Annotated in this window: 54 protein-coding genes and 2 tRNA genes (1 of these 56 cut by a window edge); 25 read left to right on the forward strand and 31 right to left on the reverse strand. The window is 67.7% G+C overall.

The window, feature by feature from the left end:
* A partial coding sequence (locus CQ040_RS04210; protein ID WP_105720486.1) for a cell wall metabolism sensor histidine kinase WalK occupies positions 1-1,638 on the reverse strand: 1,638 nt, incomplete at its 3' end.
* Positions 1,639-1,699: 61 nt separating this feature from the next.
* Positions 1,700-2,392, reverse strand: coding sequence for a response regulator transcription factor (locus tag CQ040_RS04215; protein ID WP_105527045.1), 693 nt, complete (start codon positions 2,390-2,392; stop codon positions 1,700-1,702).
* 165 nt (positions 2,393-2,557) lie between these two features.
* Here CQ040_RS04215 and CQ040_RS04220 point away from each other — a divergent pair, with 165 nt between their 5' ends.
* Positions 2,558-3,574 (forward strand): CPBP family intramembrane glutamic endopeptidase, encoded by a 1,017-nt coding sequence (locus tag CQ040_RS04220; protein ID WP_181156758.1) that lies wholly within the window; start codon positions 2,558-2,560, stop codon positions 3,572-3,574.
* 24 nt (positions 3,575-3,598) lie between these two features.
* Here the strand turns inward: CQ040_RS04220 and CQ040_RS04225 are convergent, their stop codons facing one another.
* The 3 genes from CQ040_RS04225 to CQ040_RS04235 are packed head-to-tail and all read right to left on the reverse strand — an operon-like array spanning position 3,599 to position 7,271.
* A complete protein-coding gene (locus CQ040_RS04225; RefSeq protein WP_028503315.1) occupies positions 3,599-5,239 on the reverse strand; it encodes a DNA repair helicase XPB in 1,641 nt (546 codons plus the stop codon).
* 36 nt (positions 5,240-5,275) lie between these two features.
* Entirely contained in the window at positions 5,276-6,985 is a 1,710-nt protein-coding gene (locus tag CQ040_RS04230; RefSeq protein WP_105527043.1) for a helicase-associated domain-containing protein, read from the reverse strand.
* A 10-nt stretch (positions 6,986-6,995) separates the two neighbouring features.
* Positions 6,996-7,271, reverse strand: coding sequence for a multidrug ABC transporter ATPase (locus CQ040_RS04235; protein ID WP_105527042.1), 276 nt, complete (start codon positions 7,269-7,271; stop codon positions 6,996-6,998).
* Positions 7,272-7,389: 118 nt separating this feature from the next.
* Between CQ040_RS04235 and CQ040_RS04240 the strand changes: the two genes are divergently transcribed.
* Together CQ040_RS04240 and CQ040_RS04245 are read left to right on the forward strand one after the other, a co-directional pair.
* Positions 7,390-7,770: a cold-shock protein gene (locus CQ040_RS04240; protein ID WP_028503312.1), complete on the forward strand. Its 381-nt coding sequence runs from the start codon at positions 7,390-7,392 to the stop codon at positions 7,768-7,770.
* Positions 7,754-8,353 (forward strand): DUF3027 domain-containing protein, encoded by a 600-nt coding sequence (locus CQ040_RS04245; protein ID WP_105527041.1) that lies wholly within the window; start codon positions 7,754-7,756, stop codon positions 8,351-8,353. Before CQ040_RS04240 ends, CQ040_RS04245 begins: the two co-directional genes overlap by 17 nt.
* 10 nt (positions 8,354-8,363) lie before the next feature.
* Here the strand turns inward: CQ040_RS04245 and serC are convergent, their stop codons facing one another.
* Positions 8,364-9,476: a phosphoserine transaminase gene (gene serC / locus CQ040_RS04250; protein ID WP_105527040.1), complete on the reverse strand. Its 1,113-nt coding sequence runs from the start codon at positions 9,474-9,476 to the stop codon at positions 8,364-8,366.
* Positions 9,477-9,577: 101 nt separating this feature from the next.
* On the opposite strand from serC, the gene CQ040_RS04255 reads away from it, so the two are divergent.
* The 3 genes from CQ040_RS04255 to CQ040_RS04265 all read left to right on the forward strand — a co-directional run bounded on the left by CQ040_RS04255 (position 9,578) and on the right by CQ040_RS04265 (position 12,185).
* Positions 9,578-10,279, forward strand: coding sequence for a metal-dependent transcriptional regulator (locus CQ040_RS04255; protein WP_028503309.1), 702 nt, complete (start codon positions 9,578-9,580; stop codon positions 10,277-10,279).
* A 361-nt stretch (positions 10,280-10,640) separates the two neighbouring features.
* Entirely contained in the window at positions 10,641-11,378 is a 738-nt protein-coding gene (locus CQ040_RS04260) for a M23 family metallopeptidase (RefSeq protein WP_105527039.1), read from the forward strand.
* A gap of 309 nt (positions 11,379-11,687) precedes the next feature.
* Entirely contained in the window at positions 11,688-12,185 is a 498-nt protein-coding gene (locus CQ040_RS04265) for an HNH endonuclease (RefSeq protein WP_028503307.1), read from the forward strand.
* A 219-nt stretch (positions 12,186-12,404) separates the two neighbouring features.
* Here CQ040_RS04265 and CQ040_RS04270 read toward each other — a convergent pair.
* From CQ040_RS04270 to idi, 9 genes are all read right to left on the reverse strand, one after another.
* Positions 12,405-12,477 (reverse strand) — tRNA-Arg (locus CQ040_RS04270).
* A gap of 39 nt (positions 12,478-12,516) precedes the next feature.
* Positions 12,517-14,703 (reverse strand): MMPL family transporter, encoded by a 2,187-nt coding sequence (locus tag CQ040_RS04275; protein ID WP_105527059.1) that lies wholly within the window; start codon positions 14,701-14,703, stop codon positions 12,517-12,519.
* A 32-nt stretch (positions 14,704-14,735) separates the two neighbouring features.
* The gene (locus CQ040_RS04280; protein WP_105527038.1) at positions 14,736-15,629 is read right to left on the reverse strand and encodes a prenyltransferase; all 894 of its coding nucleotides are present in this window, start codon (positions 15,627-15,629) and stop codon (positions 14,736-14,738) included.
* Positions 15,626-15,967 (reverse strand): lycopene cyclase domain-containing protein, encoded by a 342-nt coding sequence (locus tag CQ040_RS04285; protein ID WP_105527037.1) that lies wholly within the window; start codon positions 15,965-15,967, stop codon positions 15,626-15,628. The genes CQ040_RS04280 and CQ040_RS04285 overlap by 4 nt, the downstream gene beginning before the upstream one ends.
* Complete coding sequence (locus tag CQ040_RS04290; protein ID WP_105527036.1) at positions 15,964-16,311, reverse strand: lycopene cyclase domain-containing protein; 348 nt, start codon at positions 16,309-16,311, stop codon at positions 15,964-15,966. Before CQ040_RS04290 ends, CQ040_RS04285 begins: the two co-directional genes overlap by 4 nt.
* A complete protein-coding gene (gene crtI / locus CQ040_RS04295; protein WP_105527035.1) occupies positions 16,311-17,912 on the reverse strand; it encodes a phytoene desaturase family protein in 1,602 nt (533 codons plus the stop codon). Before crtI ends, CQ040_RS04290 begins: the two co-directional genes overlap by 1 nt.
* On the reverse strand, positions 17,909-18,817 hold the full coding sequence (locus tag CQ040_RS04300; RefSeq protein WP_105527034.1) for a squalene/phytoene synthase family protein: 909 nt from the start codon (positions 18,815-18,817) through the stop codon (positions 17,909-17,911). Before CQ040_RS04300 ends, crtI begins: the two co-directional genes overlap by 4 nt.
* A complete protein-coding gene (locus CQ040_RS04305; RefSeq protein WP_105527033.1) occupies positions 18,814-19,896 on the reverse strand; it encodes a polyprenyl synthetase family protein in 1,083 nt (360 codons plus the stop codon). The genes CQ040_RS04300 and CQ040_RS04305 overlap by 4 nt, the downstream gene beginning before the upstream one ends.
* A 3-nt stretch (positions 19,897-19,899) precedes the next feature.
* The gene (idi, locus tag CQ040_RS04310) at positions 19,900-20,421 is read right to left on the reverse strand and encodes an isopentenyl-diphosphate Delta-isomerase (RefSeq protein ID WP_105527032.1); all 522 of its coding nucleotides are present in this window, start codon (positions 20,419-20,421) and stop codon (positions 19,900-19,902) included.
* Positions 20,422-20,509: 88 nt separating this feature from the next.
* Between idi and CQ040_RS04315 the strand changes: the two genes are divergently transcribed.
* Positions 20,510-21,160 (forward strand): MarR family winged helix-turn-helix transcriptional regulator, encoded by a 651-nt coding sequence (locus CQ040_RS04315; RefSeq protein ID WP_105527031.1) that lies wholly within the window; start codon positions 20,510-20,512, stop codon positions 21,158-21,160.
* 30 nt (positions 21,161-21,190) lie between these two features.
* On the opposite strand, the gene CQ040_RS04320 is transcribed toward CQ040_RS04315, so the two are convergent.
* The 3 genes from CQ040_RS04320 to CQ040_RS04330 all read right to left on the reverse strand — a co-directional run bounded on the left by CQ040_RS04320 (position 21,191) and on the right by CQ040_RS04330 (position 23,103).
* On the reverse strand, positions 21,191-21,535 hold the full coding sequence (locus CQ040_RS04320) for an Lsr2 family protein (protein WP_028503298.1): 345 nt from the start codon (positions 21,533-21,535) through the stop codon (positions 21,191-21,193).
* 75 nt (positions 21,536-21,610) lie between these two features.
* On the reverse strand, positions 21,611-22,468 hold the full coding sequence (locus CQ040_RS04325) for a LuxR C-terminal-related transcriptional regulator (RefSeq protein ID WP_105527030.1): 858 nt from the start codon (positions 22,466-22,468) through the stop codon (positions 21,611-21,613).
* A gap of 122 nt (positions 22,469-22,590) precedes the next feature.
* Positions 22,591-23,103: a methylated-DNA--[protein]-cysteine S-methyltransferase gene (locus CQ040_RS04330; RefSeq protein WP_105527029.1), complete on the reverse strand. Its 513-nt coding sequence runs from the start codon at positions 23,101-23,103 to the stop codon at positions 22,591-22,593.
* A gap of 179 nt (positions 23,104-23,282) precedes the next feature.
* Between CQ040_RS04330 and CQ040_RS04335 the strand changes: the two genes are divergently transcribed.
* Together CQ040_RS04335 and CQ040_RS04340 are read left to right on the forward strand one after the other, a co-directional pair.
* Positions 23,283-27,005, forward strand: coding sequence for an AAA family ATPase (locus tag CQ040_RS04335; protein ID WP_374954135.1), 3,723 nt, complete (start codon positions 23,283-23,285; stop codon positions 27,003-27,005).
* Positions 26,998-27,204 carry a hypothetical protein gene (locus tag CQ040_RS04340; protein WP_105527027.1) on the forward strand — a complete coding sequence of 69 codons (207 nt, stop codon included), beginning with the start codon at positions 26,998-27,000 and terminating at the stop codon, positions 27,202-27,204. The genes CQ040_RS04335 and CQ040_RS04340 overlap by 8 nt, the downstream gene beginning before the upstream one ends.
* Before the next feature lie 86 nt (positions 27,205-27,290).
* Here CQ040_RS04340 and mscL read toward each other — a convergent pair whose 3' ends face one another.
* Genes mscL through CQ040_RS04355 form a run of 3 tightly spaced genes read right to left on the reverse strand, consistent with a single transcriptional unit; the run spans position 27,291 to position 28,609 of the window.
* Positions 27,291-27,698 (reverse strand): large conductance mechanosensitive channel protein MscL, encoded by a 408-nt coding sequence (mscL, locus tag CQ040_RS04345; protein ID WP_028503294.1) that lies wholly within the window; start codon positions 27,696-27,698, stop codon positions 27,291-27,293.
* A 27-nt stretch (positions 27,699-27,725) separates the two neighbouring features.
* On the reverse strand, positions 27,726-27,998 hold the full coding sequence (locus CQ040_RS04350) for an FmdB family zinc ribbon protein (protein WP_028503293.1): 273 nt from the start codon (positions 27,996-27,998) through the stop codon (positions 27,726-27,728).
* Between the two features lie 14 nt (positions 27,999-28,012).
* Positions 28,013-28,609: a 5-formyltetrahydrofolate cyclo-ligase gene (locus tag CQ040_RS04355; protein ID WP_105527026.1), complete on the reverse strand. Its 597-nt coding sequence runs from the start codon at positions 28,607-28,609 to the stop codon at positions 28,013-28,015.
* A 41-nt stretch (positions 28,610-28,650) separates the two neighbouring features.
* On the opposite strand from CQ040_RS04355, the gene galU reads away from it, so the two are divergent.
* From galU to CQ040_RS04375, 4 genes are all read left to right on the forward strand, one after another.
* Positions 28,651-29,538, forward strand: a complete 888-nt coding sequence (gene galU, locus CQ040_RS04360; RefSeq protein ID WP_028503291.1) for a UTP--glucose-1-phosphate uridylyltransferase GalU — start codon at positions 28,651-28,653, stop codon at positions 29,536-29,538.
* A 43-nt stretch (positions 29,539-29,581) separates the two neighbouring features.
* The gene (locus tag CQ040_RS04365; RefSeq protein WP_105527025.1) at positions 29,582-30,193 is read left to right on the forward strand and encodes a GNAT family N-acetyltransferase; all 612 of its coding nucleotides are present in this window, start codon (positions 29,582-29,584) and stop codon (positions 30,191-30,193) included.
* 92 nt (positions 30,194-30,285) lie between these two features.
* Complete coding sequence (locus tag CQ040_RS04370) at positions 30,286-31,131, forward strand: hypothetical protein (protein ID WP_105527024.1); 846 nt, start codon at positions 30,286-30,288, stop codon at positions 31,129-31,131.
* Between the two features lie 52 nt (positions 31,132-31,183).
* Positions 31,184-31,256 (forward strand) — tRNA-Ala (locus CQ040_RS04375).
* Positions 31,257-31,331: 75 nt separating this feature from the next.
* Here CQ040_RS04375 and CQ040_RS04380 read toward each other — a convergent pair.
* A complete protein-coding gene (locus CQ040_RS04380; protein WP_105527023.1) occupies positions 31,332-32,264 on the reverse strand; it encodes an agmatinase family protein in 933 nt (310 codons plus the stop codon).
* Position 32,265: 1 nt separating this feature from the next.
* Positions 32,266-33,543, reverse strand: coding sequence for a DUF445 domain-containing protein (locus CQ040_RS04385; protein ID WP_028503287.1), 1,278 nt, complete (start codon positions 33,541-33,543; stop codon positions 32,266-32,268).
* Between the two features lie 105 nt (positions 33,544-33,648).
* Here CQ040_RS04385 and CQ040_RS04390 point away from each other — a divergent pair, with 105 nt between their 5' ends.
* Positions 33,649-33,921, forward strand: a complete 273-nt coding sequence (locus CQ040_RS04390) for a metal-sensitive transcriptional regulator (RefSeq protein ID WP_028503286.1) — start codon at positions 33,649-33,651, stop codon at positions 33,919-33,921.
* A 61-nt stretch (positions 33,922-33,982) separates the two neighbouring features.
* On the opposite strand, the gene CQ040_RS04395 is transcribed toward CQ040_RS04390, so the two are convergent.
* Complete coding sequence (locus tag CQ040_RS04395; RefSeq protein WP_105527022.1) at positions 33,983-35,533, reverse strand: amino acid permease; 1,551 nt, start codon at positions 35,531-35,533, stop codon at positions 33,983-33,985.
* A 156-nt stretch (positions 35,534-35,689) separates the two neighbouring features.
* On the opposite strand from CQ040_RS04395, the gene CQ040_RS04400 reads away from it, so the two are divergent.
* The 5 genes from CQ040_RS04400 to CQ040_RS04420 are packed head-to-tail and all read left to right on the forward strand — an operon-like array spanning position 35,690 to position 40,717.
* Positions 35,690-37,045 (forward strand): glutamine synthetase family protein, encoded by a 1,356-nt coding sequence (locus tag CQ040_RS04400; protein ID WP_105527021.1) that lies wholly within the window; start codon positions 35,690-35,692, stop codon positions 37,043-37,045.
* Complete coding sequence (locus CQ040_RS04405; RefSeq protein WP_258131381.1) at positions 37,026-37,778, forward strand: gamma-glutamyl-gamma-aminobutyrate hydrolase family protein; 753 nt, start codon at positions 37,026-37,028, stop codon at positions 37,776-37,778. Before CQ040_RS04400 ends, CQ040_RS04405 begins: the two co-directional genes overlap by 20 nt.
* Positions 37,775-39,136: an aldehyde dehydrogenase gene (locus CQ040_RS04410; RefSeq protein WP_105527019.1), complete on the forward strand. Its 1,362-nt coding sequence runs from the start codon at positions 37,775-37,777 to the stop codon at positions 39,134-39,136. Before CQ040_RS04405 ends, CQ040_RS04410 begins: the two co-directional genes overlap by 4 nt.
* A gap of 39 nt (positions 39,137-39,175) precedes the next feature.
* A complete protein-coding gene (locus CQ040_RS04415; protein ID WP_105527018.1) occupies positions 39,176-39,955 on the forward strand; it encodes a 3-oxoacyl-ACP reductase in 780 nt (259 codons plus the stop codon).
* 33 nt (positions 39,956-39,988) lie between these two features.
* On the forward strand, positions 39,989-40,717 hold the full coding sequence (locus tag CQ040_RS04420; protein WP_105527017.1) for a FadR/GntR family transcriptional regulator: 729 nt from the start codon (positions 39,989-39,991) through the stop codon (positions 40,715-40,717).
* A gap of 33 nt (positions 40,718-40,750) precedes the next feature.
* Here CQ040_RS04420 and CQ040_RS04425 read toward each other — a convergent pair whose 3' ends face one another.
* Positions 40,751-41,119, reverse strand: a complete 369-nt coding sequence (locus CQ040_RS04425; protein ID WP_146113889.1) for a hypothetical protein — start codon at positions 41,117-41,119, stop codon at positions 40,751-40,753.
* Between the two features lie 204 nt (positions 41,120-41,323).
* Between CQ040_RS04425 and CQ040_RS04430 the strand changes: the two genes are divergently transcribed.
* Genes CQ040_RS04430 through CQ040_RS04450 form a run of 5 tightly spaced genes read left to right on the forward strand, consistent with a single transcriptional unit; the run spans position 41,324 to position 47,093 of the window.
* Entirely contained in the window at positions 41,324-42,490 is a 1,167-nt protein-coding gene (locus tag CQ040_RS04430) for an ABC transporter ATP-binding protein (protein ID WP_105527058.1), read from the forward strand.
* Positions 42,487-43,665 carry a spermidine/putrescine ABC transporter substrate-binding protein gene (locus CQ040_RS04435; protein WP_105527015.1) on the forward strand — a complete coding sequence of 393 codons (1,179 nt, stop codon included), beginning with the start codon at positions 42,487-42,489 and terminating at the stop codon, positions 43,663-43,665. Before CQ040_RS04430 ends, CQ040_RS04435 begins: the two co-directional genes overlap by 4 nt.
* Positions 43,658-44,542 carry an ABC transporter permease gene (locus tag CQ040_RS04440; protein ID WP_105527014.1) on the forward strand — a complete coding sequence of 295 codons (885 nt, stop codon included), beginning with the start codon at positions 43,658-43,660 and terminating at the stop codon, positions 44,540-44,542. The genes CQ040_RS04435 and CQ040_RS04440 overlap by 8 nt, the downstream gene beginning before the upstream one ends.
* Complete coding sequence (locus CQ040_RS04445) at positions 44,539-45,429, forward strand: ABC transporter permease (protein WP_028503275.1); 891 nt, start codon at positions 44,539-44,541, stop codon at positions 45,427-45,429. The genes CQ040_RS04440 and CQ040_RS04445 overlap by 4 nt, the downstream gene beginning before the upstream one ends.
* Before the next feature lie 2 nt (positions 45,430-45,431).
* Positions 45,432-47,093: an amidohydrolase gene (locus CQ040_RS04450; RefSeq protein ID WP_181156754.1), complete on the forward strand. Its 1,662-nt coding sequence runs from the start codon at positions 45,432-45,434 to the stop codon at positions 47,091-47,093.
* A gap of 76 nt (positions 47,094-47,169) precedes the next feature.
* Here the strand turns inward: CQ040_RS04450 and CQ040_RS04455 are convergent, their stop codons facing one another.
* Both CQ040_RS04455 and CQ040_RS04460 read right to left on the reverse strand, forming a co-directional pair.
* Positions 47,170-48,558, reverse strand: coding sequence for an aspartate aminotransferase family protein (locus CQ040_RS04455; protein ID WP_105527056.1), 1,389 nt, complete (start codon positions 48,556-48,558; stop codon positions 47,170-47,172).
* Positions 48,559-48,576: 18 nt separating this feature from the next.
* Complete coding sequence (locus CQ040_RS04460; protein WP_028503272.1) at positions 48,577-50,061, reverse strand: CoA-acylating methylmalonate-semialdehyde dehydrogenase; 1,485 nt, start codon at positions 50,059-50,061, stop codon at positions 48,577-48,579.
* A 101-nt stretch (positions 50,062-50,162) separates the two neighbouring features.
* Between CQ040_RS04460 and CQ040_RS04465 the strand changes: the two genes are divergently transcribed.
* Entirely contained in the window at positions 50,163-51,704 is a 1,542-nt protein-coding gene (locus CQ040_RS04465) for a PucR family transcriptional regulator (RefSeq protein WP_105527013.1), read from the forward strand.
* Positions 51,705-51,722: 18 nt separating this feature from the next.
* Here the strand turns inward: CQ040_RS04465 and CQ040_RS04470 are convergent, their stop codons facing one another.
* From CQ040_RS04470 to CQ040_RS04485, 4 genes are all read right to left on the reverse strand, one after another.
* On the reverse strand, positions 51,723-53,117 hold the full coding sequence (locus CQ040_RS04470; protein WP_028503270.1) for an aspartate aminotransferase family protein: 1,395 nt from the start codon (positions 53,115-53,117) through the stop codon (positions 51,723-51,725).
* Positions 53,114-53,581: an Lrp/AsnC family transcriptional regulator gene (locus CQ040_RS04475; RefSeq protein ID WP_028503269.1), complete on the reverse strand. Its 468-nt coding sequence runs from the start codon at positions 53,579-53,581 to the stop codon at positions 53,114-53,116. The genes CQ040_RS04470 and CQ040_RS04475 overlap by 4 nt, the downstream gene beginning before the upstream one ends.
* An 82-nt stretch (positions 53,582-53,663) precedes the next feature.
* Positions 53,664-54,839: an acyl-CoA dehydrogenase family protein gene (locus tag CQ040_RS04480; protein WP_105527012.1), complete on the reverse strand. Its 1,176-nt coding sequence runs from the start codon at positions 54,837-54,839 to the stop codon at positions 53,664-53,666.
* Positions 54,836-55,522 carry the 3' portion of an alpha/beta fold hydrolase gene (locus CQ040_RS04485; protein WP_105527011.1) on the reverse strand. The gene runs 72 nt beyond the window's last position, so only the last 687 of its 759 coding nucleotides appear in the window; its start codon lies off the right edge, out of view; it ends in the stop codon at positions 54,836-54,838. Before CQ040_RS04485 ends, CQ040_RS04480 begins: the two co-directional genes overlap by 4 nt.

Raw genomic sequence — 55,522 nt, forward strand, 5'->3', positions numbered from 1 at the left:
GGTGGCGCGGGCGGGGGCGAGGGGGAGCGTGACCGTGAAGGTCGCACCCCCGCCCGGGGTCTCCGTCACATCGACGCCGCCGTGCAGTGCCTTCAGGATCGACGCCACGATCGCGAGCCCGAGACCTGAGCCACCGGTCTCACGTGCGCGTGAGGTGTCGGCACGCCAGAAGCGTTCGAAGATCTGCTCCCGGATCTGCGGGGGGATGCCTTCGCCATGATCGACGATCGCGATGCTCCCGGTGCCGCTGACCCTGTCGGAGTCGACGACGATCTCGATCGGACCGTCTTCGGGAGAGAACCGGCGGGCATTGCCCAGCAGATTCGTGACCACCTGGCGCACCTTGTTCTCTTCGCCGAGCACGATCGGTGGGGTGCGCACGGGAAGATCAGGCACCTCGGTGAAGTCGATGGCCGGCGCCTGTTCCGGCTGTCGGGGGCGTCGGCGGAGCCGTGAGAGCGCGGCACGCGACAGTCCTCGCGGCGCGGGGGGCGTCGGTTGCACTGGAGCCACCTCGTACACGGGGATCGTGGTCTTGCTGTCCGCGGTGCGGTCGATCACGGTCACCGTCCTGCCGGGGGCCGCGGCACGCAGGTCGAGGGCGGCATCCCTCGCGATCGGCCTCAGGTCGAGCGGCACGATCTCGGGCTCGCGTTCCTCATCCAGGCGCGCCAGGGCGAGGAGGTCTTCGACCAGGACGCCCATTCTGATGGCTTCCTTCTCGATGCGCTCCATGGCTCGCGCCGTGTCTTCCTCGCCCTTGATCGCGCCCATCCGGTACAGCTCCGCGTAGCCGCGGACGCTGACCAGGGGAGTTCGCAGTTCGTGGCTGGCATCGCCGATGAATCGCCGCATGTGCTGGACAGTGCGGTCGCGTTGCGCGAGCGAGCGGTCCACGCGGTCGAGCATCGTGTTGATCGCGGCGTTCAGGCGGCCGACTTCCGTGGTCGGTTCGAGGTCGGTGAGCCGCTGTCGGAAATCGCCGGCAGCGATCGACATCGCGGTGGCTTCGACCTGACCGAGTCTTCGGAACGTGAGGGTGACGAGTCCGCGGGTGAGGAGCGCGGCGATCAGGATGGTGATCAGGGCGATCGTGATGTAGATGCCGAAGTACTGGCTGATGATGCGATCGGCCGGAGCGAGCGGCAACGCGACCAGCTGGATGCGCAGGACGCCGCCCTCTCCCGGAACCACCGCGACAGCGGCGTGGAACACCTCGCCGTCAGCTCCCATCATCTCGAGGGGGATCTGATCGGTGTTGGCGGTCGCTTTCGCGAGGGAGTACTGAGCGGGGAACAGGGGTGCCTGGCCCGAGGTTCCCCGCGCGGTCGCACGAAGCTCGCCTGTCGCATCGTAGATGGCGAACGAGAAGTCGCGAGGCTGCTCCTCGCGTGGGGTGTAGGTGGTGACACCGTCGGCCGTCGCGGTGTCGAAGTAGCGCTCCACCAGATCGCTGGAGACCAGCGCGGGCAACTGCGCGTCGATGTTCGCGACGAGGGCGTTGCGAAGAATCGGCACCGTTCCGATACCCGCGACGAGCAGGCCGAGCGCGAGCACCGCGACCGTGACTCCGGTGACCTTCGCCCGAAGGCTGATGCGGCGCCACCAGCTGGTGACCGCATCGGGCTTGTGTGCCATGCGGCCCTCCCAGGTGCGGCGAATCCGCCGCGGGGCGGCGTCGGTGGTGGTGCGGCGGTCGTCAGACCGTCTTGCCGACCTTGAGCATGTAGCCGAAGCCCCGCTTGGTCTGGATCAGCGACTCCTCGGTGTGCGGGTCGATCTTGCGGCGGAGGTAGGAGATGTAGCTCTCGACGATGCCGGCGTCGCCGTTGAAGTCGTACTCCCACACGTGGTCGAGGATCTGGGCCTTCGACAGCACACGGTTCGGGTTGAGCATCAGGTAGCGCAGCAGCTTGAACTCGGTCGGGCTCAGCTCGATCGGCTCCTTGCCGACGTGGACGTCATGCGTGTCCTGGTCCATCGACAGCTCGCCGGCACGGATGACCGACTCTTCGTCGGCCTGCATCGTGCGGCGGAGGATCGCCTGCGCTCTGGCGACGATCTCGTCGAGGCTGAAGGGCTTGGTGACGTAGTCGTCACCGCCGGCGTTGAGGCCTTCGATCTTGTCCTCGGTGCCGTCCTTCGCCGTCAGGAAGAGGATCGGAGCGGTGAATCCTGCGCCGCGAAGGCGCTTGGTCACGCTGAACCCGTTCATGTCGGGGAGCATGACATCCAGGATGATGAGGTCTGGCTCCTCTTCGAGGACAGCCGAGATCGTTGCGGCGCCGTTGGCGACCGTCTTCACCTGGAATCCGGCGAAGCTGAGACCCGTCGAGAGCAGGTCGCGGATGTTGGGTTCGTCGTCGACGACCAGGATGCGCGGAGCAGTCATGTCCCCATTATGGTGACTTCGGCCATGTGGATGCTGACTATTGTGCGGAACGGCGTGGAGTCGACCGCTCGACAGCGGGTCACAGCTGGGTTCGTGCGGCATCCTGACGCAGAGATCCCCCCGCAGTCGGATGCGCTGCATAGCTGTGCACGGAAGGATCGATGCATGAGTTCGAACGAGGACGACACCGCCGCCCCCGCATCTGTCATCGCCCCCGTGGCGCCGCCGCGCGTCGAGCACATCGCCTACCACCGGCTGGCGCGCCTGCGGCCGCGCTATCGCTGGTGGCGGATGCTGCTGACGGGACTCCTCGCAGTAGCGCTCTACATCGGGATCCTGCTGGTCGTGCTCGTGCCGCTGATCATCGTGTCGATGTTCGTTCCGGCGTGGGGTGTCGAGACGCAGGCGCTCCTCACGACGCAGCAGTACTTCGACCTCGACCGTCCCTGGCTCCTGGTCGCCCTCGTGCTGCCACTGATCCTGATGATCCCCGCGCTGCTGCTGGCTTCGCGCATCGTCGAGGGCCGCGGGGTCGGTCTGCTCTCATCCGTCACCGGGAGACTGCGGATGGCATGGCTCGGGCAGAGTCTGCTGCTGGCGCTCGGGGTATTCATCGTCTACTTCGCCGTGGTGCTGGGATGGTCCGCTCTCAGCGGGGAGGCGGTGGCCGCAGACTTCTCCCACCCCCGGCTGTGGGTCATGGTGCTGCTGGTCCTGCTGCTCATCCCGTTCCAGGCAGCGGCCGAGGAGTATGTGTTCCGCGGGTACTTGATGCAGCTGGTCGGCAGCTGGCTTCGTCATCCGGCCTTCGCGATCCTCCTGCCCGTGCCGCTGTTCGTCCTCGGCCACGGGTACGACATCTGGGGCGCGGCGAGCGTGGGGTTGTTCGCGATCGTCGCCGCTTGGCTGACCTGGCGCACGGGCGGTCTGGAAGCTGCGATCTCGCTGCACATCGTCAACAACGTGCTGATCTTCTTGCTCGGCTCAGTAACCCTGGTCGACGCCAACGCGACCTCGGGAACACCCGTCGATCTGATCGGCTCGGCCCTTGCGATGATCGTCTACGCCGTGCTCGCCGACCGTTGGGCCGGAAAGCTCGGGATCGCACGGACAGCGCGCGCTGCGAGCGTCACGGGCGCAGCGAACGGTACCCATGATCTGGGTCGCGTTCTGCACGGCTGAGCGGTACGGCTGCGTCCCGCGTGCTCAGGCGGCGATCGCGTCGGAGTCCATGATCGTGTAGCTGTATCCCTGCTCGGCCAGGAACCGCTGGCGGTTCTGGGCGTAGTCCTGGTCGATCGTGTCACGGGCGACCAGCGTGTAGAAGCTCGCGGTGTGCCCCGACTGCTTCGGTCGCAGCAGACGGCCCAGACGCTGAGCCTCTTCCTGACGTGAACCGAAGGAACCGGACACCTGGATGGCGACGGACGCCTCCGGGAGGTCGATCGAGAAGTTCGCCACCTTCGAGACCACGAGCAGCGAGATGTCGCCCTCACGGAACGCACGGTACAGCTCTTCGCGCTCGTCGATCGGGGTGGCCCCCGTGATCTGGGGAGCGTTCAGGGCTGTCGACAGCGACTCCAGCTGATCGAGGTACTGTCCGATCACGAGGATGCGCTCGCCTTCGTGCTTCGCGATGAGCTCCCGCACGGCCTGGACCTTGGCGGGCGCGGAAGCCGCGAGCCGATAGCGTTCGTCGTCGGTCGCTGCGGCGTACTCGAGCCGGTCGCTCGGCGGAAGGTCGATGCGCACCTCGTAGCAGGCGGCGGGGGAGATGAAGCCCTGTGCCTCGATCTGCTTCCAGGGGGCGTCGAACCGCTTGGGTCCGATCAGGCTGAAGACGTCGCCTTCGCGCCCGTCCTCGCGCACCAGCGTCGCGGTGAGGCCGATGCGGCGTCGAGCCTGCAGATCGGCGGTGAGCTTGAACACCGGTGCCGGAAGCAGGTGCACCTCGTCGTAGACGATGAGGCCCCAGTCGAGAGCATCCAGCAGCGCCAGATGCGCGTACTCGCCCTTCCGCTTGGCCGTGAGGATCTGGTAGGTCGCGATCGTGACCGGCTTGACCTCTTTGGCCTGTCCCGAATACTCGCCGATCTCCTCGGGGGTGAGGCTGGTGCGCTTGAGCAGCTCGTCGCGCCACTGCCTCGCCGACACGGTGTTCGTGACGAGGATCAGCGTCGTCGTCTTGGTCGCGGCCATCGCGCCGGCGCCGACGATCGTCTTGCCTGCGCCACAGGGGAGCACAACGACGCCGGAGCCGTCTTTCGAGAAGGCGTCGACGGCATCCTGCTGGTAGGGGCGGATGTGCCAGCCGTCTTCGGCGAGGGCGATCTCGTGCGGGGTTCCCGGGGTGTACCCGGCGAGGTCTTCGGCAGGCCAGCCGATCTTCAGCAGTTCCTGCTTGATCTGCCCGCGCGCCCACGCGTCGACGACGAACGTCTCAGGCGAAGGGTGCCCGATGAGCAGCGGTTGGATGCGCTTGTTGTTCGCGACCTGCGCCAGGACAGCGGGGTCGGAAGACCGCAGGATCAGCGTTCCCTCGTCGTCGCGTTCGATCACCAGCCGCCCGTAGCGGTTCACGGTCTCACGCAGATCGACCGAGACTGACGGCGGAACGGGGAAGCGCGACCAGCGGTCGAGTGTCTCGAGCATGTCTTCGGCGGTGTGCCCCGCAGCCCGGGCGTTCCACAGCCCGAGGCGAGTGATCCGATACGTGTGGATGTGCTCGGGAGCGCGTTCCAGTTCGGCGAAGATCGCCAGCTCGTGACGGGCGCTCTCGGCGTCGGCGTGGGCGACTTCGAGCAGCACGGTGCGATCGCTCTGGACGATCAGTGGGCCATCAGACATAGCTCACCAGTTTAGCGGTCGGATGAGGGGCTCGGCCTACGGCGCGAGGATCGTCGCGTTCAGAATGCTCGACACCGGGAGCGTGCGCTCCACATCGGCAGCGCGGTCTCGTCCTCGAAGCCTGCCTCCGCCGATCCCGGTCGCTTCGAGCAGGAGCTCTCTGGTGGACCCGTCCGGCATCCCGACGGTGACCTGGAGAACGGACTTCGCCCGCACGGCGGCTTCGAGCTCTCGGTCGAGCCACGCGGCGTCGGCATCCGGCCCCTGGTGCGAGCGGAGCCGTGAGATCAGTGGCATGAGGTCGGTGGAATCCGCGCTCGGCATCGGGGCGGGGGGTGCCGGGTGCCTCTCGCGCACGGGGAGGGCGCCGTCGGCCCCCACGAGGGTCGCCGGATACCGTGCGTCGGTGAGTGCCCAGTAGACCGTCTCTCGGCTGACCCGGGTCGTGAGCGACTCGACGTGCGCGGTGAGTGCGAGCGGACGCAGCGACTGGTCCACCGCCATCGCTTGGATGAGGTGCGTGTCGGTGCTCTCGATCCGCGTACGACCGGTCTCCTCATCGGTGGAGACCCGGACCAGTCCGTGTCGCTGGGACGTCTGCGCGATCAGGTAGCTGAGGGGCTGGGGGATACCGGTGAGCGAGACGGAGGTCAGGAAGTCGAGGATCGATTGCTCGGTCTCACCTGCGACGAATGCATGCGCGACGGATTCCGAGGTGAAGCGATAGGAGGAGGCCTGGGCAGCGGACTCTCGGGCGGCGATCGTGCGCAGCCGCACATCCAGCGCGGGCTCCAGGGGGCCCGGTGCGATCGCCGTCAGGTCGTTCTGCAGGAAGATCCGGTCGACTTCGGTCGGCAGCAGCCGAACCAGGCTCGTGGCGTCGGCCTGTTCCCCTCGGCGCAGGCCAACAGCCCATTCGGGCTCGGTCCAGTCTTCAGCGATCAGGCCGAGGAGTCGGGCAGCCTCGTACAAGGTGCGCGAGCGGTCCGGCCACGCCGGGTCCCACGGGTGCGCGAGAGCCCACGCTTGCGGGGGGATCCATCCGCCGGAAGCCGAGCGGATGCCGCGCGGGAGCGCGTCGCGGAACGAGGTCGCCAGCAGCGACCATCGATCCCCGGCGGAGGAGCGCAGCCAGTCCTCCGCCGACTGACTCGAGCGCAGCCGGCGGTCTGCGGCGACGGCGAGTCCGGCTTGGAGCGCGACCGCGGCGAGGGTGTCGACGATCTCCGCGGCTACTCCCGCATCCGCGAGCTGACGCTTCTCACCTGCGCTGACGCCGCCGCCTGTGAGCAGTGCGAACGGACTCTCCCTGGCTATCAGGAGTAGATCCGCGAGGACGGCGACGGTGGTGAAAGCGCGCTCTGCGGCATGCGCCGACGCGGTCTCCGATGACGGGGACGCAGGGGTCTCCACGGGCGTAACGGGTGCTGCGCGTCCGGCGATCGCCGCCACCACTGGCGGGTAGGGCGTGCCGTCAGGCCGCAGCAGAGCGAGTGCCGTCAGCTGCTGCAGTTCGCGCCCGGTCGCTTCGCCCGACACCGCAGCTAGCAGCGCTGTGGCCTCGGACGCCGTCAGCGACGGGAGGACGCGACCCAGCGACACCGGATCCAGCAGTGCCTCAGCGGCATCGAAGAAGTCCTGCCACGCGGCATCCGGTCGCACGCTTCGTGCGCCGAGGAGGTGGCGGAGGTCATCGTCGCTCGCCGCGGCCAGCCAATCCGCCAGCGGTCGCGCGTGAGTGCTCATGGCAGAGGCCTCAGGAACGCGAAGACGCGCGGCCCTTTCGAATGAAGCTCATCGTCAGGAGCGCGATGATCATGAGGAAGGCGACCGGTAGGCCCCAGTACGGGATCGCTGCGATGACGGGCCACACACCCTCACCGAAGGAGGCCTGCCCCATCCCGAGCCAGGTTCCGATGATGATGGCGAAGAAGCACACCACGGATGCCGCGGCGATTCCGAGCGCGCCGAACGCCAGGATACGATCCAGCCGGCGGACGGGAACCTCCGGGTCAGAATTCTTCGTGCTCATCCGTCTCACCCTACTCGCACCGCGGCCTTCGGTTCCGCGCACCCCGCGACCGGTAGGCTGGAGGAACGCGCATGAGCGCGTCCACTGTTCTGCACATCGATATCAGCGAGGTTCTCCCATGCCCACCGGCAAGGTCAGGTTCTACGACGAAGACAAGGGTTTCGGCTTCATCGCCAGCGATGACGGCCAGGACGTCTTCCTGCACGCCTCCGCGATGCCAGCAGGCGCTGCGGTGAAGGCCGGTGCGCGCGTGGAGTTCGGCGTGGCCGATGGGAAGCGCGGCCTGCAGGCATTGTCGGTGCGTGTGCTCGAGGCGCCGCCGAGCCTGTCGAAGGCGAAGCGCAAGTCGGCAGACGACATGGCGATCATCGTCGAAGACCTGGTGAAGCTCCTCGACGGCATCGGCGGGGACCTGCGCCGTGGGCGCTACCCCTCCTCCGCACACGGCCGAAAGATCGCGGCCGTCCTACGCAAGGTCGCTGATGACCTCGAAGCCTGACGCCGACGCCCGTCTCGTCGACGCACACGACCTCGCGCTGGCTGCTCTGCGTGAGATCACGCCCGCGTCGACCGTCGGCCCTGCCGCCGGGTACCTCGCCGAAGAAGACGGCTCGGTCTCGCTGCGATTCGCGAACCGACTCCCCGGCTACCCCGGGTGGTACTGGACCGTGACGGTCGCCCGGGTGGACGACGAAGAGCCGACTGTGCTCGAAGTCGAGCTCCTTCCCGGAGACGGTGCACTCCTCGCCCCGGATTGGGTGCCGTGGGCCGAGCGTCTGGCGGACTATCGGGCGCACCAGGTCGAACTCGCCGAGGCAGCGGCTGCGGCCGATGACGGTGCGGCTGCTGGCGATGACGTCCTCGACGACGATGTTCTCGATGACGACGACGACGACGATGATGATGACGACTTGGACGACGGCGAGGCCGACATCCTGCACGCCGGCGATCTCGACGGTGTCGACATCGATGAACTCGACGACTCCGAAGACGACGAGTCCGAAGACGACGACGAAGACGCCGAAGACGACGACGCCGACGTCCTGGATGCGGACGCCGGCGAGGTCGACGAAGAGGAGTGACCTCCGGCGGTCAGCCGCCCAGGTTCTCCAGCACGTAGTCGATCGATCGGGTCAGCTGGCGCACATCGTCCGGCTCGATCGAGACGAACGTCGCCACGCGCAGCTGGTTGCGGCCGAGCTTGCGGTAGGGCTCCGTGTCGACGATGCCGTTGGCGCGGAGCGTCTTCGCGATCGCGGCGGCGTCGATGCTGTCGTCGAAGTCGATCGTCGCGACCACGGGAGAGCGGTGCGCCGCGTCGACGACGAACGGCGTCGCGACCGAGGAGGCCTCGGCCCAGTCGTACAGCACCGAGGACGACTCGGACGTGCGGGCCGCGGCCCAGGAGAGACCGCCGTTGTCGAGGATCCAGCTGAGCTGGCTGTCGAGCAGGTGCAGGGTCGTGAGGGCCGGAGTGTTGAGCGTCTGGTTGAGCCGCGAGTTGTCGACCGCGTTCTTCAGGCTCAGGAACTCCGGGATGTAGCGACCCGATGCCGCGATGCGCTCGATGCGCTCGATCGCGGCGGGGGAGACCGCGGCGAACCACAGGCCGCCGTCCGAGCCGAGGTTCTTCTGCGGTGCGAAGTAGTAGACGTCTGTCTGGGCCGCATCGAAGTCGATGCCGCCCGCAGCGCTGGTCGCATCGATGACGGTCAGAGCACCATCGGCATCGACGCGCTGGATCGGTGCCGCGACGCCGGTCGAGGTCTCGTTGTGAGGCCAGGCGTACACGTCGATGCCAGGAACGACCTCCGTGACGGTCAGGGAGCCCGGCTCGGCCTTGCGCACATCGGGCGCCTCGAGCCAGGGTGCTGCGGACGAGGCCGCGAACTTCCCGCCGAACTCGCCGAACACGAGGTTCTGGCTCCGCCGTTCGATGAGCCCGAAGGCTGCTGCGTCCCAGAATGCCGTGGAGCCGCCGTTGCCCACGAGGATCTCATACCCCTCGGGCACTCGGAACAGCGCGGCGAGCTGCTCTCGGATGCTGCCGACGAGGTTCTTCACCGGGGCCTGGCGGTGCGATGTGCCCAGGATCGTCGCTCCCGAGGAGATCAGCGCCTCGAGCTGCGCGGGGCGCACCTTCGAGGGACCGCAGCCGAAGCGGCCGTCAGCGGGCAGGAGGTCACGGGGAATCTCGATCGCCATGCGTCGATTCTAGGGGGCGCTCGGCATGTCGCCGGACCGGGAGCGGGTCCGATGTCGCCGCGGGAATGTAGGCTTGCCTAAGAACCTCGGAGGGCCTTCACATGACCGATCTGATCGACACCACGGAGATGTATCTCCGCACCATCCTCGAGCTCGAGGAAGAGAACATCGTGCCGCTGCGTGCGCGTATCTCCGAGCGTCTCGGTCATTCCGGGCCGACCGTCTCGCAGACCGTCGGCCGCATGGAGCGTGACGGTCTCGTCATCGTCTCGGAGGATCGCACGCTCGAGCTCACCGAGGCCGGGCGTCGCAAGGCTGTCGACGTGATGCGCAAGCACCGTCTCGCCGAGCGTCTGCTCTCCGACGTGATCGGGCTCGACTGGGCGTTCGTGCACGAAGAGGCATGCCGCTGGGAGCACGTGATGAGCGAGCAGGTGGAGCGCCGCCTGGTCGAACTGCTCGGGCACCCGACGGAGTCGCCCTATGGCAACCCCATTCCCGGGCTCGACCAGCTCGGCGACGTGCCCGCTCGTACGTTCGATGAAGGCGTCATCGGTCTCGTCCAGCGACTGAACGCGGCGGGCGAACCCGTCGAGGGGACCGTGCGTCGTCTCGCCGAGCCGGCGCAGGTCGACCCCGAGCTGCTCGAGCAGCTCCGCGACGCCGGAGTGGTTCCGGGTGCGCATGGCGACTTCCGCTTCAGCGAGGGCTACGTCCTCATCCAGATGGACGGCAAAGAGGATGGGCTTGAGCTCCCCGTAGAGCTGGCGTCGCATATCTTCCTGGTTGGTGAACCGGCCTGATCCGGCCTGAAATCCGGGTCTGACACCGGTGCGGAGGTGCGCGGTCGCGAGCTTCTGCGGCGATTGTCAGTTTCCTGGGGTGACATGATCGTTATCTTCCGGTAACCTCGGTCAGGTCGCCAGCGAAGAAGCCCGCTGGAGATGAACCCGCGAAGATTTGCCTTCCAGGCTCGTCGTCTTCACGGCAGGAACGCACAAAGTACCCGAGCTACATTCGTGCCACGAGAGCAGAGTGCCGACGAGCCAGCGCTACCCGAACAGCGCGAGGGCCCAGGAGGACCAAGTTTTGGCCGCAGACATCGAACAGCCCGCGAAGAAGACATCTGAAGACCGAGTACCCGCCCGCCGAGTAGGCGCGCGTATGAGTGCTCGAAAGGCTGTCAAGCCACTCCGATCCATTGCCATCTTCGGGGCCGTCGGTGCATTGGTCGCCGGAATCGCTCTGCCTGCTTTTGCCTCGTCGAAGCCGAGCGAAGCAGCCCCCACGACGGTGCAGCAGCTCGCAGCGGTCGACGCGCAGTCGCTCGTCGTCGCCTCGCAGGCCACCGCAGCACCGCTCGCTCGCGGCACGTTCAGCGCGACGACTCCCGAGGAGATCGCGAAGAAGAAGGCAGAAGAGGCGGCCGCCGCTGCTGCCAGCACCGCGACAGCTTCCACCTCCTCCCGGTTCAACACTGCCGGATACGCGCTGACATCTCCGGGCTCCGGCGAGGTGCGCTACCCGTTGCCGATGGGCTCGTGGAACGTCAGCCGCACGGTGGGCGGTGGGCACAACGGTGCCGACATGCTCGCCCCGGCCGGTACGCCGATCTACGCGGCCGCCGGCGGAGTCGTCCGCGCCTCTGCAGAGAGCATCGGCGGCTACGGTGTTGCCGTGATGCTCGACAGCGTCGTCGGTGGTCAGCGAGTGCAGACCACCTATGGTCACATGCTCTACAACTCGCGACAGGTGCAGACCGGTCAGACCGTCTCGGCGGGACAGTTGATCGGCTACGTCGGCAGCACCGGCCGCTCGACCGCCAACCACCTGCACTTCGAGGTCTGGATCAACGGCGGGCTCGTCGAGCCCATGTCGTGGCTCTCGGTCAACGCCGGCTGATCTTCGGACACGCCTCTTTCCATTCATCTGCTGTTTCGCCTTGCACACAGCGTGATGGGTTAGCCTGAACCCGTTGTCGTACAGGTGGGAGAGGCTGATGGAGCGAATACCGAGCATCCGAACCATGGATGCCCTCGGTCGTCACGTCCTTCTGCATAGCCCGCAGGGATGCCACGGCGTTGCCGTGCGCGAAAGGCGCTGTCTTTAGACGGCGCCTTTTTTCGTCCCCGCGATCGCTCTGCCTCCTGCACGACCTCGTGTGAGTCGAGAGTGCCGGGAAGCCGTCCCGGCGGATCGAGAGGATGACGAATGCGCACACTGGTCCTGAATGCCGGATACGAGCCGCTCGCGATCGTGTCGTTCAAGCGAGCCTTGGTGCTCGTGATGAATGACAAGGCGACCGTGATCGAACGCATGGAAGAAGACCCCGTCTGGGGCACCCATGGCGTCTACGATCGCCCGGCGGTGATAATCCTGGCCCGGTACGTCCGGGTGCCGACGAGCAGGCGTGCGCCGGTCACGCGTCGCGGTGTCCTCCGCCGAGACAATCACCGTTGCGGCTACTGCGGGAAGGCGGCATCCACGATCGATCATGTGCTGCCACGCTCGCGTGGGGGAGCGGACTCCTGGGAAAATCTCGTCGCCTGCTGCCTGCGCTGCAACAACGTCAAGAGCAACCGCACTCCGCAGGAGATGCGCTGGCAGCTTCGGTTCACCCCGCGCCCTCCGCACGGGACTGCCTGGACCGTGCGCGGAACCGAACGCAGCGATCCGCGATGGGAGCCGTACCTCGCACTGGCAGCCTGAGACGTGCAGAAGGGGAGCCACCCTCCGGGCGGCTCCCCTTCTGCACGTCGTGCCCGCGCTTCCGCCACCGGCCACTCCACGCGCCGCGACATCACGAGGCGAGGAACAGCCACCACGCAGGGCGGCCCGCGGAGCCTCGGACCGGCGGGGCCCGCTGACGGGGGCCTGAGACGTGCAGAAGGGGAGCCACCCTCCGGGCGGCTCCCCTTCTGCACGTCGTGCCCGCGACAGGATTCGAACCTGCGACCTGCCCTTTAGGAGAGGGCTGCTCTATCCCCTGAGCTACGAGGGCGCGCATCCAGTCTAAGCGACCGGGCGCGCGCCGCCCGTCTCAGTCCTCTCCGCGCCGCCACAGCTTGGATGGCCACCAGATGGCCTTTCCGATGTCATACGTCAGGGCGGGAACCAGCAGCGAACGGACGACGAACGTGTCCAGCAGCACCCCGAAGGCGACGATGAACGCCAGCTGCACGAGGAACAGGATCGGGATCACCGACAATGCGGCGAAGGTCGCGGCAAGGACGAGGCCTGCCGATGTGATGACCCCACCCGTGATCGACAGCCCCCGCAGTATCCCCTCTCTCGTGCCGTGAGCCTTCGACTCCTCGCGCACTCGCGTCATCAGGAAGATGTTGTAGTCGATGCCGAGTGCGACCAGGAACACGAACCCGAAGAGCGGAACGGCCGGGTCGGCACCCGGGAACGCGAAGATCCCGTTGAAGACGAGCGCCGACACTCCCATCGCCGTGCCGAAGGACAGCACCGTCGTCAGGATCAGCAGCACCGGCGCGAGGACGGAGCGCAGGAGCAGCATCAGGATGAACATGATCACGACGAGGATGACCGGGATGATGAGGTTCCGGTCGTGGATCGAGGCGTCGTTGGTGTCGATCGAGGTCGCGGTGACCCCGCCCACGAGTGCATCCAGTCCGTCGAGTTCGCTGCGGAGGTCGCGCACGGTGGATGCCGCGGCATCCGAGTCTGCGGCATCGGTGAGCGTGCCCTGAAGGAGCACGTCGCCATCGACCGTCGTCGGGTCGGGCACGGGCGTGCCGGGCGCGCCGACGGCGGTGATGCCGTCTGCGGTCACGGGAGCCGTGCCGCTGGGCGAGTCGGCGGCGGTGACCGAGACCGCATCGATGCCGTCGTTCGCGAGCAGGACGTCGGCGGCGTCCTGCAGCTCATCCTCGGCCACGACCACGTACACCGGGCTGCCGGATCCGCCGGGGAAGTGCTCGCCCAGCGCCACCTGACCGTCCCGCGCCTCGGAGGCGCCGAGCACCAGATCGGACTGCGGAATCCCGTCCGCATCGAGCTGGGTGATCCCCGCCGCTCCGACCAGGAGCACGAGGGTCGTGACGATCCAGATGGTCCGTGGGCGGCGCTTGATGAGGCCGGCGAGGCGCGCCCACAGCCCTGTCGTGCGCATACCGTGCTCGGAGGCGACGAGCTCCGGTTCGAAACGCGGACGTCGAGGCCAGAACACCGCGCGGCCGAAGAGCAGCAGCAGTGACGGGAGCAGGGTCAAAGCCGAGAGCATGGCGAACACGATGCCGATCGCCGCGACCGGGCCCAGGGTGCTGTTCGATTTCAGGTCGCTGAGCAGAAGGCACAGGAGCCCCGCGATCACCGTGCCGCCCGAGGCGACGATCGGCTCGACCGAGCCCTTCCAGGCCGAGAGGACCGCCGTGCCCTTGTCTTGCGAGACCCGCAGCTCCTCACGGAACCGAGCGACGAACAGCAGGGCGTAGTCGGTGGCGGCACCGATCACGAGGATGAAGAGGATGCCCTGCGTCTGGCCGCTGAGCAGCAGCACCTCGAACTTCGCGAGCCACCACACCACGAGGAGAGCTACGCAGAGTGCGAAGAGGCTCGTCGAGAGCACGACGAGCGGCAGCAGGAACGAGCGGTAGACGAGCACCAGGATGACCAGCACCGCGAGAAGCGCAACGCCGAGCAGCAGGCCGTCGATCCCAGCGAATCCGGCGACCAGGTCGGCGCTGAATCCGGCAGGTCCCGTGATGTAGACCGTGATCCCCTCAGGAACACCGGTGCGGAGCTCGTCTCCGAGTGCAGCGGTCGTGTCGGCGAGTTCGGCGTCGCTGTCGATCGGGATGAAGGCCTGGACCGCTCGCCCGTCGTCGGAGGGGAGCGCGGGCGAGACGTCGTCACCGACACCTTCCACATCCGGGGCGGCGGCGACCGCATCCGAGATCGCATCGAGCTGAGTCTGGGTGAGCTTCTCATCGGAGGTGAACACGGCGATGGCCGGGATCGAGTCGCTGTCGTTGAACTCGCCGAGCAGCTTCTGCACCTGGGTCGCGTCGGCGGATTCCGGCAGGTAGGTCGTCTGCTCGTTGGAGGAGACCTCGTCGACCTTGCCGAACAGCGGCCCGCCCAGCGACGCGCCCACCAGCCACACGAGGATCAGCGCCACAGGAAGAAGGACGCGGACCCAGGAGTGGCGCCGCGAACGTTCCCTGATGGGCGGAGTCGGCGTGGGGAGGGGGCGGGACATCGGGTTCCTCTCGGGAAGAAGCGGTTCGGGAGTCAGGAGGTCCACGCGAGGATGAGGATCATCGTCGCGAGGAAACCGGCGAAGTAGTTCAGGGCGATGAATCGTCGCCAGGCGCGGTTCGTGGATGCGGAGTTCTCATCCGTCACGTTCCACCAGGGGGCGGCGTTCACGAGGTACGGCACTGCGAGGGCCGCGGCGAGCGGGCCCGGCCACGGAGTCAGGAGCATCGCCGCTCCCGCGATGGCCCAGAGCGAGAGCGACAGACGTACAGTCGTCCGCGCTCCGATGACGGTTGCAATCGAGGAGATCCCGGCTTCACGGTCGGGGCCGATGTCCTGCACGGCCCCGAAGGCATGAGCCGCCATGCCCCAGAGGAAGAAAGCGCCGAGTGTGAGGACCGTGCCGGTCGTGACCGGCGCTCCGACCAGGGCGAGTCCTACGATCGCGGGGCTCACGAAATGGGTGCTCGAGGTGACGGAGTCGAGGAAGGGGCGTTCCTTGAACCGGAGGACGGGAGCGGAGTAGGCGATCACTGCGAAGACACTGACCGCCAGCCAGAACCAGGATGCCGGGTTGCCGACGATCACGAGATAGACGAGGAAGGGGACGTTCGTCGCCGCTGCCGCCCACAGCGTCGCCCGGTGGATGCGGGGAGCCAGGAGCGCGCCCTCGATCCCGCCCTTGCGCGGGTTCGCCAGATCGGAGGCGTAGTCGAAGACGTCGTTGATCCCGTACATCGCGAGGTTGTACGGGATGAGGAAGTACAGGGTGCCGATCACGAGCGTGATGTCGATCTCGCGCGTGCTGAGGAGGTACGCGGCGGCGAATGGGAAGGCGGTGTTGATCCAGCTGATCGGTCTCGACGACAACACGATCTGAGCGAGGTCGCGCCCGAGTGAGTGCGTCGGGGAGGAGGCGGCGCTCATCCGAGGTCCTCGTCGTCGATGGATCGGCGATCACGCGCTCGCCGTGCGCGCATCGCCGTCCACACGGCCGGAAGCAGCAGCGCACCCGCGAGCGGATAGGCGAAGTCCTCGATCGGAGCCAGACCGATGTGCAGTCCGAGCAGCGGATCCTGCGCGTAGTGGAAGAGGCCACTCGCGATCATCACGGTGTCGAATGCCGCGGTGAGCAGGAAGAGCACGAGCGCGGTCAGCAGTACTGCGCCGGGACGTGGTCCCTGTCGGCGTGATGCGAGCGCGAGCCCGACACCGCCCAGTACCGCGACGACGAGGAAACAGGCGGAGAGCTGGATGTACGTCACGGACGATCACCCTTCGTACGGTGCTGGTCACGGACCCGGGAGAGGATACGCGCCGAGCCGGTGTAGATCACCATCGTGCACACCACGAGGAAGAGCAGGAACACCGGCTCCTCGAGCGGCAGCTCGGGCGCCAGCACGATTCCGGTCGCGATCGCGGCGTCACCGCGGAGGAAGATGCCGTTGGCGATGCCCGCGATGTCCCACACGAGGAAGAAGGCGAGACCGACGGCCGTCACGACCAGGGCCGACACCGCGTCACGCCAGAAGAAGAGGCGGAAACGCCAGTCCAGCAGCAGCATGCAGCCCAGTGACAGCAGGAGGGCGATCAGGTAGAGCGCGCCCATCAGGACGTCTCCGTCCCGACAACCGACCGCGCGGGAACGGGAAGAGGGCCGGGGGAATGATCGCCGCGGATGCGCTTGAGGACGATCTCGGCGCTGATCAGACACATCGGAACCCCGACACCCGGCGCAGTCGTGGCGCCGGCGTAGAAGAGGCCTCGCACGCGCTTGGACGCGTTCTGCGCGCGGAACATGGCGCTCTGCGTGAGGATGTGTGCGGGCCCCAGCATTCCGCCCCGCCAGGAGCGGTAGTCGTCGCGGAAGTCCGCCGGTCCCTTCGTCTCTCGCACGACGATGCGTTCGCGGAGGTCGGGGACTCCGGCCCAGGTCGAGATCTGGTCGATGGCGGCGTCGGCCGCACGCTCGATCTCGGGCGACCCCGCGCCATCGGATCCGCCGTGGCCGAGAGCGACATCCGCCGGTACAGGGACGAGGACGAAGAGGTTCTCGTGGTCGGCCGGAGCGACATCGGGATCCGTCGCGCTCGGCCTGCACACGTAGGTCGATGCCGGGGCCGGGACAGACGGTGACGGCCCGAAGATCGCATCGAAGTTCGCGTCCCAGTCATCGGTGAAGAACAGGGAATGGTGCGGGAGCTCGGGGAGCGCCCCGCGAACCCCGAGCATCAGGAGCACACCGCCCGGGCCGCTGGTGCGCCGTGCCCACCAGGACTCCGGATAGGTCTGCAGAGATCGAGGAAGAAGCGCCGTCTCGGTGTGGTGCAGGTCTGCTGCCGAGACCACTATGTCTGCGCTCTCGACGTGCGAGGTGCCTGAGCCGTCGACCCAGCCCACACCCGTGACCCTCGTGTCGCCATCCGCGTCCTGGGTGCGGATGCCGGTCACATCGGCGCCGGTCACGATCCGAGCGCCCGCATCGAGGGCGAGCGCCTCGACCCGCTCGACCACGCGCCAGAAGCCGCCCTGCGGATAGCTGACGCCCTGATCGAGGTCGAGTGCGCTCATCAGGTGGTACATCGCCGGCGCGGTTCGCGGATCGGTGCCGAGGAACACCGCCGGATAGCCGAGGATCTGGCGCACGACCGGGTGCCGGAAGCGTCGTGCGGCGAAGGACTGAAGACGCGTGCCGAGCAGCGCGGCCAGACGCGGCAACGCCCGAAGAACCTCCGGGGCGAGGAGCGACCGTATCCGGGTGAACGGGTTGTAGAGGAAGTACTTCTGCGCCATCACGTCGGCGTGATGTGCGGAGTCGAGGTAGTTGTCGAGGGTTCGTGTGGAACCCGGCTCCAGGGACTCGAACATCTGGGTCACCCGATCCCGGCCGGCGGGAACGGTCACCGAGTCGGCCGCGGCGTCTGCCCTCTTCGAAGCGCTGAACACGCGGTACCCGGGGTCGAGGCGCGTGAGGTCGAGCTGCTCTTCGGTCGTGGTGCCCATCATCGCGAAGAAGTGGTCGAAGACTTCGGGCATCAGGTACCAGGAGGGACCGGAGTCGAAGCGGAAACCGTCGCGCTCGATCGTTCCCGCCCGTCCGCCGACGCGGTCGTTCTTCTCGAGGACGACGACCTCGTGTCCGTCCCGCGCGAGCAGACCCGCAGTCGCGAGACCGGCGACGCCGGCGCCGATGACCACAACCCGGCTCATCGGTCGCGTTCCATCGCCGTGACGACGAGTGCCCGAGCGGCGAGTGCCGCCTTGATCGGATCGGGGACGCGCACGCGTCGGTGGTAGAGAACGTCGGCGGGAGTCTTGGCCACGCGACGGGTGAGCGCGTCGAACAGCGACAGTGCGCTGCGCACAGCTGCACGTGAATCCTTCGGCAGCAGCGGGATAGCGGTGCGGGCCTCGGCCAGCTGCTGGAAGATGGTGTCGACCCAGGCATCGCGGTCGGCATCCGTCAGGCGGTCGGAACCGCCGAGATAGCCGCGGTGCAGGCGGTCGGTGTCATCGGCGAGGTCGCGGAGGAAGTTCACGTTCTGGAAGGCGGCGCCGAGCTGGCGTGCACCGCGTCGCATCGTCTCGACGTCGGCCGGCGTGCGTTCGGTTCCGCGCACGAACACCTGCAGGCACATGAGCCCCACGACTTCGGCCGAGCCGTAGACGTAGGTGGCGTGTGCGTCGGCGTCGTACGCGGCGAAGCCGGCATCGCCCGAGATATCGGCGCGCATCGAATCGAAGAAGGGCCGGGTGAGGTCTTCGCCGATACCGCATTCACGCGCAGTGCGTGCGAATGCATGCAGGATCAGGTCGCTGCTGTATCCGCTGCGCATCGAGCGATGCGTCTCGGCGACGTACGAGTCGAGCGCTGCCGATTGGGCTGCGACGTCGAGGCCCGCCTCCGCGGCTACGCCGTCGACGATCTCATCAGCGATGCGCACCATCGCGTAGACGTTGCGGATGTGCTGTCGATGGCGCTTTCCGAGAAGGCGCGTGGCGAGCCCGAATGATGTCGAGTAGGTGCGGATGACGTCGGTCGTCGCGATCTCCGCAGTCCGGTTGAAGCGGCGGAGCGCCGTGTGGTCGGTGCGGTCGGATGGGTCCGCGCTCATCGGCTGCGGCCTTCGACGCGGGCGATCAGCCCATGGATGGCGTGCCCGGCCGCTCCCGGGAGCACGCCCTCGGTCTCGGCCTCCTCGAGAGCGGTGGTCGCTGCATCGAGATGCTCCTGCACGAGACCGCGAACGAAGCTCTCCGAGCCGCACTCGCGCAGTCGGTCCCGGGCATCCGCACCATCGGTCGGGCCGAGATCGGAACGGCCGAAGTGCAGTTCGATGCTGTCCCAGTGGCTCGTCATGCGGGCATATGCGATGATCGCGGTCTCCTTGCCCTCGCGGAGATCGGAGAAGGCGTCCTTGCCGTGCTCGTCAGGGTCGCCGAAGACGGAGAACAGGTCATCCTGCAGCTGATAGGCCAGGCCGAGGTGTCGGCCGATCGTGGCGAGCCGTTCCTCAGCCGCGGAAGATGAACCGATGAGCACCGCTGCTGCACGCAGAGGGAGGACGAAGGAGTAGGTCGACGTCTTGTAGGCGCTCGTCGACAGGATCGTTCGCAGGTCAGGGGCGATGATGCCATCACTCAGCGCGACGTCGGCGTGCTCACCTGCCACGGTCTCGAAGATCGTCTGCTCCAGCAGCGAGAGGAGACGCTCGCGTGCCTCGGCCGCGATGTCGGTGCGAGCGAATCCCAGCACGGCCGACGACAGCAGCAGATCCCCGAGGAGGATCGCACTCGAGCGAGCCCAGTGCAGAGCAGGCTCGCTCGGCTCCGCGGGGCGTCCTGCCACGAGTGCGCCGATCAGGTTCGGTCGACGTCGTCTCGTCAGATCTCCGTCGATGACATCGTCGTGCAGCAGGAACGCGAAATGGAGAAGTTCGACGTGGGCGGCCACATCGATCGCGCGGCGGATCTCGTCGGCCGAGAGCGGCGTGGGCGCCAGCGCAGTCACGAGATCCACGAGCAGCCGCGGACGGATGAGCTTGCCTCCGAGCGCGTGCTCCGCGGCTGCCTGCCAGAGCTCTACGAACTCGCTCCCATACCGCTCTGCTGCGACGCTCCGTTCCGAGAAGCGGCGTCGAAGTGCCTCTTCGATCCGGGTTCCGAGTGCTTCCTCGGTCGTCGTGGCTTCCATCGCTCAGACCTCGCCGAGCCGTCGCAGCAGCGGAAGCTGCTCGACGAGCCAGGGGCTGAACGCGTACGGTGCGTGCGTGACGGCCTCGATGAGCCCGTCGACGTCGACCCACGTCCACTCGGACACCTCGTCGGAGTTGGCGGTCGGCTGACCGTCGATGATCGCGACGTGCACCGGGCAGACCTCGTTCTCGACGATGCCGCTCGCATCCACGGCGCGATAGCGATACCCGGGGAGAGAGAGGCGCAGGTCGGCGAGCCGGATGCCGAGCTCATCCACACCATGGCGACGCACGGCATCGGCCATCTCCTCACCGGGCCGTGGGTGCCCGCAGAAGCTGTTCGTCCACACGCCCGGCCAGGTCTTCTTCGCCAGCGCGCGGCGGGTCAGAAGAAGCCGGCCCTGAGAATCGAGGACGTAGCAGGAGAAGGCCAGATGCAGGGGAGTCTCGCTCGTATGGACTTCGCTCTTCGGCAGTGTGCCGACGGCAGTCCCGTCTTCGGCGAGGAGGGTCACGTCGTCCATGGGATCCCCTTGTCTCGAACCTCTCACAATTAGCTAACTTGGTGAGTAGTCAACTTAGCATGAAACTGTTGGTGTGTAACATGATCGCATGGACACGGAGCCCGGCACCACCCCGCGAGCGGGCGCGAAGGAATCGCCCCCCGCCGTGGAGGGGGGATCGAGTCGGACGGCTGACGCTCCGGACGGCCTTATCCACGCAGCCATCTACGATGTCGAGGCCAGCGATCCTCGTAGCACGCTGATCGATCGGACCGGGGTCCCGCCGGAGGAACTGAGACAGATCGCTCGGCTCATGGAGTCGCTCGCGGGCCTTCGCGAGGCGGAGCAGACTCTCTCACAGGCTTCCCGGCGATACATGCGCCTGAACGAGACCGACATGCGTGCGCTGCACTACCTGATCGTGTGCGCGAACCGCGACCTGGTGGCGACGCCCGGCGGGATCGCCCACCACCTCGGCGTCTCGACCGCCGCCACCACCAAGCTCCTCGACAGGCTGGAGCAGGGCGGGCACATCAAAAGGGCCCCGCATCCGACCGATCGCCGGGCGCTGCAGATAAGCATCACTTCGGAAACCCGGCACGCGGCTATGGAGACCGTCGGTCGTCAGCAGGCCAAACGCTTCTATGCCGCCGCGCGGCTTACGCCAGCCGAGCGGGATGTCGTTATCCGATTCCTCACGGATATGACGGAGGAGATCACCCTGCGCGACGAACCGTGGCTGCAGGAGAGCGCGGAATAGTCTTCAACCGGAGCAGGCTCCGGGCTGAGATCAATGTGCTGCGCTGTATGCATCCAGGATCGCTGCAGGAATGCGACCACGCTCGGAGAGGGTGTGACCGTTCTCGTTAGCCCATGCACGGATGGCAGCGACTTCGGGGTTTCGTGCCTGACGCTTGCGCGGCGCTGATGTGCGCGACGTGCTGGAAGAGCCAGCCCGTCGTCCCCCGGAGATATAGGGCTCGAGCGCCTTGCGCAATTCGTCGGCGTGCGCCGAATTCAGATCGATCTCATAGGCGGCGCCATTGAGCGAGAAATGCACGGTCTCGCCCTCGCCGATTTCCAGGATGCTGCCGTCGATGTCGTCGACCAGCTGATGCACAATTCGTCTCGCCATGGATGCGACTTTACTCCCCGATGCGAAATGCGACAAGGTGAGAATGACGCGATGTGACAATTCAATCCAGCGGATTCAGGGGAGAACTCCCGCGCGACGTGCCCTGGCGACGGCGGCGTGGCGGGTGGAAGCATCCAATTTCGACATGGCCGTGCCCAGATATGCCTTGACCGTGCCTTCGCGCAGGCCGAGCTGTGTCGCGATCTGCGCGTTGGTCGAGCCCAACGCAGCGCAGGCGAGCACGTCGGTCTCGCGAGGGGAGAGGCGGATGGTCGGCACCGGGCCCGTCGTAGGCGGGGTCGCCTCGCCGGCGAGCACCATGAGCCGTCTTTCGACCTGTGCGATCCGAGCGCGGATATCGACGTCATCCACGGAGGCCGCGATGCTGCGCAGCTCTGCGAAGCTCTCCCGCAATTCTTCGCGCTGCGCCGGTGCGACGACGTCACCTCCGGGCGGGGTGGCATGCAGGCGTCGCTGCACTTCGTCGCGGATACGCAGTTCGTCGGCGACCGACTGCGCCACCTGCATGGCAGGCGCTGTGGTCACGCCGCCGACCTGCTCTTCTTCCCACCCGCCTGCGTAGAGGACTCCACGGGAGCGCCCCTGGACGATGATCGGAAGTGCGAGAAGTGTGCGCAACCCCTCGCCGAGGACGAATACGTCGTAGTCGTGCGTGATCTGCTGGGATGAGCCGTAGTCGCTCGTCATCCGGGGCCGGAGCTCCATCATCGCCCGTCCGCCGAGTCCGCGTTCCGGCCGTACCCGCAGCCCGTCCAGCGATCGGGTTCGTGCGCCGACGATGCTCGTGACGCTCACGACGCCTTCTTCGATGAGGCCGCCGAAGGCGACGGGGAAGCGTGTACGCCTGGCGAGCTCGCGCACGGCGTTGGCGACGAGGTCCGCCTCGGATTCGCGGGTGACGGGTGAGCTCACGACTACCTACTTCCGGGGCGACGACGCAGTTCCCCGTTTCGTAGCGTCGACGATATCACTCGCGCGGTCCAGCCGTGCGTGGACCCGGCGGCCTACTCGCCGGGTCCACGCCGTCGTGCCGCTCAGCCTGCCTCGAGGTCGAGGAGGAACTGCTTGCGCTCGGGGTGTGCGCCGTATTGCCCTGCGCTGCCGTCCGATCGCACGACACGATGTACCGGGACGATGATCGAGAACGGGGTGATGCGGCATGCGGTTCCGACGGCGCGCGCCGCGCCGGGGTGGCCGGCGAGGATCGCAACCTCCCCGTAGCTCATCGTCTCTCCCCATTCGATGCCGCAGATCGTCTGAAGCGCGTTCAGGGCGAATCCGTCGACGAGCTGCCAGTCGAGTCGCAGATGTTCCTCGAAATGCACCTGCTCGCCGTCGAAGTATTCGGCGAGAAGGTGGGCCAGTTCGTCTGCGGCTCCGGGATCGGGCTCCGGTACCGCCCGGAGCTGCCGCGACACACCTTCGAGCAGCCATGGCACGTGAGGGTCTTCGGATTCGGACAGGTCGAAGCGCACGATGCCCTCGTCGGAGAACACCGCGAGTGCATCGCCGAACGGGGTCGGAGCGAAGTCGTAGCGGAAGGTCATGCCACCATCCTGACCGTACTGGTCGACGTCAGAGCTCGTGCTGACCGCGGCGGGTGGAGAACGCGAGTGGGCGGGGCGCAGGGCAGGAAGAGTGCGGATCACCCCTCGGAGGGCGGAAATTCGGCGGAAACCCGCCCGGGATACTCCGTCTCGCCCTGTCGCGCGCCTAGGGTGTCTATGTGTGGCGACGTGAAGACAAGTCTGCGGATGACACAGCGGTGGATGCTGCTGTGTCGATCAGCGATCTGCACGGGACCACGACCGGCATCGATATAGCGCACGCCGCCGAAGCGGAACGCACCCGGCTGAGGGCGGAGGCAGCGGACCTCGGTGGCCCCTCTCCGCTGGTCAGCTTCCGCGACAGCCCGGAGTCGGGAATCGACATCTCCAAGGCGCACCCCGGCAGTCTCCCGCAGTTCATCACAGGGAAGTCGACGCTTCTGTCGAACCTCTACCGCGACGAAGTGGGGCTGCGTACGGCGCGACTCGCTGCGGAGCGGATCACCGCGAAGAACACCGAACTGCGCACCGTCCGTGGCATCGAGGCGGTGCATCTCGCTGTCGGCGTCGCGCGATGGCGCATCGGGGGAGCGGGGTTCTCCGCGCCGGTGCTGCTGCGCCCGCTCGCGATCCGACGCCATCACTCTGATTTCGAGCTCAAGCTCCAGGGCACCTTCGAGGTCAACCCTGAACTCGTGCGGATCGCGCGCGACCACTTCGGGCTCACGATCGATGCGGCAGCCCTTGCGGCTCTCGCCTACGACGGCGGCATCTTCAAGCCGCAACCCGTGATCGACAGCCTGCGCGGGATGACGCGCTCGATCGACACGTTCTCGGTTGAGCCGCGCCTGGTCGTGTCGACCTTCGCCGATGTGTCGGGTGTCATGTCCCGCGACGGTGGGAGCCTCGACCACCCGGTCCTGAACGCGCTCGGCGGTCATGTGGGCGACCGCGAGCGGGTGACCGCGCCGCGGGCCACGCCGCATCACACCGGCCCCGACGATCGTGCCCCGGCCTCCGACAACCTCCTTCTCGATGCGGATGCCGAGCAGGAGGCTGTGCTGGCCCGCATCGCCGCCGGTCATTCACTGACCGTCGCGACTCTTCCCGGTACCGGTGGAACACAGACCGTCATCAATGCGCTCGGCGAGCTGGTTCGCGGGGGCAAGCGCGTCCTGGTGGTTTCGGCACGCCGTTCCACGTTGGACGGGGTGCGCCATCGTCTTGCCGGGATCGGGCTCGACAGCCTCGCGATCTCTCCCGCGACCGTGCGCCGGGATCTGGTCAGGGCGATCGGTCGCAACGAGAAGGCCACCGCTCCCAAGGTCGGCGAGGTCGACGACGCTCTCGTGCGACTGCGAACGGTGCTCCGAGACTACCGACAGGCTCTCACGGCCCCCGTCGCCGGTATGGATGCTTCGGTTCTCGAAGCGACGCGACAGCTCACCAGGCTCGCCTCCCTCCCGGTTCCCCCGTCTACGACGGCACGGCTCGGCGTCGATGCGCTCCGCCGCCTCGCTGTCGACCGTACTGAGGCTGCGGAGGCGCTCGCGCAGGCTGCCCGTCTCGGTGAGTTCCGCTTCGGTCCCGATGACTCGCCCTGGTACGGGGTGACCTTCTCGAGCACCGAGGCGGCACGCGCGGCCCATGAACTGGCCGGTCGACTGCATTCGAACAGCGTGCCCGCCCTCCTGGAACGCGGCTACGAGCTCATCGCGCAGACCCACATGCGGCCGTTCGCGACCATCGACGAGCTCGGCGAGTACCTGCGGCTGCTACAGGGGATCCGCGACTCGCTCGATCGGTTCAGTCCCACGGTCTTCGAGCGTCCGCTCGGCGAGCTCATCCAAGCGCACGGTTCGCGCCGAGATGCGCCGGGTCTTTCGGGAGCGAACAGGCGGCGCCTGCGGCGTCTCGCGAAGGAGTACGTCCGCCCCGGCGTCCACGTCACCGAGATGCACGAGGCACTGCTGCGGATCCAGACTCAGCGCACGCAGTGGCAGCGCTGTGTCGAGGCCGGCGTCGCACCCGAGATTCCACTCGGTCTGGCGGATGTATACGTGGCCTGGCAGCGCGTCGAGGCCGAGCTCGCCGAACTCGATGTGGCTCTCGGACGCCGTGAACCGCTGGCCTCGCTGCCGGTGGCGCGACTCGTGCGCACCCTCGCGGGTCTCGCCGCCAAGTCGGACGTCTTCGAGAACCTCGTCGAACGCGCGCAGCTGCGCGACCGGCTCGCACTCCTCGGACTGGAGCCTCTTCTCACCGAGCTCTCGGTGCGCCATGTCTCGGAGTCGCAGGTCGGCGAGGAGCTCGAGTTCGCCTGGTGGCAGTCGCTCCTCGAACGCGCGCTGCAGGACAACCGCGCTCTCCTCGGCGCGAACACCGCCGTCGTCGACCGCCTCGAGCGGGACTTCCGGCTGGTCGATGAGGCGCATGCCGCGATGGCGGGCCCGTTGCTCGCGTGGCAACTGGCCAACCAGTGGCGGATCGCGATCGTGGACGAGCCTCAGCAGTCGCAGCACCTCCGCCGCGCGCTGACCCAGCCCACCACCACGACGGCGCAGGTCGTCAGCTCCGCTCCCACGCTCGTCGACGTGCTCGCGCCCGTCTGGATCTCCTCGCCGTACCTGGTGCCGGAGATCCCCGACTCCGTGGAGTTCGACACCGTGCTCCTGGTCGACGCCGCGGCGATCAACCTCGCGGAGGCTGCGCCTGCGATCCGGCGGGCACGCCAGATCGTGGCTTTCGGCGACCCCGTGACCCAGCGCCCGACTCCTTTCCGCATCGCGGTGGACCCTGCGGAGTCGTGGGAGGCCGAGGTGCCGTTCGACGACGTCTCGGCCTTCGAGCGGCTGTCCGAACTCCTGCCGGTGATGACCCTCACGCGCAGCTACCGCGCGGGTGGAGAAGACCTGGCCGAGCTCATCAACGACGCGTTCTACGGCGGCGAGATCGTCTCGCTTCCCTGGGCGGGCTCGTACCTCGGTCGTGGCAGCCTCACGGTCGATTACGTCGAGGGCGGCACCGGTGCACCCGACCCGATCTCGGGCGCAGTCGAGAGCCCCGATGCCGAGGTCGCAAGGGTCGTGACCCTCGTGGTCGAGCACGCGGTGCACCGCCCGGCGGAGTCGCTCATGGTCGTGACCGCGAGCGCCCGACATGCCGAACGCGTGCGCGCCGCCGTCACCTCGGCTTTCGCCGGACGGTCCGACGTGGCGGACTTCGTCGGCCGCGATACCGTCGAGCCTTTCGCGGTGCTGACACTCGAGGAATCGGTCGCCGAGAGCCGCGACCGTGTCATCTTCTCGCTCGGATTCGGCCTCACCAAGCACGGCCGTGTCTTGAGCGACTTCGGCGACCTCTCCACCCCGGATGGTGAGCGACTGCTCACAGTGGGCATGACGAGGGCCCGTCGGTCGATGGTCATCGTCTCGTCGATCCGCCCGTCGTCGTTCGATGAAGGGCGTCTCGAGCACGGCGCCGCCACGATGATGTCGATCCTCGGCGGCCTCGCCACGCGCAGCAGGGACGCACGCCTCGAGGATCTTGCCGACCCCCTGACTCTCGCTCTGGCGCGAGAACTGCGCCGCCTGGGAGCATCCGTCGATGTCGACTATCGCGGGCTGCTGCCGCTGGTCGCGCAACACGGTGGCAAAGCGGTCGTTATCGAGTCCGACCCTGAGTCCTCGCGGGGGGAGTCGTTGCGAGAGACGCTGCGCCTGCGGCCGCACGTGCTCCGTCGCCTCGGCTGGCACTACGTGCGCGTGCACGCGTTCGATCTCTACAGCGACCCGGTGACGGCAGCGACGCGTATCGCTGCCGTGCTCGGCATCTCCGATTCAGCCCCTCGTGCTGAGAACGACACCCAGCCGATCGACATCGCCGACACCCAGAATGACTGACGAGTCCGACTCCTCGGCGCCGCGTCAACGAGTGGTGCGGGTCTCCGGCTCTCGGCGTGCACGCCTGACCCCGGTCCCGGGGAGCGACCCGGAGCCGGAATCCGGTCCGGCTGACGTGCCACCGCCGCCCGCCCGTCCGAAGGGCGCCAAGGGACCGAACGACGACCAGCTCATCCAGGACGTGCCGCCGCACTACTGATCGCCGCCCGGTACTGATCCCGGTCAACGAGAAACGCACGACCCTCCGAGGAGGAAGCCGTGCGTCTCGTGGTGCGGGTGGAGTCGTCAGGCTCCGCGCTGCGCCTTCAGCAGGTCGCGGATCTCCGCGAGGAGCTCGGACTCGGTGGCGGCCGCAGCCTCTTCGGCGACCGGGTTCTTCGCGGCGCGACGTGCCTTGTAGTGGTTCATCGGCATGACGAATGCGAAGTACACGACGACGGCGACGGCGAGGAAGCTGATGATCGCGGTGATCAGGTCGCCAAGCGGGAAAGTGACTTCCTGACCGTAGAGACCGGTGATCTTCGGACCGAAGTTTCCGGCAGCGTCGGCCACGAAGAACAGTGAGACGAGCGGGTTGATGATGCTGGCGACGACAGCGTTCACAATTGCGGTGAACGCACCGCCGATGACGACAGCGACTGCCAGGTCGATGACATTGCCTTTAAGGATGAATTCCTTGAATCCCTGGATCACGGGAACCCCCAAGTTGTGTGTTCGGCCTCAAGAAGAGGCCGGAGTCGACGCAGCCGCCGGTTTGGCGCTTGTCGTCGATTCCGTCTTCGATGATGCCGAAGCATCCTTCGATCCTCCGGATTTGGCGCGCGAGTCCGTGCGATAGAAGCCGGAACCGTTGAAGGTGACGCCGATCGAGCCATACTGCTTGCGCAGGGTGCCACCGCACTCGGGGCACACCGAGAGCGCGTCGTCGGCGAAGCTCTGCACGGCGTCGAACTTGTGTCCGCACGACGTGCAGGCATAGGCGTAGGTGGGCATGGGGGTCCTTGCGATCAGCGTCGCTGCGGCGACAGGGTGAGGGTCTGCGACGGGGTGACGACGCCGTTCACCGGCTGGTCGTGCACCTCTCGCGGAAGTTCATCGAGTATTTCGGAATCATAGATGACGGCGTAGACAGGCGGGCACTTCTCCATCGAGCCGATCGTCTTGTCGAAGTAGCCGCGCCCCCAGCCCATGCGCATCCCGCTGCGATCGACAGCGGCAGCGGGGATGATCATCAGGTCGACGTCGTTGACAGCGATCGGGCCGAGCACCTCACCCGTCGGCTCCGGAAGGCCGAACAGTCCTTCGGCGACCTCGTCGTCATCTGTCGCGACGGCCCAGTCCAACAGGCCGTCGGCGCGAGTGACCGGAAGGAGGACGCGGATGCCGCGGCGCACAGCCCTTGTCACGAAGTCGCGTGTACCCGGCTCCGTGGTGGTGGAGAGGAAACACGACACGGAGCGTGCGTCGAGTTCGTCGACCAGGGCGTCGAGGCGCGCGCCGATCGCCGTGGCTGCCGTCTCGCGCTGCGTGTCAGAGAGGAGCTGGCGTCGTTCGCGGAGTTCGGCGCGGAGTGCGCGCTTCGCATGTTCGACGTCGTTCGACATGGCTCCGAGTCTACGTCGATGCTCACCGCTAGGCTGAGAGGATGGCTCACCACACGATCAAAGCCGTCATTCCTGCCGCAGGCCTGGGGACGCGATTCCTGCCGGCGACGAAGGCGATGCCGAAAGAGATGCTGCCCGTAGTCGACAAGCCAGCGATCCAGTACGTCGTCGAAGAGGCCGCGAACGCCGGCATCGATGACATCCTCGTCATCATCGGCCGCAACAAGAACGCCATCTCCAACCACTTCGACTCCGTGCCGGAGCTCGAGGTGCGGCTCATGGAGAAGGGGGACACCGGTCGCCTCGAACGCGTGATGAAGTCCAGCGACCTCGCCGATATCCACTTCGTCCGCCAGGGTGAGCCGAAGGGGCTCGGGCACGCTGTCCTGCGCGCACGCACCCACGTCGGCGACAACTCCTTCGCGGTGCTCCTCGGTGATGACCTCATCGATGAGCGCGACCCGCTTCTCACCGAGATGATCGCCGAGCACGAGCGCACCGGCGCTGCTGTCATCGCGTTGATGGAGGTCGACCCGGCGAGCATCCACTTGTATGGTGCGGCGGCAGTCGAGCCGCTCGAGGGATCCGACGCCGTCCGAGTGACCGGGTTGGTCGAGAAGCCCGCGCAGGAGGACGCCCCCTCCAACCTCGCCATCATCGGTCGATACGTGCTCCCGGCCTCTGTGTTCGGTGTGCTCGAGCACACCGAACCCGGCAAGGGCGGCGAGATCCAGCTCACTGATGCGCTGCAGGAGCTCGCGACCGATCCTGACGGCCCCGGTGTCGTCGGAGTGATCTTCGGCGGACGTCGCTATGACACGGGCGATCGAGTCGACTACATCAAGGCGATCGTGCAACTGGCAGCGGACCGGGACGACCTCGGCCCCGAGCTGCGCCCCTGGCTCAAGGATTTCGCGGAACGCCTCTAGGCGACTCTGCGGGCGTCGGTGCGGCATGGATCTGGCGGCGGGAATGCGACACGGACCCATTGAACTGCGGCTCGTCCGCACGAAGGATGCGCGACCGTTGCAGCACGAGCTGCTCGCCAACAGGTCGTGGCTGCAGCCTTGGGAGGCGACGGTTCCCTACGGCTCCGTGTCGTTCGACATGCGGCTCAGCATCCGGCGACTGCTCCAGCAGTATCGCGATGGCTCGGGCTATCCGTTCGTCATGGAGTACGACGGCGAGGTCGCGGGGCAGCTCAACGTATGGGGTGTCTCGCGGGGGTCGCTCTGCTCTGCCACGATCGGGTACTGGGTGAGCGAACGATTCGCCGGGCGGGGGATCACGCCGACGGCGGTCGCACTGGCCACCGACGCCTGCTTCACCGAGTACGGACTCCATCGGATGGAGATCTGCATCCGTCCCGAGAACGCTGCGAGCCTGCGCATCGTGCAGAAACTGGGCTTCCGTTACGAGGGGCTGCGTCGTCGCTACATTCACATCGATGGGGACTGGCGCGATCACTATGCGTTCGCGCTCACCAGGGACGACGTTCCCCAGGGAGTGCTCGCACGCTGGCTCAGCGGGCAGGTGCCGCCGGACGCCGCGAACGTGCCGCCGTCCGACCGCATCACCCACTGAACCTCGTCTTCGGGCGGTGATCCGGACGGACTCGCCGCGACACGCGCCCTTCTGTACGGCGCAGCCAGCTCTCAGCCCTTAGCGTTGTCAATATGGACGGGCCGGTGCTGAGTGGGGGAGTGATCGTGCTCGTCGCCGTGCTCCTCTGGATGCTCTACCTGCTGCCGTCATGGCGGGGCCGCTTCCAGTACAACGCCTCCGAACGCAATGCCGTGCGACTGAACCAGGCTCTGCGTGTCCTTGCAGAAACGAGTGAGACGCCGGGTGAAGTGCGCTTCGAGCTGAACGCCCGCACCGCCCTTGCGCAGCAGAAGCTGGCCAAGCGGGTGCAGTCCGAACGTGAGGCCGCCGAGCTTGAGACGCTTCGGGAAGAACTCGCGGCGACCAGGGCCGATCCGGTGATCCGCCGTGCGCGTTCACGTCGACGCGTGCGCGTGACAGCGACGAGCACGCTCGTTCTCGGGCTCGTCGTCGCCGGCCTCGGTGTGTGGCAGCTTCTCGCCACAGGAAGTTCGGTGATGCTCTGGATGGGGGGCGCCGCGATTCTGATCGCCGCCGTCGCCCTGCAGAGGATGGCTGCGGTCGCTGCCCGTGTCGCGCGTGCCACGCATGCGGTGACCGCCCCAGTCGCCCCACGGGTCGCTCCCGAGCTGCACGATCAGGGACGAGCGACGTGGACGCCGCGTCCGCTGCCGGAGCCGCTGGTGTCGGTGGCGGGATCCCGCGCGCAGGCCGCCCAAGCCCAGCTGGAGGCGCAGGAGCAGCGTCGCAAGGCGGCACGAGTCGCGGCCCTACGAGAGCGTGCCGAGCAGATGGGTCCCGAGGCGCCCGTCGCGCTTCCGGCCGCATCCTCGCCGTACGCGCGGATGGGATTCGTCGACGACGCCGAGATCGAGGCGCACGTGCGCGAGATGCTCTCGCGTCGCGCCGCAGGATGACCGTCCGCGACGCGAACAGCTGTTCTGCCGTGATAGCGTAGATCTCGTTCACGGGCCTATGGCGCAGTTGGTAGCGCGCCTCGTTCGCATCGAGGAGGTCAGGGGTTCGAATCCCCTTAGGTCCACCGAACACTGAAGCCCCCAGGCAAGAGCCTGGGGGCTTCAGTCATCTCCGGGGACGGAGCGGAGGTCTCTGCGACTCAGCCCCGTGACGCGAGCCCTGCGAGCAGTTCCAGTACGCACAGCGCCGCCAGCCGCACTGTACGCGCATCGTCGGCGTCGGCCGTCGCGTCGACTTCGGCCAGATCGGCACTGACGACACGGGCATCCGTGGCGACTGCGCGGGTGAGGGCCCGCAGTTCCCACGCCTGCAGGCCGCCGGGGACACTCGCAGGGCAGCCGGGAGCCACGGACCGATCGCACACGTCGACGTCGATATCGAGGTGGATGCGCGGGTCGGCGCCTGCGCCCGCGACTTCCACCGCCTCCGCGACCACGTCGTCGATACCGCGGCGGCGCAGCTCGTCGAGGGTGATGACGCGGATGCCCCATTCGGCCGCGCGCCGCGCGTAGGCGGCGGAGTTCGCGAAGTCGGCGATGCCGATCTGGACGATTCTCGTCGGATCGACCCGGGACGTGCTCAGAGGCGATGCCGCCGGGACGTCTTCGACGAGGCGTCGCACCGGCGTGCCGTTGGAGACTCCGTCTCGCAGGTCGAAGTGCGCGTCGAAGGTGATCAGTCCGGTCGCCTCCGCACCGAGCGCCACGGGGTACGTGAGTGAGTTGTCGCCGCCCAGGGCGATCACGAGCTTCGCCGCATCGACGAGTTCGCGCACGCGGGAGATGACCCGCGCCTCGCCCGCGGAACCGTCGGGGTCGGTCACGTCTCCTGCGTCGGCGATGCGCAGCACCTCGTCGAGGTCGACGGCGGGTGGCCCCATCAGCGTCGTCCCATAGCGGGGCAGGGCTTCGCGGATGGCCGCGGGGGTCGCGTGTGCTCCCGTCGGCGACAGCGAGGTACGCCAGGTCGGCACGCCCAGCAACACGGCGTCGGCCGAGCCGTCGAAGGCCGGCCAGGCGCCGGCGCGCGGCCAGAGCGGGTCTTGGCTCAGCTGTCGAGAAGTGGGTGCCATGTCAGACTCCGGGGATCAGGGCGTGGGCGATGGAGAAGATGGCAAGGCCCGCCAGCGCCCCGACGAACGTGCCGTTCAGGCGGATGTACTGCAGGTCGCGGCCGACCATGAGTTCGATCTTCTCCGTCGTCTCGGCCGGGTCCCAGCGTTCGACGGTGTCGGTGATGATCGAGGCGATGTCGTGCCGGTAGCGGTCGACGAGGAAGACTGCCGCGTCGGACACCCAGGTGTCGACCCGGTGCTGCAGCGCGGCATCGGTCGTCAGGCGCTCACCGACCTCCTGCAGCGCCTGGACGGCGCGTCGCCGAAGACCGCTCTCCGGATCGGCGAGGGCTGTGAGTAGACCGTTCTTCGCGGTGTTCCAGGCCTCGGCGGCCAGGGCACCGACTCGCGGGCTGTCGAAGAGGGATGCTTTGGCGTTCTCGAGCTTCGCGCGCGTCGCCGGGTCGTTCTGCAGGCTGTCCGCCAGACGCGCCAGGTAGCCGTCGACGGCGAGGCGAGCCGGGTGACGGGGATCTGCCTGCACGGCATGCACGAACTTGACGGCCTCGTGGTAGACCGTGTCGTCGACGAAGCGATGAGCGAGCTTCGGCACCCAGCCGGGCAGTCGCCGCGAGACGAGTCCGGTGAACGACTCGGCGTTCGCGTCGAGCCATCGCGCGATGCTGTCGGCGGCGAGATCGACGGCGCCGTGATGGGCATCCGCCTCGACGATCTTCTCGAGCCAGGCGCCGGCGGGCGGGCCCCACTCGGGATCCACCAGGTGCTCGCGGGCGAGATCGGTGATGAGGTCTCGCACGTCGTCGTCGCTGAGCGCATTGAGTACCGCGGTGGCGATCGTCGCGCCCTCGGCGCCGACCCGCTCGGCGTGCGGAGCCTCGCGCAGCCACTCGCCGGCGCGCAGCGCGATCTGCGTGCTCGACAGCTTGGTGCGCACGACCTCGGCCGCGAGGAAGTTGGTCTCGACGAACTCCCCGAGGGTGCGGCCGATCTCGTCCTTGCGGTTCGGGATGATCGCCGTGTGCGGGATGGGCAGTCCGAGCGGGCGACGGAAGAGCGCGGTGACGGCGAACCAGTCGGCGAGCGCACCCACCATGCCTCCCTCGGCGGCAGCGCGGACATAGGCGAGCCAGTCGAACCGCTGCTGGAAAGCGAAGGCGAACACGAACACGACGGCCATGAAAACCAGAGCTCCGAGCGCGACGGCCTTCATGCGTCGGAGCGCGCGGAGACGCTCCTGGTCGGCGGGCGAGAGCTGCGTCATCGGTGTTCGCGGCATGACGTCATCCTTTCACGCTGGTGCCCTGGCGTCGCCGACCGCTGGACATGGGGTGTCTCGGCGCTCAGACAGCCTGATGGGCCATGGGACGAGTACCCTCGAGGGGTGATCGAAGACATCAAGAAGCGTGCTCTGCACCGCACCAGCATCCTCGAAGGTCAGATGCGCGGCGTCGCGCGGATGATCGAGAACGAGGAGTACTGCATGGACATCATCACGCAGTCCCGCGCGATCCAGCGTTCTCTCGAGTCCCTGAACCGGCTGCTGCTGGAGAACCACCTGCAGACGCACGTCACCCACATGTTCGAAGAGGGTGGCGAGGAGCGGGACAAGGCCGTCGTCGAGCTGCTCAAGGCCTTCGACTTCGACCGCAAGTAAGCGTCCCAGGCCGGGCACGACGCAACGCCCCGACGGAGTCGTCGAGGCGCTGCGTGGCGGCTCACCTGCCGCTGTCGTCGAAGACCTCACCCTCCATGGCGTCATATCCTTCGGCCTGCGGGTCTCCGTGGGAGCCGCCGGAGAGCGCGTACTCCTCTTCGGGGGAGAGCACCAGGCGGTGGCGGAAGAACAGCCCGAATCCGAGCAGGATCACGACGTACACGATCGCGATGGCGATGATCGCCGGGCCGAAAGTCGGGTTCAGCAGGAATCCGACGAAGATGAGCGCCGCGATCACGAGCGCTACGGCCGCACCAGGGATGCCCCAGGGGCTGCGGTACGGGCGGTCGACGTTCGGGTACTTCTTGCGCAGGATCATGAATGAGATCAGCTGGAGACCGTAGGCGAGCACCGCACCCCACACGGCGATGTTCAGCACGATCGCACCGGCGACGGATCCGGCGCCCTTCGCGTCGACCGCAGCGAGCACGTCGAGCACGATGAGGGCGATGAAGCCGATGGCCGCACCGACTACGAGTGCGACCCACGGCGTCTGCCGCTTGCCGGTGAGCGAGAGGAACCGCGGGTAGTAACCCGCACGCGAGAGCGAGTACATGTTGCGGCCGTAGGCGAACATGATGCCCTGCAGCGAGGCGAGCAGCCCGATCAGGGCGAAGAGGGCGAGGACTGCGGCGAGCTGGTCGCCGACGATCGCGCGGAAGCCGTCGAGCAGCGGCTCGCCGGCAGTGCCCGTGGCCTCGGCGCCGATCACGCCGGTGTTCAGGAACAGCACCAGGAGTCCGGTGACGATGAGCGTGCCACGAGCCCAGAATCCGGCCTTCGGGATGTCGCGCGTCGGGTTGTGCGACTCCTCGGCGGCAAGCGGCAGCTCTTCGATGCCGAGGAAGAACCACATCGCGAACGGGAGCGCGAACAGGATCGGCAGCACGCCGTGTGGGAGGAACTCCGTCTGGCCGGGGTCGGGGGCGATGTCCCACAGGGCGTCCCAGCTGAAGGCTCCGGAGAAGATCGCCATGAGGGAGAACACGAGGATGATGCCGATCGAGATGATCGAGACGATGATCGCGAAGCGGAAGGAGATCGCAGCTCCCGCGGAGTTCAGCGCGATGAAGACGATGTAGAGGATCAGGTACCAGAGCCACCCCGGCAGCTCGATCCCCAACAGTTCGCTGGTGATCCCGTTCGCATACGATGCCGAGAAGTAGACGATCACCGCCGTGGTCGCGACGTACTCGATCGTCTCCGCTGCTCCCGTGACCAGGCCGCCCCAGGGACCCATCGCGGACCGTGCGAAGGAATAGGCACCTCCGGTGTGCGGCATCATCGCCGCCATCTCGCCGATCGCGAAGATCATGCCGTAGTACATCAGGACGAGGATCACGAAGGCGATCAGCATCCCGCCGAAGCCCGCGAAGTCGATGCCGAAGTTCCAGCCCGAGAAGTCGCCGGAGATGACGGCCGCGACCGCGAGACCCCACAGGCCCCAGACGCCCGCGGACCTCTTCAGCGTCCGTTTCTCGAAGTACTCACTCCCGGCACGTGTATAGGTCGCCCCAGCGACCTTGCGGGATTCATTGCTCTGCTCAGACATCCGCTCTCCGTTCGCATGCACATAGGCGCCGGGTGCACCTTGCGGATGATTGTGACAGTCAATGGTGGTTTCGTCTACCTTTAAACGTCGAGGTGATCTACTCTGAGGGCGAAGCCGGTCGGTCGATCGCTTCACCACGACGACGGGAGCGAGAAGATGTCGGGAAACCTCAGCATCGAGCAGCTGGATGCCGGCATCGCCGCCGGCGAGATCGACACGGTGATCGTGGCCTTCGCCGATGCGCAAGGACGGCTGGTCGGCAAACGGGTGTCGGCGCGGCTGTTCCAGGAGGACATCCTGCATCACGGTGCAGAGGCCTGCGACTACCTGCTGTCGGTCGATGTCGACATGAACACGGTCGACGGCTACGCGATGTCGGGGTGGGACCGCGGGTACGGCGACATGGTGCTGAGACCGGATGCCGAGACGCTTCGCAACATCCCCTGGCTCGACGGCACGGTGCTCGTGATGGCCGACCTGGTCTGGCAGAACGGCGAGCCGGTCGGTCCATCGCCCCGGGCCATCCTCGACCGCCAGCGCGACCGTCTCGCCGAACGCGGCTGGACCGCGTTCTCCGGCACCGAGCTCGAGTTCATCGTCTTCGACAACACCTACCGCGACGCCTGGGCTCGCAAGTACGAGGGGCTGACCCCGTCGACCGACTACAACGTCGACTACAACCTGCTCGCCTCCACCCGCCTCGAACCGCTGCTGCGCGATATCCGCAACAGCATGGACGGTGCCGGGCTCTACTGCGAGGGCGTGAAGGGGGAATGCAACTTCGGACAGCAGGAGATCGCGTTCCGCTACGCCGAGGTGCGCGAGACCGCCGACCAGCACGCGCTCTACAAGAACGGCGCGAAGGAGATCGCGGAGCAGCACGGACAGGCGCTCACCTTCATGGCCAAGTTCAACGAGCGCGAGGGCAACAGCTGCCACATCCACCTCTCGCTGCGTGCGGACGACGGCACCCCGGTCATGGCAGGAGACGGTGAGCACGGGTTCAGCCCGGTGATGGAGCACTGGATCGCCGGCATCCTCGCGACGCTCCGCGAATTCACGCTGCTGTACGCGCCCAACATCAATTCGTACAAGCGGTTCGCGAAAGGCAGCTTCGCCCCGACCGGTGTCGCCTGGGGCATCGACAACCGCACCTGCGCGCTGCGCGTGATCGGTGCAGGATCGGGCCTTCGCGTCGAGAACCGGGTGCCCGGCGGCGACGTGAACCCGTACCTCGGCATCTCCGCCATCATCGCCGGTGGCCTCTACGGCATCGAGAACGAGCTGCCGCTGCCCGAGCGCTTCACCGGCAACGCCTACGAGGCCGGCGTCGAGCATCTGCCCACCACGCTCCGGGAGGCGGCGCAGCTGTTCAGCGAGTCGAGCATCGCGAGAGCCGCCTTCGGCGATGACGTCGTCGACCACTACCTGAACCAGGCGCGCATCGAGGTCGAGGCCTACGATGCCGCCGTCACCGACTGGGAGCGCATCCGTGGCTTCGAGCGTCTCTGACCCGGCACCGCTGATCGGTGTCACGACCTATCTGGAGCGCGCGCAGCAGGGGGTGTGGGATGTGCGGGCGGCGTTCCTGCCCGAGCAGTATCTGACCGGAGTGACAGCATCCGGCGGCATCGCACTGCTGCTGCCACCGCAGAACCCGGAATCAGCGGATGCGGCGATCGCCGAGATGGACGGACTGATCCTCTCCGGTGGGGCGGACGTCGCGCCCGAGCTCTACGGAGAGGAGAGGCATCCGCTCACCGACCCCGCCCGCGTCGACCGTGACGCGTGGGAGCTCGCGCTGTTCCGGGCGGCCGAGCGGCGCCGCATCCCGGTGCTCGCGATCTGCCGCGGCCTGCAGCTCGTCAACGTGGCGCGCGGCGGAACACTCCAGCAGCACCTGCCGGAGTCGCTCGGCACCGAACGCTACCGCCTCGGCGGAGGTGTTTTCGCCGAGAACGACATCGAGGTCTCGGACGACACCGCGCTCGCCGGCGTCCTCGGTGCGGGCGACGTGCGGGTGCACAGCTATCACCATCAGGGCATCGACCGCCTCGGGGAGGGGCTGGTCGCGGCCGCACGCTCCGACGACGGACTCGTGCAGGCATTCGTCGACACCTCAGCCGGCCACGTCGTCGGCATCCAATGGCATCCGGAGGAGAACGCCGAGGATCGGCGCCTCTTCGCAGATCTCGTCTCACAGGCTCGTGCGTTCGCCGCGCGGCGGAAGGAGGACGCCCGATGAGTGCGTTCACAGTCATCAACCCATCCACCGGAGCCGCGATCCGTGAGGTCTCTCGCGCCGATGTCGGAGAGACGGATGCCGCGATCGCCCGCGCCGTCACCGCGCAGCGCCGATGGGCAGCGCTTGCGCCGGTCGCCCGGGCTGATGCGCTCCGGTCGTTCGCCCGTGCCGTCGAAGGGGCGACCGAGGAGCTGGCCCAGTTGGAGGTGCTCAACTCCGGGCATCCGATCGGCTCCGCCCGCTGGGAGGCCGGGCACGTCGCCCAGGTGTTGAACTACTACTCCGCCGATCCGGAGCGGCTGTCCGGGAAGCAGATCCCGGTGGCCGGCGGTCTCGACGTCACCTTCCACGACCCCTACGGCGTGGTCGGTGTCATCGTGCCGTGGAACTTCCCGATGACGATCGCCTCGTGGGCGTTCGCACCGGCGCTCGCCGCGGGCAACGCCGTGGTGCTGAAGCCTGCCGAGCTGACGCCGCTCACTGCGATCCGCCTCGGTGAACTCGCCCTCGAAGCCGGACTCCCCGAGGGGCTCTTCGAGGTCGTCACGGGGTCGGGGTCGGTCGTCGGGCAGCGTCTGGTCGAGCACCCCGATGTGCGCAAGGTCGTCTTCACCGGCTCGACCGAGGTCGGCATCGAGGTTGCGGCCGGCTGCGCGCGGGCGCTCAAGCCCGTCACGCTCGAACTCGGCGGGAAGAGCGCCAACATCGTCTTCGCCGACGCCGATCTCGAACGCGCGGCAGCGGGGGTGCCCGGCTCGGTCTTCGACAACGCCGGCCAGGACTGCTGTGCGCGCAGCCGCCTGCTCGTGCAGCGATCGGTGTACGACCGCTTCCTCGAGCTGCTCGAACCCGCCGTGGCCGCCTGGCGTGTGGGCGACCCTGCGCGGGAAGACACCGACATGGGACCGCTCATCTCGGCAGGGCACCGCGACACGGTCGCATCCTTCCTCGACGGCGCCGACATCGCCTTCCGTGGCAGTGCGCCCGAAGGCGACGGGTTCTGGTTCGCGCCGGCCGTCGTGCTCGCAGACCCCGCCGACCGTATCGCCCAGCAGGAGGTGTTCGGACCGGTCGTCGCCGTGATGCCGTTCGAGGACGAGGCCGACGCCATCCGTCTTGCCAACGACACCGCCTACGGGCTCGCGGGCTCCGTGTGGACCGAGAGCCTCGGTCGTGGCGTTCGCGTGGCTCGGGGTGTGCGCAGCGGGGTGCTGTCGGTGAACTCGCACGCCTCGGTGCGGTATGCGACCCCGTTCGGCGGAATGAAGGCGTCGGGCCTGGGGCGCGAGCTCGGCCCTGACGCCGCCGAGCACTTCACCGAGACCAAGAACGTCTTCTTCGCGACCGATGAACTCTGATCACGTCGCAACCCACCCCATCCGGAACGGAGAACCCACATGAGCATCGACCTGACCCAGCGACTGAAGGACCGTGTCGCCATCATCACCGGTGGCGCGAGCGGCATCGGGTTCGCCACCGCCCAGCGCTTCGCGGCGGAGGGCGCCTTCGTCGTGATCGCTGATGTCGATCCCACTTCAGGCGAGGCAGCGGCTGCGGAGGTCGGCGGGGTGTTCCGTCCGGTCGACGTCGCCGACGAGGCCAAGGTCAATGCCCTGTTCGACGGTGTCGCCGAGGAGTTCGGCCGCATCGACATCGCCTTCAACAACGCGGGCATCTCGCCGGCCGACGACGACTCCATCGAGACCACCGAGCTCCCCGCGTGGGATCGGGTGCAGGATGTGAACCTCAAGAGCGTGTACCTGTGCAGCCGTGCGGCACTGCGACACATGGTGCCGGCGGGACGTGGGTCGATCATCAACACCGCGTCGTTCGTCGCGCTGCTGGGATCTGCGACCTCGCAGATCAGCTACACCGCGTCGAAGGGGGGCGTGCTGGCGATGTCGCGGGAGCTGGGGGTGCAGTTCGCGCGTCAAGGGGTGCGTGTGAACGCGCTGTGCCCCGGGCCGGTGAACACCCCGCTGCTGCAGGAGCTGTTCGCCAAGGACCCGGAGCGCGCGCAGCGGCGTCTCGTGCATGTGCCGATGGGGCGCTTCGCCGAGCCGGAAGAGCTCGCGGCGGCCGTGGCGTTCCTCGCCTCCGATGACTCGTCGTTCATCACCGCGAGTGCGTTCGTGGTCGACGGCGGAATCACGAACGCCTACGTCACCCCGCTGTGAACGCCCCACACGTCGCTGTGACAGGGTGATGACATGAGCGAGCACCCCCACGACGGCGATCTCGTCGAGGTGCGCAAAGCGGTCTACCGGCCGCTGCGGCGCGGCAACGCCCTCGAGGACGCTGTCGCCCGGCTCGTGCAGACCATCCGCCTCGGCGTGGTCGCTCCGGGGGAATCGCTGCCTCCCGAACGGGAGCTCGCGGCGTCGTTCGGGGTGAGCCGTGACACCGTGCGCGAGGCGATCCGCGAGCTGGCTGACACCGGCTACCTCGTCGCGCGACGTGGCCGGTATGGAGGGACGTTCGTCGCCGATCCGTTGCCGCACCCGACCGTGACGGGGACGGTGACCTCGGAGGAGATCGACGACGTGCTCGGGCTTCGTCGTGTGCTCGAGACCGGGGCCGTACGCGCGGCGGCGAGCCGATCGTTGGATGCATCGACCCGTGCCGACCTCTGGGCGCGGCATGAGGCGGCGCTTCCGGCCGGGCCGGACGAGTATCGACGCCTGGACACGCTGCTGCATCTGGCGATCGCCGAGGCCGCAGGCATCCCCTCCCTCGTCGCACTCGTGGCGGAGAACCGTGCCGACGTCAACGCCTGGCTCGACACCTTCCCGTTGATGCCGCGCAACATCCAGCATTCGGGGGAGCAGCATGAGAGCATCGTCTCCGCGATCCTTGCCGGACGCCCCGATGCGGCAGAATCCGCGATGCGCGATCACCTCGCCGGCTCCGAGGCGCTGCTGCGCGGCTTCCTGATCTGAGCATCCAGACGTCCGGCGACGGATCCGGACTGCTCAGAGGGAGAACGCCACGAAGCCTGCAGCGAGTGCAGCGATGGAGCACCCGACCGCGAGCCCGCTGACGGTATAGGCCCCGATGCGACCGGCGCGCGGTCCGCGGACTCTCGTCGACAGGCCAAGGCACACCCCGCCGCCGGCGACGCCGACGAGCGCGAAGACCACACTCAGGAACCACATCGAGAGCACCGGCATCCCCTCGACGAGTTCGCCCCGGGCGCCCAGGGCGGCCCGTGCAGTCTCGGTGACCAGCACCCATGCGACGAGCGCCGCGAACGCCGCAGCGATCGACCAGCCGACGACGACGACCGCCTCGAACGTCGCGCGCTCGAACGTCGCACGCGGTGGGGAGGCGACCTGGACCATGTCGCCGAGCATACGGATCGCGGCCGGATCTCGTCGTCACGATCCGGTATCGGTCTTCCTCGGTCTGAACGAACCCAATCGGTCGCAGGTTTAGGAAATGACAACGGATACCGTTGCGTATCGACGAAGATGCTTCCGATTTCGCTATACCTGGGAACTTTCCTGTGTCAGAATCACCGCAAGCGAAACTCAATGGGAGGCTCCATGCCCGGCACCACCCACGCGTCGACGTCGACGCTTGACACCCCCACACCCTCACCCACTGGCGCGGTCCGCATCGACGGCGTCACCAAGCGCTACGGCACCGCCACCGCCGTCGATGATCTGAGTCTCGACGTGCAGCCGGGGGAGTTCCTCTCCCTCCTCGGCCCCTCCGGCTGCGGCAAGACGACGACCCTGCGCATGATCGCGGGCTTCGAGTATCCGGATGCCGGCGACATCCTCATCTCCGGCCGCAGCGTCCTGAACCTTCCGCCCTATCGGCGCGAGGTCAACACCGTCTTCCAGGCGTACGCGCTGTTCCCGCACCTCACGGTCGCGGAGAACGTCGCCTACGGTCTGCAGCAGCGGCGGGTGCCCAAGGCCGAGCAGCGTGAGCGTGTGCGCGAAGCGCTCGACATGGTGCAGCTGCGTGCGTTCGCCGATCGCAAGCCGACGCAGCTCTCCGGCGGTCAGCAGCAGCGCATCGCCCTGTCTCGGGCGCTCATCAACCGGCCCAGCGTGCTTCTGCTCGACGAGCCGCTCGCGGCGTTGGACCGCCAGCTGCGCGAGGAGATGCAGCTCGAGCTCAAGCTGCTGCAGGCGCGTCTCGGCACGACCTTCGTGTTCGTCACCCACGACCAGGCCGAGGCGCTGTCGATGAGCGACCGGATCGCAGTGATGCGCGCGGGACGGATCGAGCAGCTCGACGCACCGGCTGCGATCTATGCGGAACCTGCGTCGGCGTATGTCGCCTCGTTCATCGGTCAGCAGAACTTCGTGCACGGCACGGTGCGCGCAGACGGCGCCGCGGTCGACACCGCGATCGGTGTGATCTCCGGACGCTGGGGCGGCGAACGGGTCGCTGCGGGGCAGACTGCCGTCGCCGCGATCCGCCCCGAGTACGTTCGCCTCGAGCAGGGCGAAGGGGAAGGGGTGCCGGGACGCGTGCTCGGAGTCTCCCACCTCGGTGAGACCCTGCAGGTCGCGGTCCGCATCGGCGAGGATGCCACGTTCCTCTCGCGGATGCCGGCGCCGACCGCTCCGTCGGTGGGAGTCGACGACGTCGTCCGCTGTGTCTGGAGCCCCGCGGACGCGCGGCTCTTCGCGGCGGAGGGCATCCCCACCACCGCGACGCACGTGATCACCCTGCCCAAGGACGGCGGCCTGTGACGGGCCGGCCCCCGGTGCGCGTTCTCGCGCATCGGAGTGCCGCACGCGTGATCCGCACCGAGCTGACCAGGCGCGGGTTCCTCGCGACCGCGATCATGGCGGGCGGCGCGGTCGTGCTCAGTGCGTGCGCACCGGCGCAGAATGCTGCGGCAGTGCATGCCAAGGGCGGCCCGCTCGAGGACAAGCTCTCGATCTACAGCTGGGGCGACTACGACGCCCCAGAGGTGCTCGAGCAGTTCACCGCCGAGAGCGGCCCGCGCATCGTGCTCGACGCGTTCAATTCGAACGAAGAGCTGATCGCGAAGCTCGTGGCGGCTCGCGGCACCTCGGGTTACGACATCGTCGTGCCCACCGGGGTGTTCGTCGGACCGATGGCCGAGAACGGACTCCTTCAGAAGTTCAACCTCGACCTGCTGCCGAACATGAAGCACGTGGCACCCGAGTTCCGCGGACGTTCGTGGGATCCGGGCAACGAGTACTCGGTGTGCAAGGCGTGGGGGACCACCGGGTTCGTCTACGACAAACGGGTGATCTCGCGAGAGCTCACGACGTGGAACGACTTCATCGACGCCGCACAGAACGAGGCGTCCGGCTCGACCTCAGTGCTCGACGACCCGGCACCGCTGCTGGGTATCTACTTCTGGGCGAACGGCATCGACTGGACGACCACGGACCCCGCCGACCTCGACGCGGTCGAGAAGTTCCTGGTGAAAGACCTCGCACCTCACGTCTCGGCGTTCGACTCGTATCCCGGCGGCTCGTCGATCCCGCAGGCCTCGCACGCGCTGCTGCAGTCCTACAACGGCGACGCGCGTCTCGGCATCTTCGAATCCGACGATCCGGACCGCTGGCAGTGGGTGCTCGGGAGCCCGGCGACAGAGTTGTGGATGGACAACTGGGCGATCGCCGCGGGCGCCCCGCACCCAGAGGCGGCGCATGCGTTCATCGACTTCGTGCTGCAGCCGGACGTGCAGCTCGCGCAGGTCGACTACATCGGCTACGACACCGGCATCTCGGGCATCCGCGACGAGGCGGAAGCCGCGGGGCTCGAACGACTCGACATGGTGTTCTTCGACGAGGAGCAGGTGGCCACGATGCATGAGGGCAAGCTGACGGAAGCGCAGGATCGCGTCGTCTCCATCTGGAACTCGATGAAGGCGGCCGCCGGTGCCTAAGCTCAAGTTCGGTCTCGCGATCCCCGCCTGGGTCTGGCTGCTCGTCTTCTTCGTCGCCCCGATCTTCATGGTGATCGTGTTCAGCTTCGGCTACAAGCCGAGCATCTTCGCCACGCACGCGCTCGACCACCTCTCGTTCGACCGCTACGTCGAGGCGCTGTCGCCGACGTTCTTCAGCACGTTCCTGAACACCCTGTGGATCGGCATCCTCGGCACGGCCCTGTGTCTGGTGATCGGCGGTCCCGTCGCGTACTGGATCGCGGTGAAGGCGCCGCCCTCGAAACGCGGTCTCCTGCTCGCGCTCGTGATGGTGCCGTTCTGGACAAACTTCCTGGTGCGCACGATCGGCTGGCAGGTGATCCTCGCCCCCGAGGGGTGGCTGTCGCAGCTGCTGCAGGGCATCGGGGTCATCCCCGGTCCGCTCGATCTGCTCTATTCGCGCGGTGCCGTGCTCCTCGGGGTCGTCTACAACTACCTGCCGCTGATGATCCTGCCCTTGTTCGTGGCCTTCGATCGCGTGTCGGGGCCGCTGCGTGAGGCGAGCAAGGATCTGGGCGCGAACAGCGTGACGACCTTCCTCCGCGTGACGGTGCCGCTGGCCAGGCCCGGCATCATCGCCGGGGTGTTGCTGGTCTACATCCCGCTCATGGGCGACTACATCACGGCAACGGTGCTGGGAGGGGCGAAAGGCAACATGATCGGGCAGGTCGTGGCGAGTCAGTTCCAGACCGCGCAGAACTGGGCGCTGGGCTCCGCGATGGCGGTGCTGCTGATCATCGTCATCATGATCTCGATCGCGGTCGCGGCAGGCCTCCTCTGGCTCGTGACGCTGCCACTGAGACAACGCAACCGTCTCGTCCTGGGGGAGGGATCATGACCGCCGTGACCGATGCACCGCAGAAGACCGCAGCGCCCGCGCCGCGCGTTCGCCGGGGAGCCGGACGCTTCGTGCTTCCGATCTGGGCAGGGTTGGTTTTCCTGTTCCTGTTCCTGCCGATCCTCGTGATCATCGCCTACTCCTTCAACGTCGGGCGCCTGCTGGTCTCGTGGGACCACTTCGGCTTCGACTCGTTCCTCGCGATCGTGAACAAGCCCGCGATCCGCGACGCGGTGCTCGTCTCGGTGCGCACCGGGCTGCTGGCCGCCCTGCTCGCCACGGCGCTCGGCACGCTGGCCGGTATCGCGATGGCCCGGAACCCCGGCAAGTGGGTCTGGTGGTTCCTCGGACTCCTGCTGCTCGTCTCGGTCACTCCCGAGATCGTGGATGCCGTGGCCCTCCTGCCGTGGTTGGTCTTCCTCGGACAGGATGCCGGGATCGGCATATTCAACGACGGCACCATGAGACTCGTGGTGGGTCAGTCGCTGTTCTCGATCGCCATCGTGTCGTACATCGTGCGCGCGCGCCTGGTGGGACTGGACGCCCGCCTGGAGGAGGCCTCGGCCGACCTGTACGCGCCACCCGTCCGCACGTTCTTCAAGGTCACGCTTCCGCTCGCGATGCCGGCTGTGCTCGCCGGGTTCCTGCTCTCGTTCACGCTGAGTCTCGACAACACGGTCGTGTCGGCGTTCGTGCAGGTCTCGGGCACGACTCCCTGGCCGGTGTACGTGCTCAGCGCACTGCGCAGCGGGTTGCGACCGGAGATCGCGGCAGTGTCGACGATCATGCTCGTGCTGACGCTCCTCGCGCTCGCGCTGGTGGCGGTGGTGCTCAAGCGGGCGGGAGACTCGGCGACCGATATCGCCCGAACGATGGCAGGCGGCTGATCGTGGCGTACGCAGATCTGGCTTTCACCGGCGGGCGACGGGGAGGTCGGGTGTTCCTGGCGGATGCCGCGCGCTCCACCGCACGCGCCGTGGCTGTGACGGGCGGACGCATCAGCGCGGTGGGTCACGATGTCTCGGCGCTGATCGGTCCGGACACCGAGGTCGTCGATCTCGACGGCGGACTGCTCGTGCCCGGTTTCCAGGACGCCCATGTGCATCCGGTCTGGGGCGGACTCGACATGCTGCGCTGTGACCTCTCCGCGCTGTCGACGCGGGACGAGTACCTGGCGCGCATCGCCGAGTACGCAAGGGAGCACTCCGGCGACGAGTGGATCCTCGGCGGTGGATGGCAGATGTCGGCGTTCCCCGGCGGGACTCCGACTGCGGCGGATCTCGACACGGTGGTACCCGACCGGCCGGCGTTCCTCCCGAACCGCGACGGACACGGCGCCTGGGTCAACTCCCGTGCGCTCGCGCTCGCCGGCATCACCCGGGAGACGGCCGACCCCGCCGACGGCCGGATCGAACGCGATGCGACCGGTGCCCCGAGCGGCACGCTGCACGAGGGGGCGATGGGTCTGGTGAACCGGCTCCTCCCCATCGAGCCGCCCGAGCGACTGGTCGAGGCGCTCCTGCAGGGGCAACGGCATCTGCACTCCTACGGCGTGACCGCCTGGCAGGATGCGATCGTCGGCACCGAGTACGGGGATGCGGGCGATCCGCTCCCGGCCTACCTGACGGCCGCGGCATCCGGTGCGCTCACCGGCCGCGTCGTCGGTTCGCTGTGGTGGGACCGCTCGCGCGGCCTGGAGCAGATCGACGACATCGTCCGGCGTCGCGACGAGAGCACGGTCGGGCGCTTCCGGGCGCGCAGCGTGAAGATCATGCAGGACGGCGTGGCGGAGAACTTCACCGCCGCGATGCTCGAGCCCTACTGCGACGGGCACGGGCATCCGCGCGAAGACTCCGGCATCTCCTTCGTCGAACCCGAGCTGCTCAAGGAGGCCGCGACCCGGCTCGACGCCCTCGGGTTCACGCTGCACTTCCATGCGATCGGCGACCGCGCGGTGCGGGAATGCCTCGACGCGGTCGAAGCGGCGCTCGTGCACAACGGGCCGCGCGGGAACAGGCACCACATCTCGCACATCCAGATCGTGCATCCCGACGACATCCCGAGGTTCCGCGCGCTCGACGTCACCGCCAACATGCAGATGCTGTGGGCGACGCTGGAGCCGCAGATGGTCGACCTCACCATCCCATTCCTCGGCGAGCAGCGCACCGCCTGGCAGTATCCGTTCGGCGACCTGCTGCGCTCCGGCGCCGCGCTCGCCGCAGGCAGCGACTGGTCGGTGAGCACACCCAACCCGCTCGCCGCGATCCATGTGGCGGTCAATCGCCGTTCTGCGCCGACCGAGTGGGAGGGCGACTACGAGGCATTCCTCCCCGAGCAAGCGATCGACCTGGCCACCGCGCTCGTCGCGTACACGGCGGGCTCAGCGCGGGTGAACCACCTCGACGACACCGGCACGATCGCGGTCGGGATGCGTGCCGACCTCGCCCTGCTCGACCGAGACCCGTTCGAGCATCCCGTCGACGAGATCGGCCTGACCGAGGTACGGGGTACCTGGGTCGGGGGAGTGCGGGTGTACGACTCCGCGGGCTGAGCGCGCAGGCGAGCCCGAAGACATGAAGCCCCGGCGACCTCGCGTCGCCGGGGCTTCATTTGTTTCTGCGCTCGTATCAGCCCGCGGCGGCCTCGTCGGCCACAGACAGTGCCTCGTCGAGCACGGTGAGTCCGCGCATCAGGTCTTCTTCGCTGATCACCAGCGGCGGGGCCACGTGCATGCGGTTGAAGTGCGTGAACGGCCAGACCCCGGCCTTCTTGGCTGCCGCAGCGAAGGCGCCCATGGGGGCGGCGTCCGCGCCCGAGGCGTTGAACGGCACGAGCGGCTCGCGGGTCTCCTGGTCGCGCACCAGTTCCACCGCCCAGAACAGTCCGAGCCCACGCACCTCGCCCACACTCGGGTGCTTCTCGGCCCAGCTGCGCACCGTGGGCTCGACGATGCGTGTGCCGAGGTCGCGCACCCGTTCCAGGATGCCGTCACGGCGGAACACCTCGAACGTCGCGACACCCGCCGCACACGCCAGGGGGTGACCGGAGTAGGTCAGCCCGCCGGCGAACGGCATCGTGTCGAATGCGCTCGCGATGCGCTCGGAGATCACCACGCCGCCCAGCGGCACGTAGCCCGAGTTCACGCCCTTCGCGAAGGTGATCAGATCGGGCTCTCCGTCGAAGGCGTCGATGCCGAACCATTCGCCCAGCCGACCGAAGCCCACCATGACCTCGTCGGCGATGTAGACGATGCCGTAGCGGTCGCACAGCTCGCGCACTCCCTGCAGGTAGCCGGGCGGCGGCACCAGCACGCCGTTCGTGCCGACGACGGTCTCGATGATGATCGCCGCGATCGTCTGCGGCCCCTCGAGCTGGATCGTCTGCTCGAGGTGTGCGAGCGCCCGCTCGGACTCCTGCTCCAGGGTCTCGGCGTGGAACGGCGAACGGTAGAGGTACGGACCGAAGAAGCGCACGGTGCCGGAGTCGACGGTGTCGTTCGCCCAGCGCCGCGGATCGCCGGTCAGCGAGATCGCGGTCGCGGTGGAGCCGTGGTAGCTGCGGTACATCGAGAGCACCTTGCGGCGACCGGTGAACTGCCGGGCCATGCGCACCGCGTACTCGTTGGCCTCGGCGCCGCCGTTGGTGAAGAAGACCTTCTCGAGGCCCTCCGGGGCGACCTCGGCGATCAGGCGCGCGAGCTCTCCGCGCACGTCGTTCGCGATCGACGGCTGGATCGTCGAGAGGCGACCAGCCTGCTGCTGGATGGCCGCAACGAGATCCGGATGCTGGTGCCCCAGGTTCAGGTTCACGAGCTGGCTGGAGAAGTCGAGGTAGGCGTTGCCCTGGTAGTCCCAGAACGTCGATCCCTCGCCCGCGGCGACCGGCAGCGGGTCGATCAGGCCCTGCGCGCTCCAGGAGTGGAACACGTGGCCGCGGTCGTCTGCCCGCACCTGTGCCTCGGCCTCAGGAGCGGGGAGCGGGTGGGAGATGCCGTGCCGGTCGGTGAAGTTCGTCATCGTCGTCATCGCTCCTGATCAGTGGTTGCTCGGGAAGCCCAGGTCGATCTGGGAGGGCGTGTGGTCGGGCCAGCGGGTGGTGACGACCTTGGAACGAGTGTAGAAGTGCACCGACTCCGGGCCGTAGATGTGCGAGTCGCCGAACAGCGAGTCCTTCCAGCCACCGAACGAGTAGGCGCCGATCGGAACCGGGATCGGCACGTTCACGCCGACCATGCCGACCTCGATGTCGAATTCGTACTGTCGCGCCGTGCCGCCGTCGCGCGTGAAGATCGCCGTGCCGTTGCCGTAGGCGTTCGCGTTCACGAGGGCGACCGCCTCGGCGTAGGTCTCGACGCGGACGACGGTGAGCACGGGGCCGAAGATCTCGTCTTCGTAGACCTTCATGCCGGGGGCGACCTGGTCGATCAGGCTGACCCCGAGGAAGAAGCCCTCCGAGTCGAACTGCTTCAGCGTGCCGTCGACGACGACCTTCGCGCCCTCGGCTTCTGCGCCTGTGACGTAAGAGGCGACGCGGTCGCGGTGCTCTCGGGTGATCAGCGGACCCATCTCGCTCTCGGCGTCGGTACCGGGGCCGATCTTCAGCCCGTCGATACGCGAGGCGATCGCGGAGACGAGGTCATCCGCGATGTCGCCGACCGCGACCAGCACCGAGACGGCCATGCAGCGCTCGCCAGCGGAACCGTAGGCTGCGGAGACCGCGGCGTCGGCAGCGCCATCGATGTCGGCGTCCGGCATCACGACCATGTGATTCTTCGCGCCGCCGAGAGCCTGCACACGCTTACCGGCGGCCGAGGCGCGCTGGTAGATCGAACGGGCGATCGGGGTGGAACCGACGAAGCTGATGGCGTCGACCCTGGGCGACTCGAGGAGGGCGTCGACGGCCTCCTTGTCGCCGTTGACGACGTTCAGCACTCCGGCGGGGAGGCCGGCTTCGGAGAACAGCTTCGCGATCCAGACCGCTGCTGACGGGTCCTTCTCGCTGGGCTTGAGGACGACGGTGTTGCCGCAGGCGATCGCGGAGGCGACCATCCACAGCGGCACCATGACCGGGAAGTTGAACGGCGTGATCGCCGCGACGACGCCGACCGGCTGCTTGACCGAGTGCACGTCGACGCCGCGGGAGACCTGCTCGCTGCGCTCGCCCTTGAGCAGGTGCACGAGTCCGGCCGCGAACTCGACGTTCTCGATGCCGCGTGACACCTCGCCGGCGGCATCAGAGAGCACCTTGCCGTGCTCGGAGGTGACGATCGCCGCGAGCTCGGGTGTGCGCTCCTTGAGCAGCTGACGCAGACGGAAGAAGACGTCGGCGCGCTTGATGAGGCTCGTCTCGCGCCAAGCGGGGAGAGCGGCTGCGGCGGCGGCGATCGCGGAATCGACCTCGGCGGTCGAGGCGAAGGCGACGTGCTTCGACACCTGGCCGGTGGCGGGATCGAAGACCTGGCCGGTGCGGGCCGCTTCCGCGGTCTCCGCGGCGTTGATGACGTGACGGACGATGTCCACGATGTTCCTCCGAGGGCTGAAGAATGCGGTTTCGAACACTCTGACCGAGGTTCGGTACGCTGATACTCCTCAATGATCACAGAGCAGGAGAGCGAAGCGTGATGTCAGATCGTCAGGACTTCGAGTGGAATCGGACAGATCGTCCGGCGCGGTCGGACGCGCTGCTCACGGTCGCCGATGTGCTCGGCGAACCGGTGGTGCAGGCCGGTGCGCCCGAGGTGATCGTCGGTGGCGAGGCGCTCGACGCAGAGGTGCGCTGGGTGCACGTCTCCGACAGCGCAGGAGTCGCCCGCCTCCTCGATGGCGGGGAGCTGTTGCTCAGCACCGGAGCGGGGTGGCCGACTGCTCCGGAGGCACTGCGCGATTTCGCCAGGGCGCTGCATCGCGCGGGGGTCGCGGGAATCGTCGTCGAGCTCGATTCCGGTCAGACGCAGATCCCGGAGGCCATGACCGAGGTGTGCAGGCAGGTCGGACTCGCTCTGATCGCCCTGACCCGCGAGATCAAGTTCGTCGCCGTGACCGAGACGGTGCACCGAGCTCTGATCGCGGCGCAGACCGATGCGCTGCGCGAGCGTCAGCACCTGCACGAGCTGTTCACCGCGCTGAGCCTGCAGGGTGCGCCGGCCGATGTCGTCGTGGCCGAGACGGCGCGAGCACTCGGCGCGCCCGTCGTGTTGGAGAACCTCGCGCACGAGGTGATCGCGCAGGAGACGATGCGGATGCCGGTCGCCCAGGCGCTGGCGCAGCTCGACTCCGCCGACCGTGTTCCGGTGCAGGCGAGAGGGGTGCGGTGGGGGAGCCTGCTCGCTCTGCCGGGGCCCGCGCACCCGGCAGGCCGTCTCACCGTCCTCGAGCAGGGGGCCACGGCTCTCGCTTTCGGATGTCTTGCGGATGGCGGTGATGCCGAGTGGTCGCTGCTCGCGCAGCGCGGAATCATCGACGACCTGCTCGGCGCGCGATTCGCGAATCCGGACGACATCGCGGCACGTCTCGCGACCGGCGGCTTCACAGTGCCGGGCCGCCACTGCCACGGCATCGTCGCCCGAGGTGCGGTTTCGCCGAGCGAGCTCGCCTACCGGGCGCGGCAGGCCGGGGGAGCTGTGGTCGCCGCGCGGGTGGGCGACGACGACGTCGCACTGCTGTCGTTCCCGGCATCCGTCGTACTCACCGATGCGCTCGCTGTGCGCATAGCCGGCCCTGACCGGACGGTCTTCGTCGGCCCTCCTGCCGAGGATGTGCTGGGTCTGCTCGCCTCATTGCGTGCAGCGAGAGACCTGTCGGCGAGCGATCGCTCCGATACCGGTCCGCGTGTGCGCCGTGTCGATGATCGTCCGTTGGAGCGCTTCGTCGCCTCGCTGCGCGACGATCAGCGACTGCTCGCCCACAGCTCGCGGATGCTGGCGCCGGTCCTGGCATACGACCGGGATCGTCGCGGCGACCTGCTCGATGTGCTGTCGGCGCTCGTCGCCCATCCCGGCAATCGCTCCGCCGCAGCGGCCGCGAGCCACCTCTCCCGATCGGTCTTCTATCAGCGCCTCACGCTGATCGGCGATCTGCTCGATGTCGACCTCGACGACGGCGAGACGCTCGCGGCTCTCCACCTCGCGCTGCTGGCGAAGCGGAGCACGACCTCCCCGGGGTGACCGTGCGTCGCGCGTCGGTCAGAGAACGGACTGGGCGCGAGACAGCACATCCCGCAGGATCTGCTCGATCTCGCGGAACTCCGAAGGGCCGACGGTGAGCGGCGGGGCGAGCTGGATCACGGGGTCACCGCGGTCGTCGGCGCGGCAGTAGAGACCGGCCTCGAACAGCGCGGGGGAGAGGAATCCGCGCAGCAGCCGCTCGGACTCGGCGTCGTCGAAGGTCTCCTTCGTGGCCTTGTCCTTGACGAGCTCGATGCCGAAGAAGTACCCGTCACCACGCACGTCTCCGACCAGCGGCAGGTCGAGCAGCTTCTCAAGTTCGGCGCGGAACAACGGGGAGTTCTCGCGCACATGCGCGTTCAACCCCTCCTCGTCGAAGATCGCGAGGTTCTCCAGCGCGACCGCGGCCGACACCGGGTGTCCGCCGAACGTGTAGCCGTGCGGGAACGAGACGTCGCCCTTCGAGAACGGCTCGTAGATGCGGTCGCTGATGATGGTCGCGCCGATCGGGGAGTACCCGCTCGTCATGCCCTTGGCGCATGTGATCATGTCGGGCACATATCCGAGACCGGTGCAGGCGAAGGTGTGCCCGAGGCGGCCGAAGGCGCAGATGACCTCGTCCGAGACGAGCAGCACGTCGTGGCGGTCGCAGATCTCGCGCACCCTGGCGAAGTATCCGGGAGGGGGCGGGAAGCAGCCGCCGGAGTTCTGCACCGGCTCCAGGAAGACCGCGGCGACGGTGTCGGCGCCCTCGAACAGGATCATCTCCTCGATGCGGTCGGCTGCCCAGCGGCCGAACGCCTCGAGGTCGTCGGACGGTCCGCCCATCTCGGCTGCGCGATAGAAGTTCGTGTTCGGCACGCGGAAGCCGCCGGGGGTGACCGGCTCGAACATCGACTTCATCGCCGGGATGCCGGTGATCGCCAGAGCGCCCTGCGGAGTGCCGTGGTAGGCCACAGCGCGAGAGATGACCTTGTGCTTGGCGGGCTTGCCCTGCAGCTTCCAGTAGTGCTTGGCGAGCTTGAACGCGGTCTCGACCGCCTCGCCGCCGCCGGTGGAGAAGAACACCTTGTTGAGGTCGCCGGGTGCTTCATCTGCAAGACGGTCCGCCAACTCGATCGCCGCCGGGTGCGCGTAGGACCACAGCGGGAAGAACGACAGCTCGGATGCCTGCGCGGCCGCGGCTTCGGCGAGCCGACGCCGACCATGACCGGCGTTCACGACGAAGAGGCCGGCGAGACCGTCGAAGTACTCCTTGCCCTTCGCATCCCAGATCCGGTGTCCGTCGCCCTTGACGATGATGGGAACGCCGGACTCGGCCATCGTGGACTGCCGGGTGAAGTGCATCCAGAGATGGTCCTTCGCCATCTTCTGCAGCTCGGACTCCGACGGGATGGTGCGTGCGGTGCTCATCTGGTCCCCCAGTTGTAGAGCTGCTTCTGCAGCTTGGCGTAGATGAAGGTCTCGGTGGAGAGGACGCCCTCGATGGGGCGGATGACGTCGTTGATGAGGGCGAGCAGGTCGTCGTCGTCTTCGCAGACGACCTCGGCGAGCACGTCGAACGAGCCGACCGTGATCACGACGTAGTCGACGGCCTCGATCGCGGCGATGGCCTCGGCGACGCGACGCGCATCGCCGGAGACGCGGACGCCGATCATGGCCTGGCGGTGAAAGCCCAGCTGCATGGGATCGGTGACCGCGACGATCTGCATGACGCCCGACTCGGTCAGCCGCTGCACCCGCTGGCGCACGGCGGCCTCGCTCATCCCGACGGTGCGGCCGATGTCGGAGTACGAACGACGACCGTCTTCTTGAAGGAGTTCGACAATCGTCTTCGAGACCGCATCGAGGGAAGGGTGTTTCTTCGCCGGGCTCATGGTGCGATCCTGGCACTCCGCGAGGCTCCCGGCAACCGATTTCGCAGAATTGAGCTATTAATCCAGCGGAATCGGCAGGAAGTCAGGACTCGAGTGGTCCCAACCAGGCGCTCGCCGCGGTCGAGTGGGCGGATTCGGGGTCGGAGGGATGGAACGCGCCTGCCAGCACGTCGCGGTAGAGACGCGAGAGCTCGTTGGCGGAGAAGTAGGAGCCACCGCCCGCGACGAGCATCGCCTCGTCGACCACATGCTTGGCCATCGTGATCGCCCGATGCTTGACCCCTGACAGCTGCGGGAACCAGAGCGCGCCGTGGTCGATGCGGTCGTCGACATCATGCGCGAGAGCGGCGATCTGCGGAGGCAGAGCGTCGTAGGCGATGGCCATGTCAGCGATGCGCCAGCGGATGTCGGGGTCCTGGCTGTAGGCGAGGCCCGTCTTCTTCGAGTGCCGCTTCTGCGCCGTCGCCACCGCGAGTTCCAGCGCGCGCCGGGCGATGCCGGTGTACACCGAGGCGAGAAGGATCTCGAACACCGAGAAGATGCCGAACACGATCGGGTCGGGGCTGGGGCCCGGATCGATGCGTCGCACCACGTGGGCGGCACCCGCCACAGCGCCGTTCAGCCGGGTGGTCCGGCTCTGCGTACCCCGCATGCCGAGGGTGTCCCAGTCGTCGGAGGTCGTGACCGCATCCGTGCGCTCCACGAAGGCGAAGACGAGCTTCGGCCCGTCGGGGCTGGTGGTGTCGAGGCCATGCAGGCCCAATCGCGTCCAGACCGGAGCGAGGGAGGTGAAGATCTTGGTGCCGGTGAACGCGTAGCCGCCGTCGCCGTCCGGCACCGCTGCGGTGTCGCTGCCGAACAGCACCAGGTCGTTGCCGCCCTCGCTGATGCCGAAGGCGAAGACCTCGCCCGCGGCCGCGCCGTCCTGCACGAACTCGAGACCGGGAACGCCTCGATCGGAGAAGACCTTCGCCACTCCGGTCCACACGAGGTGCATGTTGATCGCCAGGGCTGTCGCCGGAGCTGCCCCCGCGAGACGCTGCTGCAGGATCGCGGCCTCGGCGAGTCCGAGCCCCGCACCACCGCGCGCGGTCGGGACCAGGATCGACAGATAGCCGGCTGCCCGCAGTTCGTCGAGATCCTGCTGGGGGAAGGTGTTCTCGCGGTCGTGGATCGGTGCGCGCTCGCGGATGCGCTCGAGAAGGTCGTCGGGCAGGAACGCCGCGGGGTCGAACTGTGCGGGGTCGAACGTACTCATACCAGTGCCTCCAGAAGCTGACGGATCGACTCGTCCGGCCGGTCGCGATGAAGGGAGTGCCCCGCGCCCTCGACGACGGACATGGTGATCAGCGGATTCGCGGCGAGAACCTCGTCGGCGAGGTCACCGGTGAAGATGCTGTAGACGGCGGGATCGGCGCCGATCACGTGCGTGGGCACGGTCAGGCGCGCAGCCTCGGCACGCACGTCCCACGGCTGGTTCTGGACGCTGGTCTGCTCCACTGCCCAGGCGCTCGCCCGCAGTACGGCATCGACCTTGAGCTCCTGATCCTGCGGGTGCCAGTGCGGATGCTCCTGCTGCACGACCTCGAGCCTCGTGTCGGCGAATGCGCGTTCCTGGCTCCGGCGGACGATCGCCGCATCGCGCCCGTCGACGTGGATGGCCGGGTCGATGAGCACGAGACGCCGGGTCCATTCCGGGGCGGCGGCCGCGGCGACGGTGCTGGAGGCGCCGCCGAGCGAGTGGCCGATGACCGCGTCCCAGGCTCCGCCGCCCTGCGGGAGTGTGACGGCGAGGTCGGCACCGTACGCACCGACCGAGTAGTCGAGGGAACGCGGGGCGTCACCATGACCTCTGAGATCGACCGCCGTCGCCTGCCACCCGGCCTGGGCGAGGGCGTCACCGAGGCGCCACATCAATGCGCCGGACGAGCCGAGACCGTG

This window comes from Microbacterium sp. MYb54 (assembly GCF_002979515.1).
Lineage (GTDB): Bacteria > Actinomycetota > Actinomycetes > Actinomycetales > Microbacteriaceae > Microbacterium.

Excerpts from the sequence above, each read along its gene's own strand:
- CQ040_RS04305 (WP_105527033.1), bottom strand. The coding sequence starts at position 19,896 with ATGGAAGCCACGACGACCGAGGAAGCACTCGGAACCCGGATCGAAGAG.
- CQ040_RS04400 (WP_105527021.1), top strand. The coding sequence starts at position 35,690 with ATGTCGGGAAACCTCAGCATCGAGCAGCTGGATGCCGGCATCGCCGCC.
- crtI (WP_105527035.1), bottom strand. The coding sequence starts at position 17,912 with ATGAGCCGGGTTGTGGTCATCGGCGCCGGCGTCGCCGGTCTCGCGACT.
- CQ040_RS04350 (WP_028503293.1), bottom strand. The coding sequence starts at position 27,998 with ATGCCCACCTACGCCTATGCCTGCACGTCGTGCGGACACAAGTTCGAC.
- CQ040_RS04385 (WP_028503287.1), bottom strand. The coding sequence starts at position 33,543 with ATGCCGCGAACACCGATGACGCAGCTCTCGCCCGCCGACCAGGAGCGT.
- CQ040_RS04415 (WP_105527018.1), top strand. The coding sequence starts at position 39,176 with ATGAGCATCGACCTGACCCAGCGACTGAAGGACCGTGTCGCCATCATC.
- CQ040_RS04455 (WP_105527056.1), bottom strand. The coding sequence starts at position 48,558 with ATGACGAACTTCACCGACCGGCACGGCATCTCCCACCCGCTCCCCGCT.
- serC (WP_105527040.1), bottom strand. The coding sequence starts at position 9,476 with ATGGCGATCGAGATTCCCCGTGACCTCCTGCCCGCTGACGGCCGCTTC.
- CQ040_RS04465 (WP_105527013.1), top strand. The coding sequence starts at position 50,163 with ATGTCAGATCGTCAGGACTTCGAGTGGAATCGGACAGATCGTCCGGCG.
- CQ040_RS04425 (WP_146113889.1), bottom strand. The coding sequence starts at position 41,119 with ATGGTCCAGGTCGCCTCCCCACCGCGTGCGACGTTCGAGCGCGCGACG.
- CQ040_RS04255 (WP_028503309.1), top strand. The coding sequence starts at position 9,578 with ATGACCGATCTGATCGACACCACGGAGATGTATCTCCGCACCATCCTC.
- CQ040_RS04340 (WP_105527027.1), top strand. The coding sequence starts at position 26,998 with ATGACTGACGAGTCCGACTCCTCGGCGCCGCGTCAACGAGTGGTGCGG.
- CQ040_RS04290 (WP_105527036.1), bottom strand. The coding sequence starts at position 16,311 with ATGGGCGCGCTCTACCTGATCGCCCTCCTGCTGTCACTGGGCTGCATG.
- CQ040_RS04275 (WP_105527059.1), bottom strand. The coding sequence starts at position 14,703 with ATGTCCCGCCCCCTCCCCACGCCGACTCCGCCCATCAGGGAACGTTCG.
- idi (WP_105527032.1), bottom strand. The coding sequence starts at position 20,421 with ATGGACGACGTGACCCTCCTCGCCGAAGACGGGACTGCCGTCGGCACA.
- CQ040_RS04225 (WP_028503315.1), bottom strand. The coding sequence starts at position 5,239 with ATGTCTGATGGCCCACTGATCGTCCAGAGCGATCGCACCGTGCTGCTC.
- CQ040_RS04330 (WP_105527029.1), bottom strand. The coding sequence starts at position 23,103 with ATGACCTTCCGCTACGACTTCGCTCCGACCCCGTTCGGCGATGCACTC.
- CQ040_RS04420 (WP_105527017.1), top strand. The coding sequence starts at position 39,989 with ATGAGCGAGCACCCCCACGACGGCGATCTCGTCGAGGTGCGCAAAGCG.
- CQ040_RS04300 (WP_105527034.1), bottom strand. The coding sequence starts at position 18,817 with ATGAGCGCGGACCCATCCGACCGCACCGACCACACGGCGCTCCGCCGC.
- CQ040_RS04280 (WP_105527038.1), bottom strand. The coding sequence starts at position 15,629 with ATGAGCGCCGCCTCCTCCCCGACGCACTCACTCGGGCGCGACCTCGCT.
- galU (WP_028503291.1), top strand. The coding sequence starts at position 28,651 with ATGGCTCACCACACGATCAAAGCCGTCATTCCTGCCGCAGGCCTGGGG.
- CQ040_RS04260 (WP_105527039.1), top strand. The coding sequence starts at position 10,641 with ATGAGTGCTCGAAAGGCTGTCAAGCCACTCCGATCCATTGCCATCTTC.
- CQ040_RS04235 (WP_105527042.1), bottom strand. The coding sequence starts at position 7,271 with ATGAGCACGAAGAATTCTGACCCGGAGGTTCCCGTCCGCCGGCTGGAT.
- CQ040_RS04430 (WP_105527058.1), top strand. The coding sequence starts at position 41,324 with ATGCCCGGCACCACCCACGCGTCGACGTCGACGCTTGACACCCCCACA.
- CQ040_RS04365 (WP_105527025.1), top strand. The coding sequence starts at position 29,582 with ATGCGACACGGACCCATTGAACTGCGGCTCGTCCGCACGAAGGATGCG.
- CQ040_RS04220 (WP_181156758.1), top strand. The coding sequence starts at position 2,558 with ATGAGTTCGAACGAGGACGACACCGCCGCCCCCGCATCTGTCATCGCC.
- CQ040_RS04445 (WP_028503275.1), top strand. The coding sequence starts at position 44,539 with ATGACCGCCGTGACCGATGCACCGCAGAAGACCGCAGCGCCCGCGCCG.
- CQ040_RS04370 (WP_105527024.1), top strand. The coding sequence starts at position 30,286 with ATGGACGGGCCGGTGCTGAGTGGGGGAGTGATCGTGCTCGTCGCCGTG.
- CQ040_RS04265 (WP_028503307.1), top strand. The coding sequence starts at position 11,688 with ATGCGCACACTGGTCCTGAATGCCGGATACGAGCCGCTCGCGATCGTG.
- CQ040_RS04215 (WP_105527045.1), bottom strand. The coding sequence starts at position 2,392 with ATGACTGCTCCGCGCATCCTGGTCGTCGACGACGAACCCAACATCCGC.
- CQ040_RS04320 (WP_028503298.1), bottom strand. The coding sequence starts at position 21,535 with ATGGCGAGACGAATTGTGCATCAGCTGGTCGACGACATCGACGGCAGC.
- CQ040_RS04395 (WP_105527022.1), bottom strand. The coding sequence starts at position 35,533 with ATGTCTGAGCAGAGCAATGAATCCCGCAAGGTCGCTGGGGCGACCTAT.
- CQ040_RS04355 (WP_105527026.1), bottom strand. The coding sequence starts at position 28,609 with ATGTCGAACGACGTCGAACATGCGAAGCGCGCACTCCGCGCCGAACTC.
- CQ040_RS04475 (WP_028503269.1), bottom strand. The coding sequence starts at position 53,581 with ATGAGCCCGGCGAAGAAACACCCTTCCCTCGATGCGGTCTCGAAGACG.
- CQ040_RS04480 (WP_105527012.1), bottom strand. The coding sequence starts at position 54,839 with ATGAGTACGTTCGACCCCGCACAGTTCGACCCCGCGGCGTTCCTGCCC.
- CQ040_RS04240 (WP_028503312.1), top strand. The coding sequence starts at position 7,390 with ATGCCCACCGGCAAGGTCAGGTTCTACGACGAAGACAAGGGTTTCGGC.
- CQ040_RS04245 (WP_105527041.1), top strand. The coding sequence starts at position 7,754 with ATGACCTCGAAGCCTGACGCCGACGCCCGTCTCGTCGACGCACACGAC.
- CQ040_RS04230 (WP_105527043.1), bottom strand. The coding sequence starts at position 6,985 with ATGAGCACTCACGCGCGACCGCTGGCGGATTGGCTGGCCGCGGCGAGC.
- CQ040_RS04315 (WP_105527031.1), top strand. The coding sequence starts at position 20,510 with ATGGACACGGAGCCCGGCACCACCCCGCGAGCGGGCGCGAAGGAATCG.
- CQ040_RS04410 (WP_105527019.1), top strand. The coding sequence starts at position 37,775 with ATGAGTGCGTTCACAGTCATCAACCCATCCACCGGAGCCGCGATCCGT.
- CQ040_RS04470 (WP_028503270.1), bottom strand. The coding sequence starts at position 53,117 with ATGAGCACCGCACGCACCATCCCGTCGGAGTCCGAGCTGCAGAAGATG.
- CQ040_RS04380 (WP_105527023.1), bottom strand. The coding sequence starts at position 32,264 with ATGGCACCCACTTCTCGACAGCTGAGCCAAGACCCGCTCTGGCCGCGC.